The organism is Vibrio sp. Isolate32 (assembly GCF_022397955.1).
Classification (GTDB): Bacteria; Pseudomonadota; Gammaproteobacteria; order Enterobacterales; family Vibrionaceae; genus Vibrio.
In genome coordinates, this window is sequence record NZ_JAKEUQ010000010.1 from 1 (window position 1) to 57,671 (window position 57,671).

Sequence of the window (57,671 nt, forward strand, 5' to 3'; positions counted from 1 at the left end):
TCACGCTTAGTACCACGTAGTAGTGCACCAACGTTCTCACCTGCACGACCTTCGTCAAGCAGCTTACGGAACATTTCAACACCAGTACAAGTAGTAAGAGTAGTCTCTTTGATACCAACGATTTCTACTTCGTCACCTACACGTAGGATACCACGCTCGATACGACCAGTTACAACAGTACCACGACCTTGGATCGAGAATACGTCTTCGATTGGTAGTAGGAACGGTTGATCAACTGCACGCTCTGGCTCAGGGATGTAAGAATCTAGTGCTTCTGCAAGCTCAATGATCTTGTCTTCCCACTGCTTCTCGCCATTTAGTGCGCCAAGTGCAGAACCTTGGATAACTGGTAGGTCATCACCTGGGAAGTCGTACTCAGAAAGAAGTTCACGAACTTCCATTTCTACTAGCTCAAGTAGCTCTTCGTCATCAACCATGTCACATTTGTTCATGAATACGATGATGTAAGGGATACCAACTTGACGACCAAGTAGGATGTGCTCACGAGTTTGAGGCATTGGGCCATCAGTCGCAGCAACAACTAGGATACCACCGTCCATTTGCGCAGCACCAGTGATCATGTTTTTAACATAATCCGCGTGTCCTGGGCAGTCTACGTGTGCGTAGTGGCGTGATGGAGTGTCGTACTCAACGTGAGAAGTAGCGATTGTGATACCGCGCTCACGCTCTTCTGGAGCGTTATCGATAGATGCGAAATCTTTAGCAACACCACCGTACACTTTTGCAAGTGTAGTACAGATAGCAGCAGTTAGAGTTGTTTTACCGTGGTCAACGTGGCCGATAGTACCAACGTTTACGTGCGGTTTCGTACGTTCAAATTTTTCTTTAGACANCTGGGCAGTCTACGTGTGCGTAGTGGCGTGATGGAGTGTCGTACTCAACGTGAGAAGTAGCGATTGTGATACCGCGCTCACGCTCTTCTGGAGCGTTATCGATAGATGCGAAATCTTTAGCAACACCACCGTACACTTTTGCAAGTGTAGTACAGATAGCAGCAGTTAGAGTTGTTTTACCGTGGTCAACGTGGCCGATAGTACCAACGTTTACGTGCGGTTTCGTACGTTCAAATTTTTCTTTAGACACAATCGTGTTCCTTCCTAGTTATGATTCGCCACGTTCATTATTGAGCGAGACGCGCCAGAAATTGCTATTTTATGCGCCAACTCCCGTTAGCGCAATATTTGGACGCATTAGATCTTTCAAAAAATGAAAAAAATGCCTTCCTTTTGTTTAACCACGCTCTGCAATGATTGCTTTTGCAACATTGTTAGGCACTTCAGCGTACTCACTAAACTCCATAGAGTAAGAAGCACGACCTTGTGTCGCAGAACGTAAATCAGTTGAGTAACCGAACATGACAGACAACGGAACTTGTGCACGAATTATCTTCAGGCCAGCTGTCCCCTCGTCCATACCTTCGATGATGCCGCGACGACGGTTAATATCGCCAACAACGTCACCCATCCAGTCTTCTGGAGTAGTCACTTCAACTTTCATCATAGGCTCAAGCAGAACTGGTTGCGCTTCAAGTGCACCTGTTCTGAAAGCCATAGAGGCAGCGATTGTAAACGCCATCTCACTTGAATCTGTTTCATGGTAAGAACCATCATATAGTGTAGCTTTGATATCCAGAACTGGATAGCCAGCAAGCACACCATTGTTCATCTGCTCTTCAACGCCTTTAGCTACTGAAGCAATAAACTCTTTTGGTACTGTGCCATCGGCAATTTCATCCACGAAGACAAAGCCTTCACCAACTTCTGATGGCTCCAGTTTCAGCCATACATGACCGTACTGACCTTTACCACCGTGTTCACGGATAAATTTACCTTCCGCTTTCGCTGTACCACGAATTGTTTCACGGTAAGCCACTTGCGGGTTACCAACGTTGCAGTTCACGCTAAATTCGCGCTTCATACGGTCAACGATGATATCTAAGTGTAATTCACCCATACCAGAAATCAGTGTCTGGCCTGTTTCGTCATCCATATCGACGCGGAACGATGGGTCTTCTGCTGCTAATTTACTTAGCGCGATAGTCATTTTATCTTGATCGGCTTGTGAGCTTGGCTCTACAACGATCTGAATAACTGGGTCTGGGAACTCCATGCGCTCTAGAACAATCTTATGGTTCTGGTCACACAAAGTTTCACCAGTGGTCACATCTTTTAGGCCGATAATAGCCGCGATGTCACCTGCTCGTACTTCTTTTACTTCTTCACGCTTATTTGAGTGCATTTGTACAATGCGACCTAAACGTTCACGTTGTTTCTTCACAGAGTTGTAAGCTGTTTTACCGCTTTCAATAACACCAGAGTAAACACGGATGAAAGTTAGAGTACCAACGAATGGGTCTGTTGCGATCTTGAATGCTAGCGCTGAGAACGGTTCTTTGTCGTCCGCGTGACGCTCTGCTTCATTCTCGTCTTCATCGATGCCCTTAATTGCAGGAACATCAACTGGAGAAGGAAGGAAATCAACCACTGCATCTAGAACAGCTTGTACACCTTTGTTTTTGAATGCACTACCACAAGTTGCTAGTACGATTTCATTGTTAAGGGTACGAGTACGAAGACCTTGTTTGATTTCAGCTTCTGTCAGTTCACCTTCTTCAAGGTACTTATCCATTAGCTCTTCAGAAGCTTCTGCCGCTGCTTCAACAAGTTCTGTACGATATTCTTCAGCCATTTCTTGCATGTCTGCTGGAATGTCTTCGTACGTAAAAGTCATGCCCTGGTCAGCTTCGTTCCAGTTGATTGCCTTCATCTTGATTAGATCGACAACACCTTGGAAGTTTTCTTCAGCACCAATGTTCAGTTGAATCGGAACAGGAGTCGCGCCTAGGCGGTCCTTGATCTGCTCGATAACGCGCAAGAAGTCTGCGCCAGTACGGTCCATTTTGTTAACGAAAACCATACGAGGAACTTGGTACTTATCAGCTTGACGCCAAACTGTCTCTGATTGAGGCTCAACACCAGATGAACCACAGAACACAACAACGGCACCATCAAGTACACGTAGAGAACGTTCTACTTCGATAGTGAAGTCAACGTGTCCAGGAGTGTCGATGATGTTGATACGGTGATCTGGGAATTGCGCTTCCATACCACGCCAAAACGTAGTGGTTGCTGCTGAAGTGATCGTAATACCGCGCTCTTGCTCTTGCTCCATCCAGTCCATGGTTGCTGCACCATCGTGAACTTCGCCGATTTTGTGAGAAAGACCGGTATAGAACAGAATACGTTCACTTGTGGTTGTTTTACCTGCATCTACGTGAGCAACGATACCAATGTTACGGTACTGCTCAATAGGAGTTTTACGAGCCACGGTTGAATCCTCTTATTAGAGACTTAGGGACTATTGCTATACCTAGGATTAAAAATTGCCAGCCCTAGAAATAGCAATAGTTCCTAGCATAAGCATAGGAACTAAAGAAGTGCTGCAAGGAACCTTGCAGCACTAAAAAGGTATTACCAACGGTAATGTGCGAACGCTTTGTTTGCGTCAGCCATGCGGTGAACGTCTTCACGTTTCTTAACCGCAGTACCTTTGTTCTCAGACGCGTCTAGCATTTCAGCAGCTAGGCGTTGAGCCATAGATTTTTCACCACGCTTACGCGCAGCTTCAACTACCCAACGCATAGCAAGAGCGTTACGGCGAACCGGACGAACTTCTACAGGTACTTGGTAAGTTGAACCACCTACACGGCGAGATTTAACTTCTACCGCTGGGCGAACATTTTCAAGAGCTTCTTCAAATACAGCTAAGTGGTCTTTACCAGACTTCTCAGCCATTGCATCTAGTGCAGTGTAAACAATTTTCTCTGCAGTAGATTTCTTTCCGTCAACCATTAGGATGTTAACGAATTTTGCCAGCAGTTCAGATTTGAACTTTGGATCTGGAAGGATCTTACGCTGACCTATTACGCGACGACGTGGCATGGATATTCTCCGTTGTCTTCTTCAGGTTTTTTCCAAAACTTTTCAGAATAATAAATAAAATAGTGTTTGGCCTTACTTAACGATTTCTTTTTAAAAAAGAGAATCAATTAAGACTTAGGACGTTTCACACCGTACTTAGAACGACCTTGTTTACGGTCGTTAACGCCAGCACAGTCAAGTGCGCCGCGAACAGTGTGGTAACGAACACCCGGAAGGTCTTTTACACGACCGCCACGGATTAGTACAACACTGTGCTCTTGTAGGTTGTGTCCTTCACCGCCGATGTACGAAGTTACTTCGAAACCGTTAGTTAGACGTACACGACATACTTTACGTAGTGCCGAGTTAGGTTTTTTAGGTGTAGTAGTGTAAACACGAGTACATACACCACGTTTTTGTGGGCACGCTTCTAGTGCAGGCACGTTGCTTTTAACAACTTGCTTTACACGAGGTTTGCGAACCAACTGGTTAATAGTTGCCATTAACTAGCTCCTGAAATTTACTTGAAAGTAAGCTTTGTGAAAAATCTATCCCTAACTACATGTCGCAATTAGGGACGCAAAATTCTATTCAGCAGTGGGATGTGTGTCAAGAAATATACAGATCTTTTTTAGCCGTCTGGAGCTCAGGATGGTCTAGTTTTGACCAAACCGATAGAGCATAGCTACCAAGTGACTGATTTGTCGTTTAAAACTGTCAATTCAACAAAGCCATCAAAGCCTACTTGTGTGATGACTTCAGAGGCCAGTTTTTGTAGGCCGCGACTCTTTAGATCGGGTTTTAATACTGACACATACTCAACTGCACTGATTTGAGTGAATAACTCATGATTTGGAAGGCAAACATACACTGCATCTTCAACTAACAAGAACTGATCTTGTGGTTGAGAGTAGATAAGTGCAAGCTTGAGTTTATCCGCTGTTTTAACAATATGAAGCATAGCGATTCCTAGAAAGTCAGTATCTGTTGGCACTGAGCTAACGTCTGCGCTAACTCATCGACTTCAGCGACGGTAACATCAATCAACAAGTCATCAGCTGAAAGGCCAAACTGATTCAGGCTTCGCTGACATACGTAAACCTGTTCGATGTCGTACAAATCCATCAGCTTAAACGCCGAAATGTAGTCACGTGAAAGTGTCTGTTCAGGCTGTTGTGCTTTAAGAAGCTGAGTCACACCATCGCCGACAAAAAATACCACGATGTCTTCACTATAAGCCGACGCAGCTAATAATGCGTCTAACCCTTCCCTACCCGCAGCGGTAGTATGCGGAAAGCTATTAAATACAAAAGCTAATTTTCTCAAAACTGTACCACTCTGTCTTGCGTGAGTAGCGCTTCGGATAGGCTACCTAAACCAGCCTGTGTGAATCCAGAAGCTAAGTTAGAGCCACTAAGCTGATGCTGCTCTGCTTCTTCAGAGCTGATTATGCCACGTCTTAGTGCCGCCGCAACACAGGTCTCAAGACTCACATTATGTTCATTTGCCAATTCCTGCCAAGCAGCAGCCAAATCAAACTCATCATTAGCAGGCACAGTAAGGTCAGAACCGTTACTTACGCCGTCTTGATAAAAGAATACACTGTGGAGTTTGTGGCCCTGTTGAAGCAGAGCCACGGCAAACTGGTAAGCACTTCTTGCTGACTGTGAACCATAGAGAGGCTCATTAACTAGGAGTGTATAGCTTAACAACCCTCTTCATCCTCTGTTTTACGCTGACGGATATATAGGTACACGGTGTGCTTAGAAATATTCAATCGCTCAGCAACACGGTTAATCGCATCTTTGATATCGAAAATACCTTTGTCGTACAACTCCATCACGATTTGACGGTTCTTGGTATTGTTCGATACTGACTTATCTGCATTGATCTCTTCAATGGTGCGCTCAACTGTTTGGTCAACAAGCTCTTCAACGTCACTGGCGAAGTTAACCGATGATGCAGCTTCGTCTGCATCTTGTGTCGGCATGAAAGATTGCAGCACTTGTGAGAAAGGCGCATCCAGGTTCACGTTAATACACAGCAGACCTATCACTCGGTCTTCACCGTTGCGGATAGCAACAGTAATCGACTTCATCAATACTCCGCCTTTAGCGCGAGTGAAGTATGAACGTGAGAAGTTGCGCTTAGAACCTTCAATATCTTTTAGCATCTTCAATGCAAGATCGGTGATCGGCGAACCAACCTGACGACCTGTATTTTCTCCGTTGGCAATTTTAATCGCAGAAGTATTGAGGTCTTCTAAAGAGTGCAAAACGATTTCACAAAACGGGCCAATAAGGCTCGCGATGCCATCAACAACGGCCTCATAAGATCTTAGAATGATTTTATCGTGTTCACTGAATGGCATAACGTGGACTGATTCCATTTCAAGTAACACATCTGCATTGACTGTTTCTGTAGTAGTCACTTATTCCTTACCTTCGTGTGAAAAATCAACAAATTTATGTAAGTTTATCAGAAAATTTTAATTGCACACCTAGCTAACATTGCAACTAGTGATTTAGAACAAGTTTAAAAATCAAATACTCACCTTCAAATCATAAAAAAAGCCTAACTTAAAGTTAGGCTTTTCATTCAATCAACGTATTTTAGTACGAGGCTTTTAACCGATATTACTGTGCAGGTGCAGCTTCAGCGTTATCGATGTTTAGTAGTTCTACTTCGAATACTAGCGTTGAGTTAGCTGGAATAGTCGGTGTGTCTTGCTCACCGTATGCTAGCTCTGGCGGGATAACGAACTTGTACTTAGAACCAACTTGCATCAGTTGTACGCCTTCAGTCCAGCCTGGGATTACGCGGTTTAGTGGGAATGTTGCTGGTTCGCCACGATCGTAAGAGCTATCGAACTGAGTGCCGTCTGTTAGCGTGCCTTTGTAGTGTACTTGAACGGTATCAGTGTCTTTTGGAGACGCGCCTTCACCAGCTGTCATTACTTGGTAAAGTAGACCAGATTCAGTCTGTTTTACGCCTTCAGTTTTAGCGAACTCAGCGCGGAAGTCATCACCCGCTTTTTTCACTGCTGCTGATTTTTCAGCCGCTTGTGCTTGCATCGTTTCTGCAACACGCTTATCTAGAGCTTCAAGAGCTGCGCGAGTTTCTTCTTCGTTCAGTGCAGTTTTCTCTGCGAATACATCTTCAATACCTTGAAGAACCATATCTTTGTCTAGGTTAATACCTAGCTCGCTTGGCTTATCAATGCTTGTGCTTAGGTAGTTAGCGAAAGATACACCGATTGCGTATGCCGCTTTGTCATCTTCTGTTTTAAAGTTTACTGCTTCAACTTTAACTTCTTCTACCTGTGGAGCTTCTGCCTTTGGTTCTTCTTTCTGACAACCAACTGCTAGCATAACCGTTGCGGCAAGCAGTGATACTTTTAAAACTGATTTCATTGAATTCTCCAATTAATGGCCAAGCCATTGGTTATTGTGCACAAATCTAATGATTAGATTGGTGTGAATACGTTAGTTATAACAATATACTAGTCATATGTCTTTCGACACAAACCGGATTATTAGATGTGATGCGAATATTTTTCCACTCATTGCTATGTACAATTGTCATCACCTTGTTAAATGGATGTTTTTTCTTCCAAGATGATGAGCAGCGTTGGGATATTGAGCCCAATGGTGCCACCAGCTTTGCCCTTAGCAGAGATGGACGCTTCGCCCTGCTCTACTCTCAGCAAAAACACCTACTACTTTGGGACCTTGCCGAAAACAAAGAGCTAGCTCAACTCGGCCCACAAGATCAATTAGAAAACCAAGTATCGCGTATCCGTATCTCGGACAATGGCCGCTTTGCCATTACCGCAAGCCAGATGAACTTCGCCGTTTGGGACCTATCTTGGACACAAGCTGAAGGGCTATGGTCTATCTCCGATGGCTTAATTCGCGATGTCGATATATCTAGCAATGGTGAAAAAGTATTGCTTGGCCTTTCTAATGGTAAAGCCATCTATGTGGACTTAGTCACCGGACGCCGTCTGGAGTTCCTCGCTCACCGAGAAAAAGTTAATTCCGTGTCCCTTTCTTCCAATGGTCACTACGCATTATCAGGTGGCAACGACTATAAAGCCTACCTGTGGGATACCGAGTCGGGCTTGGTGCTGCGCACTTTTGAGCATGAACAAAGAGTAGTACGAGTAGCGCTACAACGTGATGGTGAACTGGCTTTTACCTCTGATGGCGGCAATCAAGCGATGATCTGGGACCTTGAAACAGGTGAGCCTCAGGCACAACTACAAAGCTGGTCTCGACAATTGATTTTCTCGAGTGCTCGTTTTTCTGATGACGGCAGTATGTTGGTGACGGGCACGCCATCCAGCCAAGTGAGTGTGTGGAATACTCAAGATGGCAAACGAATTTCTCGCCACGATGCTGAGCCACTAAAAGATGCTCGCCCTCCTCGCGCGGTAGTGTATGATGCAGCCTTTGATGATAAGAGCCGTGTGATATCGGGCACCTCTGCGGGCATAGCCCAAGCTTGGAATGTGGATTAAGAACGATGACAGAAAAGCGAGTTGAACAACTAGAAAGCCGCGTGAATGACTTAGAATGTCAGCTAGCTTTCCAAGAGCAAACCATTGAAGAACTCAATGAAGCGCTTAGCCAACAACAGATGTTGATCACTAAGATGCAAGACCAAATGAAATATGTAGTGGGTAAAGTGAAGAACATTGATGGTTCGAACTTAGCTGACGCATCTGAAGAGACGCCACCACCACATTACTAATGTGCGTTGACAATGAGCTGCGGCTTGTTGGTCTGGTTGAAAAACAAAAGGCGACAGAGAATATCTGTCGCCTTTTGTGTATCTGATTGGGAATTTGAGTTAAACCGGAGCTTGGCTAGTCATCGGCATAGATCTTAACTTCCACTCGTCCTTCAGTATCAACGCTAGCGCGGTACATGCCGGAACTGTTCATACCAAAATGAATATCACCTTGGCCATCAATCGCTATCAAACCACCTTCGCCGCCCATGGTTTTCAATTCACCTTGGATGATATGTTCACATGCAGTATGAACGTCTTCTTTAAGATAACGCATGCGCGCAGCCACATCACTGGCAACCATTTTTCTTAAGAAGAACTCACCCATGCCTGTGGTAGAAACCGCAACATTACCATTCTCAGCAATAGTGCCCGCACCAATGATTGGTGAATCACCGACTCGGCCATACTTCTTGTTTGTCACACCACCAGTACTGGTCGCTGCCGCCAAGTTGCCCGCTTGGTCTAATGCCACAGCGCCAACCGTGCCGTATTTTTTGTCATCATGGTATTTCGCTTCAGACAGAGCAAATATGCCTTTCTCTTTCATCGATTGAAGCTGGTCGTAACGGCGCTCAGTGAAGAAGTAGTCTTGCTCGGTAAAGGTATAGCCATGTTCAAAGGCAAACTTCTCGGCCCCTTCTCCAATCAACAATACATGATCGCTCTTCAGCATCACATCGCGAGCTAATTCGATCGGGTTTTTAATGTGGCGAACACCAGCAATGGCACCCGCATCCATTTCACGACCGTGCATCACAGACGCATCCATCTCAACAAACTCATCATGCGTAAGAACGGAGCCCTTACCCGCATTGAAGTGCGGGCTGTCTTCCATCACTTTAACCGATGTCACCACCGCATCCAAAGCATCGCCACCCGACTGCAATACTTGATAGCCAGCCAAAACCGACTTTTCCAAAGCCTCGGTAATGCCCGCTTTTAGCTCATCACTCATTTGCTCTCGCAAGATGGTGCCAGCACCACCATGAATAGCAATTGAAAAAGGTTGCGACATGTAAACTCTCCACTGACGTCTTCTATAATGCTGTGCTATCAATACCACATCCATGATTCGATGTCTGATAACGAAAACCAAACTTTTTGCGAATACATATAGCCGTAAACGAAAAGCCAAATCAAAAGGCTTGGTGCCAATACGAAAAAAGCCTCCATTATGGAGGCTTTCAAGATTCTTAATCTAAACCGTTAATTCGGAATTAGTGAGAACCACAGCTACCGCCGCCGCAGCAGCCGTCTTTTTTCTCTTCACCGTGGTCATGGCCTTCGCCACCGCAGCAACCGCCTTCGTGATCATGGTCGTGACCGTGACCGCCGCAGCCGCCTTCTTGATGTACATGACCGTGTTGAACTTCTTCTTCAGTCGCTTCACGAACTGCTACAACTTCAACATCAAACGTTAGCGTTTGACCAGCTAGCATGTGATTGCCGTCTACCACAACTTCGTCGCCATCGACTTCAGTTACTTCTACAGGAATTGGACCTTGGTCAGTGTCCGCTAGGAAGCGCATGCCAACTTCGATTTGCTCAACACCTTGGAATACGTCTGCAGGAACACGTTGCACTAATGCGTCATTGTGCTCACCGTAAGCGTCTTCTGGAGTAACCGTTGCAGAGAACTTGTCGCCAGCTACTTTGCCTTCAAGCTCTTTTTCAAGACCTGTAATTAGGTTGTTGTGACCGTGAAGGTAATCTAGTGGAGCTTCTGCAGTTGATTGGTCAACTACTACGCCATCTTCAAGTTTCACTTGATATGCAACACTAACCACTACGTTCTTTTCAATTTTCATGAGAGCTCCAAGGAGGTTTGGACTAAGCTCGAACAGTTGAGCTTAGGAAAAATTCTGTACCTGGATATTATGGGGATCAATTAACGAAACTCAATCATTCTGGCTTAAAAATACCGATCATTTCTTGATTCGCGTGTTCAGATTTCTCTACAGTTTTCGGTTTACGCTGTTCTGTGAAGTCACAATCGACACATTCCACCAGCTCGATATTATTTTCAATCCACCAACGGAGTGTGTCTTGAGTGTTGCAACTTGGGCAGCTTGCCCCTGCGATAAAGCGTTTTTTCTGTTTCACGTTTCATATCCTTTACTACTCTGGATTCGCAGTTCTTCCACTCTAAATCTATTTAAGAAGAAGCAAAGACCACGTTTATTATTAGATTGGTTCTCTAGACTGTTATTTCTTAGCTCAAGCTATATCTCTAAACTCAAGCATGAGTTATCACTTCAGGCTACTGCCAATAGTTTCGAGACTGGTGATCGTTTTCCATCTCGTGTCCAAAAATCTCTTCAAGCTCTTTACGAGCCTCTTTCGCTCTTTGGGCCAACTCGGCATCTTCGTTATGCTGAGGTAGTAACTCTTTGAGCATACCATTATCCAACTTTCTAAAGTGTGCTTCTGCTCGCTTCGCTTTATACGGATGCATACCAAGTTCAATCAATGTTTGACTACCTAAATCCAGTGCACCAAGGAAGGTTTCACGAGAGTAGTTACTCACACCGTGGTTAAGTAATTGATACGCTTCAACACGGCTTCGAGCACGCGCTAAAATCTTTAAGCGCGGGAAGTGTTGCTTACATAAATCGACGGTTTTCATGATTTCATCAGGGGAGTCAGTACACAGCACAATCGCCTCTGCTTTATCAGCACCGGCTGCGCGTAACAGCTCTAGGTGAGTCGAGTCTCCGTAAAATACTTTGTAGCCAAACTTTCTTAGGATGTGGATTTGGCTAGCGTCACTTTCCAAAATTGTAATACGGATCTTATTAGCATACATCAGACGCCCAATGATCTGACCAAAACGACCAAAACCAGCAATGATCACTCGAGGGCTACGATCAACCACATCCGAAGACATCGCATTCTCACTGATTTGATTCAATTGGCGAGCAAAGAACTTGTCTTGCAGCTTAAGCATTAATGGTGTGGTCACCATTGATAAACTCACAACTACTAGCAGAAGCGATACTTGCTCACCACTCAAGATGCCTTGTGCACTTGCCGCCGTGAAGATAACGAAAGCGAATTCACCGCCTTGGCTAAGAATCATCGCCATGCGGCTACGTGCTTTGGCTTGAGTACCAAACATTCGAGCAAGAGCGTACAAAACCAAACCCTTTAGTACGACTAACGCTAGAACAGCGATCAATATTGCAAAAGGGCTTTCGGCCAATAACCCCAAGTTAACGGCCATACCGACTGAGATGAAGAACAGGCCAAGTAACAGTCCTTTGAATGGATCAATCGCGATTTCCAACTCATGTCGGTATTCACTTTCCGCTAGAAGTACGCCAGCTAGGAAAGTACCCAATGCCATCGACAAGCCGATCTGCTGCATGATAACGGCAATGCCAACCACCAGCAGTAAAGCAGCAACGGTGAACAACTCACGCACACCACTCATTACCACATAGCGAAAAAGAGGCCTCAACAAGAAGTGACCGCCCACCAGTAAACCAATCACGCCACCTAGCATCCACAACATGTCTGCCCAGCTGCCGCCTGTGTTACCTGCAAGCAGTGGCAACATCGCCAACATAGGGATCACGGCAATATCTTGGAAAAGTAGTACTGCAAAACCTGACTGGCCTGCTTCCTTACCACCAAGCTCTCGCTCTTCAATAACCCTTAAAGCGATCGCGGTCGAAGATAGGGCTAAACCCATCCCTATTACTAGGCTCGTTTGCCACGTTAATCCAAACATACAGGCGATAGCGGTGATCATCAGAGTGGTTATCAATACTTGTGCGCCACCTAGCCCAAGAATGGGCGCTCGCATCTGCCACAGTTTTTTAGGGTTAAGCTCTAAACCAATCAGGAAGAGCAGCAGCACCACCCCGAATTCGGCAAAGTGCAAAATCGCTTCTACATCGCTGATTAAACCGAGCCCCCATGGGCCAATTGCCACACCAGCTAATAGATAGCCCAATACCGAGCCTAAACCGGCGCGCTGTGCGATAGGCACTGCAACCACTGCTGCAGCTAAGAATATAACGCTACTTTGCAAAAAATCATTAGTCAGAGCCATCGTTCGCTCCTATATCTAGTAGCGGGTCTCGCAACCAGTTTCGATAAGCCTCTGCGTGTTGATAACGAGTCATGTCTGAGACATTTCGTGCCCAGTGTAAAACCAAAGGTGGTATCCAATTCATCTGACACAAAGCGGCTGTAAGTTCGAAAGGTTGTAAAATCTCTTGTAATGGATATTTATTATAGCCTGCTGCTCCAAACGCCTCTTCTTTACCACCCGTAGTGATAACACTGCGCCAGTGTTTACCTTTCAGTGCACTTTGCTCACCAAACGCAAAACCTTTACCTAAGACTCGGTCAAACCACTCTTTTAGCAATGAAGGACAGGAATACATAAACAGAGGGTGTTGGAACACAATCACATCATATTCAAGGAGCAGAGAGTGCTCATACGGCACATCGATAAAGAAGTCAGGATAGATGGCATAGAGATCATGAATTTTGACATGCCCGAGCGACTCTATTTTCTTAACCATCATCTGATTGGCAATAGAGGTTTCTGGCTCTGGGTGCGCGTAGATAACCAATACTTTGGGCACTACTTTGTCTGTCGAGGGAGTATTACTCATTCCTTTGAAGCATTCCTTTTAAGGCTAAACGGTGGCAAGGCCACAAGAATTTAAGCAAAAGTTATTAATATGTTATTGGCATCATAACGCAAATTGCATTGTGATCGACTTTTATCTGGTTTCAGCCTACTATGCAGGCGTCTGTTCACCTCTAATTTCTATGCTATTTCTATGATTACTTTCTCTGATATTCAATTGCTACGCGGCGGTAAGCCCCTCCTCGACCAAGCATCTGCGACTCTTCACCCTGGCGACAAGATTGGCTTGGTAGGTAAAAACGGCTGTGGTAAATCGACGCTGTTCGCTTTAATTAAAGACGAACTATCGATTGATGCAGGTTCATTCAGCAAACCTGCTCATTGGGAAATGGCGTGGGTTGCTCAAGAAACCCCAGCCTTAGAAAGAACAGCGATTGAATATGTGATTGATGGTGACCGTGAATATCGTGGCCTTGAAGATCAGCTGCAAAAAGCTGAGTTAGCCGACAACGGCACACTAGTCGCAGAGATTCACGGCAAGATAGAAACCATTGGTGGTTACAGCATTAAGGCTCGCGCTGCCGAACTGCTAGACGGCCTAGGATTTAGCCAAGAACAAATGACGTGGAACCTGACCCAATTCTCAGGTGGTTGGCGTATGCGTCTGAACCTAGCGCAAGCCCTACTGTGCCGCAGTGACTTACTGCTGCTCGATGAGCCAACCAACCACTTGGACTTAGATGCGGTAATGTGGCTAGAGCGCTGGCTACAAAGCTACCCTGGTACACTGATTCTTATCTCGCACGATAGAGACTTCTTAGACCCTATCGTCAACCGCATCGTGCACTTAGAAAACCAAAAGTTAAATGAGTACACAGGTAACTACTCATCGTTTGAGAATCAACGAGCGCAAAAGCTGATTCTGCAACAGGCGATGTATCAGAAGCAGCAAAAACAGATGGCTCACATGCAGAGCTACATCGACCGTTTTCGTTATAAAGCTTCAAAGGCTCGCCAAGCGCAAAGCCGTATTAAAGCGCTAGAGAAAATGGAACAAGTACTGCCTGCTCAGTTTGATAACCCATTCAGCTTTGAGTTCAGAGAGCCAGACGCGCTACCAAACCCTATCATGATGATGGACGAGGTCTCTGCTGGCTACGATGACAAATTAATCCTAGAGAAGATTCGCCTTAACCTTGTACCGGGCAGCCGTATCGGTCTGCTGGGTCGAAATGGCGCAGGTAAATCGACCCTTATCAAGCTGCTTTCTGGCGAACTGAAACAGCAAGGTGGCGAGCTGAGCTACTCACAAGGCGTCAAGATTGGTTATTTCGCACAGCATCAACTAGAAACGCTGCACCCAGAAGAGACACCACTGCAACACATGATGCAGATTGCGCCTAAGCACACCGAACAACAGCTGCGTGATTATCTAGGTAGCTTTGGCTTCCAAGGCGAGAAGGCACTGGATAAAGTCGCTCCTTTCTCCGGAGGAGAGAAAGCTCGTTTAGTATTGGCACTGCTGGTATGGCAAAAACCGAACCTGTTGCTACTCGATGAACCAACCAACCACTTGGATCTCGACATGCGTCAGGCGCTGACATTTGCTCTACAAACATTTGAAGGCGCGATGGTTATTGTATCGCACGACCGTTACCTACTTCGTGCAACCACTGATGACCTGTACCTTGTACACGACCGCCAAGTTGCACCGTTTGACGGTGACCTGAACGATTACTACAAGTGGCTCACCGAACAGCAAAAAGTAGAACGCAAAGAAGCACAAGCGCAGGCTCCAGCGAAAGATGGCGCCAACAGTGCAGCTGCGAAAAAAGAGCAAAAGCGTAAAGAAGCGGAGTTCCGTAAGTTAACCGCACCAATCCGTAAAAAGCTGACTCAATTTGAAAAGCAGATGGATAAACTGACGCTTGCTCTTGAAGAAGCCGAGCAACAATTATCCGACACTTCACTGTATGAAGCTGAAAATAAGGCTAAACTGAATGAAGTACTCGCCCTACAAGCGAGCAGCAAGTCACAACTTGAAGAAGTTGAAATGGATTGGATGTCCACTCAAGAAGAGCTTGAGCAGATGGAACAGGATATGGATAGCTTATGAGCCCAAAGCACGCCCCAATATCACTAACACTGGAACGACTATGGCAGTTTAGCCTTCAGTATTACAGTGTGCGCGGTGTTAAAGATGCGTGCTTAGCTTTGCAAAACCAGTTCCACGGCAACGTCAATCTACTGCTGCTCCTCAAATGGCTTGACGAGCAGCAAGTGTCTTTTGCAGAAGAAGAGTGGCACAAAGTACAGCAGTGCTTAAGCCGCTCTGAAACCCTACTTCATAGTTATCGAGAGTTACGCAAGCACCTTAAAGAGCATGTTGTCGACTCTCTCTACCGTGAAGCCTTACAGTTTGAACTGCAACTTGAGAAGCAACAGCAATCCGACCTTGTCGACTGTATTAACTCGCTGCAACTGTTCACTAATCAACAAGCGCCACTGGCCCTGCAATATTGTCGTCTACTCGGGGGAGAAAACCTCTATAACGCATTTTCTGAACCCGCCCCTCAGCCTTAACTTGTTTTCTTTCTCTTTTGAGTTATTCCGGTACAAGCTTACTCTCGTATTGATATTTCGGTGCACCCTAGCAAAACGAGTGCTCATAGCAAGCAGAGGCTAGCTCGTACAAGTTTGATAATATTCAATCAGTTACTCACAACATGTTTTTACATTGAGTCTCAGTGAAAGGCTTGCGCTTGCACCGAGAATCAACCAAGCTCAAATAAAAACGTGGGCGCATCGCAATACTTAATACTTTTCAAAGCCCATAAAAAGCACGGACTGTTTTATGACCATATTTACCGCAGCAGCTGGTTTATCTAACCCACACTTACAAACTTTAGTGCCAAGGTTTATCAGAAAGCAGGCGCTGTTCCATCCTACATGGCAAACCATAGAAACGCCTGATGATGATTTCCTAGACCTTGCTTGGAGTGAATCACCAGATAGCGATGAACTAACAAGCAACAAACCTATCTTCATCCTATTCCACGGATTAGAAGGCAGTTTTGAGAGCCCTTATGCCAACGGACTGATGAATGCATTTGCGAAGGATGGTTGGTTATCCGTGATGATGCACTTTAGAGGCTGTAGCGGTAAACCGAACCGTTTGGCTCGTGCTTACCATTCTGGCGAAGTCGAAGATGCTCGCTTTTTCCTAAGACATCTACACGCAAAATTTCCTAATAACCCCAAGGTAGCGGTCGGCATCTCTTTAGGCGGAAACATGCTAGCAAATTATCTGGCTGAGTATTCAGACGATCCTCTGCTATCAGCAGCAACCATAGTGTCAGCTCCGTTTGATCTGGCTTGTTGCGCAAGTCGCATTGAGAAAGGCTTTTCTAAGCTCTACAAGAAGTACCTGCTCAGCTCTCTCAAATCAAACGCCCTAAAAAAGATTAACCTGCTGCAAGAGAAGCTCGACATCACCGCTGAGACGATTAAGAAGATTGATAAGTTGTATGAGTTTGATGAACGAATCACCGCACCTCTGCACGGATTCAAGAGCGCTCAAGACTATTACGCACAGTGCTCTGCCCTTCCTAAGCTAAATAAGATAAAGCTACCGACTCAGATCATCCATGCTAAAGACGATCCTTTCATGACTGATGATGTGATTCCTAAATTCGTTCTGCCGGATAACATCGATTATCGATTGTTCCAGAAAGGGGGTCATGTTGGGTTCATTACTGGTAGTACACTAAAACCAAGATTTTGGTTAGAAGAAGCGCTGCCTGCCTACTATGAAAGCATTCAAGATTCGGTATAACGCTAAGCCTGCTAAATATAAACGCGAAACCTTGCTAAGATAGCGTATCGACTTTTAGGGAATTGTGTTCAAAAAGTCACTGAACACACATCAACAACTTATTAATGAACATAAAAGAGAGAAGTATTTATGATCATCTCATGGAAAGACATTGAGCCTGACACGCTGGAAAACCTCATCAAAGAATTCGTACTGCGTGAAGGTACAGACTACGGCGACGTGGAGATCTCTCTACAAAACAAGATTGACCAAGTGAAACATCAATTAGCTTCTGGTGAGGCTAACATCGTGTTTTCTGAACTGCACGAAACCGTTGATATCCAACTCACAAAACGCTTCTAAGCTGCGCTTAACACAGAGCCGTGTTATAGTGGAAAACGATTGCTAACAAGTAAGTTACTCATAAGACAAGGGTTGTCATGTCCGCTAAACATCCAATTATTGCGGTAACTGGTTCTTCAGGAGCCGGCACCACCACTACCTCAGAAGCCTTCCGAAAAATGTTTAACATGATGGAGGTGAAGGCCGCTTGGGTTGAAGGGGATAGTTTTCACCGCTTCACTCGACCAGAAATGGACGTCGAGATCCGCAAGGCACGTGAGCAAGGTAAGCACATCAGCTACTTTGGCCCACAAGCCAACGACTTCGCAGCATTAGAAGAGTTTTTCCGTAAATACGGTAATGAAGGCACTGGTAAAGTTCGTAGTTACCTACATACGTTCGATGAGGCTGTACCTTATAACCAGATGCCGGGCACCTTCACGCCATGGCAAGATATCCCTGAAAATTCAGATGTGATGTTTTACGAAGGCCTGCACGGTGGTGTGGTTGATGGCGACATCAATGTCTCTCAACACGTCGATCTTCTGATTGGCATGGTCCCTATCGTAAACCTAGAGTGGATTCAAAAGTTCGTTCGTGACACTCGCGATCGTGGCCACTCACGCGAAGCAGTAATGGACTCCATTGTTCGTTCAATGGATGATTACCTCAACTATATTACCCCGCAATTTTCGCGTACTCATATCAACTTTCAGCGTGTTCCAACCGTAGATACATCAAATCCACTCAACGCCAAAGGGATTCCAAGTTTAGATGAAAGCTTCGTTGTTATACGTTTGCGCGGCATCAAAAACGTCGACTTCCCGTATCTTTTGGCCATGATTGATGGCTCATTCATGTCTCGTCATAACACACTAGTGGTGCCAGGTGGCAAGATGAGTTTTGCTATGGAGCTCATTGTGAGGCCAATCCTACAACAACTCATCGAAACCGGGAAAATAGGTTAACAAAACAACATTCTGGCTGATTACTTTTCATACCGTGATCATGTGCACAATTTTGCGTAAAAAATCGTAGCTTGGTCACGATTAAAATCAAGAAATAGTACCTGAAAAAGGATACTATTCTTAAACGAAACACAAGATAGCTTGCAGCGCTCACCGAGTGCTCTTATCCTAAGAAGTCAATTCAGGCTTAGCTAAAATACGGAAAGCGGCAAGCATACCCTGCAGAGGAAGTGAGATATTATGGTTCTAGGTAAACCTCAAACCGATCCAACATTAGAGTGGTTCCTTTCACACTGTCATATTCATAAGTACCCTTCAAAAAGTACTTTGATCCATGCTGGTGAAAAGGCAGAGACCTTGTACTACATCGTTAAAGGTTCTGTGGCAGTTCTTATTAAAGACGAAGAAGGTAAGGAAATGATTCTTTCTTACCTAAACCAAGGCGACTTCATCGGTGAGCTAGGCTTGTTCGAAGAAGACCAAGAGCGTACAGCTTGGGTTCGTGCTAAATCTCCTTGTGAAGTAGCTGAAATTTCTTTCAAGAAGTTCCGTCAACTTATCCAAGTGAATCCAGACATCCTAATGCGTCTTTCAGCGCAAATGGCAAGCCGCCTACAAGTAACTAGCCAAAAGGTTGGTGACTTAGCGTTCCTTGACGTAACTGGTCGTATCGCTCAAACGCTACTAAACCTGGCGAAACAGCCAGATGCAATGACTCACCCTGACGGCATGCAAATCAAGATCACTCGTCAAGAGATTGGCCAAATCGTTGGTTGTTCTCGTGAGACAGTAGGTCGTATCTTGAAGATGCTAGAAGAGCAGAACCTAATTTCTGCACACGGTAAGACTATTGTGGTGTACGGCACTCGTTAATCTCGATTAACTAGGTCAAAAATATGAAAGCCACCAAATGCAAATTTGGTGGCTTTCATATTATCTAAAGATCGGATTCGAGATGCGAATGGAGCACATGACGCCCTCGCCTGTAAACATTCTCGAAGCGAAGCGCCTCACATCTCTAGGGGGAAACCCGTACTCGTATCTTTCTTTAACCGTTGGTACTTTCGAAGATTTTGTCCGCCGATGCAGCAACAAAACCGGTATAAAGCTCACCATTGGCCATCGCATAGCGCTTAGCGAACTCATAGAAGCCACCAGGAATCATCTCATTGCCTTCAACAAATGCCACTGGGACTTTGTCCGCCATGGTTGATGATTGCTCTAATAACACCTCTGGAGAGCCTTTCACCTCACCACCAGATGCGTTAATCGTAAAGCCAGCATCACTCAGGTAGTCATTCACTGCTTGTACTTCATCGAACTTGTTCAGTTGATTGACACTGACCGTGAAGTGGTTGGCACCGTAACCGTGAGCTGCTAACCAAGAGGCGTATTCACTCTTCTTCGCTAGCAGTTGAAAATCAGCGAAGCTCAAATCCCAGAGGCGGCCACCAAATAGGAATTCATGACCTTGCAGTTTACTAGCATCGACTTGCTCAACCAATTTGGCGACGATTTGTTGTAATTCACTAGAGCACTCTTCTACCTTCAACTCACTAATGAACACTTTCGGTTGTTTTGGATCTGGGTGTTCGTAGTGTTTAGCCACTAGCTTCTTGCTTTCAAACAAGTAATCGCCACATGCTTTATAACCCAGCTCAAGGAAAGGTTTGGCTAATGTTTCGATACCTAGAGGAGCAACATTAAAAGTACGCAATGCAATGTGATCGTTGATCAGCGCTTCATCTTCTTTTAACAAATGATGTACTTTCTCTGCCGATGGGCAAAGCCTGTGAATGTAATCGTCCCATAGGGATTTAAAGAGTAGATCGGGCGTCATGGTGACTCCTTGTCAGAGGTTCTAGCAAGCTAGTAATTTGGATTAGAAAGGGAGAGACTGAGACACAAAGTCAGCAGCCTGTGACATACTTGTTCTATTATTATCTACCGCCCAATCTTGATGCTGAGCGTGGTTAGAATAAGGAAGCAACAGTTCGCTTCCTTATCTCATAACTATCGAATAAGCCTTAGCTTAATATCAATCTAAACTACAGCTCGATACCTGGGCTAAATATTGCTGGCAGTTGAGTTTCGCCACCTTCCATTGAAGCCATTGGGTAAGCACAGTAATCCGCCGCATAGTAAGCACTTGGACGTAGGTTACCTGACGCACCCGGGCCACCGAATGGTGCATCACCACTTGCACCTGTTAGCTGGCGGTTACGGTTAACAATACCCGCGCGGATATGGTCAACGAAGTACTCCCACTCAGAATCGTCTGTCGATACTAAACCTGCTGACAAACCAAAGCGAGTGTCGTTAGCTAACTCAACCGCTTGCTCTAGCGATTGGTAACGAACCACTTGTAGCAATGGACCAAAGTACTCTTCATCTGGCAACTCAGCAATGTTGGTTGCATCGATAATGCCTGGAGAAACAAACGCCGCTTCGCCCGCTGTTGCTTCGACTAGACTTACACCGCCTAACGATTGCAGATTCGCTTGCGCGTCCAGAATGAACTTAGCCGCAGCTTCAGAGATCTGTGGCCCCATGAAGGGTGCTGGCTCAGCGAATGGCTGATCGACACGAATCTTCACGGTCGCAGCAACGAGCTTATCCAGTAGTTGATCGCCCTTCTCTCCAACAGGAACATACAAGCGACGTGCACATGTACAACGTTGACCCGCACTGATGAAAGCCGATTGGATGATAGTGTATACCGTTGCGTCTGCATCACCGTATTGGTCGCTGATCACCATAGGGTTGTTGCCGCCCATTTCTAGTGCCAGCATCTTGCCCGGTTGGCCCGCGAATTGACGGTGAAGGATGTGACCCGTATTGGCACTGCCTGTGAACAGCACACCATCAAGACCTTTCGCATCCGCTAATGCTATACCGGTCTCTTTAGCACCCTGCACTAGGTTGATTACGCCAGCAGGAAGACCGGCTTCTTGCCATAGCTTCATCGCAAATTCACCTGTCCAAGGCGTCTGCTCTGACGGTTTAAATACCACAGTATTTCCCGATAGTAGTGCGGGAACAATATGACCGTTCGGTAGGTGACCTGGGAAGTTGTAAGGGCCAAATACCGCCATTACGCCCAACGGACGGTGACGAAGTACAATTTGGTTACCCGCCGCTTCACGTGATGCTTCACCTGTACGCTCGTGGTAAGCACGAATAGAGATAGCGATCTTGCCCGCCATTGCGCCCGCTTCAGTTCGAGTTTCCCAAATAGGTTTGCCCGTCTCTTTTGCGATAATTTGCGCGATCTCTTCGCTGTGCTCTTTTACTTTTTCCGCGAACTTCAACACGATCGCTTCACGCTCAGCAAAGCTCAGTTTCTTCCAAACTAGAAACGCTTCGCGAGCCGCTGTCACTGCAGATTCAACCTGTGCCGGTGTTGCGCTATCACCTTGCCACACTACTTCGTTGTTATATGGGCTTACTGATGTCATGGCGTCACCTTGACCTGCCACCCATTGTCCTGCTATCCACTGAGTCATACTTCTATCCTTAAAATCTTCGACAGATAATCGCTGCTCTTATTGAGCCAGCATGCGAACGAAATCGCCTTCTTTTACTTCAAGAGCGCTTGCTACTTCAGATGATAAAATCACTGTGTTGCTTGCTTGGTCATACGCACCTTTCGCAGCTACTGCGCGGAAGTTCTCAAACGAGGTATTACCAATTAGGAAGTCTTTAGAGCTAGAGTGCTCTGCAATTTGAACCTGTGCTCGAACGGAGTGACGTACAGATTCGATGTTTCTTAAATCACACTCAACCGTTGGTCCCGCATCAAAGATGTCGACGTAACCACGATTAGTGAAACCTTCACGTTCTAGCAGTTTCAATGCTGGAAGGGTGTTGTCGTGCACTTGACCAATCACCGCCTGAGCTTCTTCACTCAATAGGTTTACATAGATTGGTAGCTTCGGCATTAGGTCCGCGATGAAGCCTTTCTTACCAATACCCGTTAGGTAATCGGCGAGTGTGAAATCAATCGAGAAGAAGTGCTCTTGCAACCATTTCCAGAATGGCGAGTTGCCTTCTGCATCTGATACACCACGCATCTCAGCAAAGATCGTTTTAGAGAAACGCTCTGGGTGCTCAGCCATCAGTAGGAAACGACACTTAGACATGAGTCTACCGTTTAAGCCTTTTCGGTAATCAGGACGTAAGAACAGCGTACAAATTTCGCTGCAACCTGTATAGTTATTACCAAACGTCAGCAGCTTAACCACGTTATTCACTTTAAGGCGCTGTGAAGAGTGAACCACTTTACTGATGTGGTACGAGTAAAAAGGCACATCCCAGCCAATCGAAGCTTCGATACCTGTTGTACCAGCGACTTCGCCAGTTTCAGCGTCAAAGCCCACCATTAGGTAGCCTTCATCACCAGGTTCAGTCACGTCTGCTTTCGCAAAGCTGTATTCAGAGTGGGTAATTCGGTTAGTTAACAATTCTTCGTTAACCGGAAGAGATGTGAATCCATGACCTGATTCAACTGCACAGGTGTGCAGCGCATCGTAATCAGACAGTTTTATTGGGCGAACAACTAGCATCAATATTCCCTCCAGATGCAAAATAGGCCCAAAACCAGAAGCTTGGGCCTTTAGCAGTACGTCATGGGATCGCTCTAATGGCGATCATTCCTATGACGCCGCTCAGGCTAAACTAGCGTAGCGATTGCTTTGTCTAGTTTTGATAAGCCTTCTTCAATTTCTTGTTTAGTGATAACCAGTGATGGAGTAAAACGAACCACGTTTGCACCCGCAACCAGTACCATTAGGCCTTGCTCGCCTGCTGCTACTAATACGTCGCGCGCACGTCCTTGCCATTCGTCATTCAGTGCAGCACCTAACAATAGGCCTTTACCACGGATCTCACTGAAAATTTGGTATTTGTCGTTAATCATAGTTAGACCATCACGGAATAGCGCTTCACGCTCTTTCACGCCAGCCAGAGTTTCAGGTTGGCTAACCACGTCAACCACAGCTTCAGCTACCGCACACGCCAGTGGGTTACCACCGTAAGTAGAACCATGCGTACCAACCTTGAGGTGAGTCGCAAGTTCAGATGTCGTAAGCATTGCGCCGATAGGGAAACCGCCACCTAGTGACTTCGCCGTGCTTAAGATATCTGGTGTTACACCTAGACCTTGGTAAGCATAGAAATCACCAGTACGGCCATTACCTGTTTGTACTTCATCAAAAATCAGCAGTGCATTGTGTTTGTCACACAGTTCACGAACCGTATTAACGAATTCAGCCGTTGGAGAAATGATACCGCCCTCACCTTGCAGAGGTTCCATCATGATTGCACAAGTGCGATCAGAGATGTGTGCTTCTAACGCTGCAATATCATTGTAAGGCAGGTGAGTAACATCGCCAGGTTTTGGACCGAAGCCATCAGAGTAAGCTTCTTGACCACCAACCGTTACGGTAAAGAAAGTACGGCCGTGGAAACCTTGTTTGAATGCAATGATTTCAGATTTCTCAGGACCGTGAACATCCGCCGCCCAACGACGAGCTAGCTTAAGTGCTGCTTCATTCGCTTCTGCGCCAGAGTTCGCAAAGAATGCTTTTTCTGCAAAACATACGTCAGTTAGCTTCTTCGCTAGACGCAGTGCAGGTTCGTTAGTCATTACATTACTTAGATGCCAAATTTTGTTTGCTTGCTCAGTAACGGCATTCACCATTGCTGGGTGACAGTGACCCAAACAGCTCACGGCAATACCACCAGCAAAGTCGATATACTCTCGGCCTTGTTGGTCCCATACGCGTGCGCCTTCCCCTTTTACTGGGATCATTTCCATTGGGTTATAACAAGGCACCATCACCTCATTAAACAGACTACGTTCTACATTATTTTCCACTGTCATCGTACATTCCTTTTCGATACCGCAAGCTTCGCAAATAAGCGTAATGATTCATAAGTGAGACGATAAAATTTTGTCTCGCCACAATCCCGCTGCAGCATTATATTTACATTTAATTAACGTTTTCAATAGTGGATTATTCTTTAGCCATCCCTCACAACCAGCTAAACCTCACTATCTATGACTATTTATGCATCAATCAACCTGTTTTATGAAGCTTTTTTTACGTAAACGCCTATCCAGCAACGGCAAAGCCTTACTGGCACAGCGGTAAATTGGGTTCGAGAGGAAATACGGCGAATAACTTTGCATAGGTTAAAAAGTTAGCCTAACGAGGAAGAAATGTTATAAAAAGTGATCGGCGTCAGAAGGATCGAGCCCAGTAAAACTCGAATTAAAACGCGTAACGAAGGAGTTGGCAGGTTAAGCTCACCTATTTAGGAGAATAAAACGCCTGCTTTAAACATTTAACGTGCTAAAAAGTTAGCGAGAAGTTGGTGCCCTTGCTCTGTTTTAATCGACTCAGGGTGAAACTGAACCGCATCAATTGGCAAGGTTTTGTGTTGATAGCCCATGATCTCATCCATACTGCCATCTTCAAGTTCCGTCCAAGACGTCAATTCAAAGCAATCTGGTAGTGTGCCGTTTTTTACCACAAGGGAGTGGTAACGCGTGACGGTTAGTGGGTTATTCAGCCCTTGGAAAACACTCTTACCATTGTGGCGTATCGGTGAGGTTTTACCGTGCATCACTTGTCTTGCTCTCACCACTTCACCGCCAAACACTTGAGCAATAGCTTGATGGCCAAGACACACACCTAAGATAGGTAGTTTACCAACGAAGTGTTCTATGACTTGTAGAGAGATACCCGCATCATCCGGCGTACAAGGACCCGGGGAGATCACAAGGTGACTAGGATTCAGCGCTTCAATACCCGCAATATCAATTTCATCGTTGCGTACAACCTTTACAGTTACCCCTAACTCACAGAAATACTGATATAAGTTATAGGTAAAAGAGTCATAGTTATCGATGATAAGTAACATGGGTGAAATCGTTTGCTAAATACTAAATGATTGGGGGATATAGGGGCGGTATTGTGCAATACCCATAGCGAAAGGCAAGTGGAAACTGCATTTGACCAATAATTAAGGCCAACCTAAGTTGACCTTAATTGTTTACAGATAGCCTTAATTTATCTGAATTGGCTTTCTTGTATGGCAAGCCAATCTATTTGTGATTGACCTACTTACGACGACGCCACATTGCTAAGCCAAACGTTGAAATCAGTGCACCAAAACCAAACGAACCACCGTTATTTTTAGGAGCTGTCACAGTCACTTCACGCTCGGAGCTAAACTTAACTGTTTCACCAGTAGGGTCCATTAATTTTTCCGTTAGTAAGTACTGACCTTGTGCTATTTTTTCGTCAAATTCAATATTAACACTTCGAGCATCAATATCGGCTTGCACCAAAGTCGCACTTGCAGCATAACCTTGAGGTTCTGAGTTGGATGATGTTGCTTGAATAGCGCCTGCTGGTGTTAAGCTAACCGTCAGTACATCATTAACAGCTGCATTTGGTGGCAGACGAACTTCCACTACTAGGTTTTCACCTGAGCTTGGTAGAGCGATATCTGTATCTGGGAAATCAATCGCGATGATCACAGGATCGTGGTCAGACGCAGAGAACGCATCTTTATACTTTGGCATATCACCGGTGTACTTGCTGCTGTATTCGAACAAGTTACTTTCTAGTGAGTTGATGTGCCAATCTTCAATCGCCACCACTTTTTGTGCCAAGCTGTTGCTCGCCAACGCGTGGTCTAGGTTACCTAGCTCACCAGAGTAGGTGTATGAGAAGGTGTCTGCGCCGTGAAGTACTGTGTTCAGGTTATGGTAACCGTAGCCTTTTTCAATTTTGGTCTTCTCCACTTGAAGCTCACCACTACCAATGGTTGTGTAAGCAGCTGTGTAGATGTCACGGCCGTATTTCTCTTTCGAGTAATCAGTCAGTGTAAGCAGAGGGTCTTCCATGCCATACGCGTTTAGGTCACCCATTACTAGCACATCACCTTCAATGCCTTTTAGAGCGTCACCCACAACGTTGGCTGCAGAAACACGGAAGTTGTTACAGTTGCCTTGCAGATCCGCCGGCTCAGAGTCTTCTACGCCAGCGATCCATTCTTCAATACATTCAGAACCTTTCGATTTGAAGTGGTTAACAACAACAGATAGATCTTTACCTGTCTCTTTCACCGTAAAGGTCTGTAGCAAGCTATGACGCTGGTATTTGTCGTAAGCTGGGTTGCCTTCTGCATCGTCACCACGTGTAATGGTGTTTTCTTCGATGTGCTGCTCTGGCGTCACAATCACTTTCGCTGCTTCTTTTGGCGTCACTTCGTTTGCACGGTATAGGATCGCCACCATGATCGCATCGCTACCAAAGTACTCATCTTGGTATTTGTCTTGCTCCGCGATTTCAACGTAAGTGTAATGATCTTCTGTGTCTTCGATTTCAGCGTTCAATGCATCCACCAAGTTCTTCACAGCACTGCTGTCACCAAAACCGTTGTTCTCGACTTCCATCAAACCAATGATGTCAGCGTCCATCTTGTTCATCGCCGCAACGATTTTCGCTTGCTGGATCAGAAACTCATCTAGGTTAGTCGCCCCACGGTTTTGTCCAGTTGGGTTTTCATGGCCACTGTCAGCCACAGAGTTGAAATAGTTCAGTACGTTGAAGCTGGCGATACGCAAATCTGAACCCGCAATCGCTGGAGCATCTTTACGAGCCACGTCGAAGCCTTCACCTGAAGTGACGAAGTTGGTGTTATCGACTTCATTGGTCGCAATCAGGCGGTACTCGTTATAGCTGTATACCACCGCGCCTTGTAGACCTTCTACTCGCGAACCAAGGCGAATGTGCTGCTCAGAAGAGCCATCTTGGTCTGCATCTTTTGCAAAGTCAGGGTAGTAAGGAATTTGGCCGTTTGGTGCTTTACCATCTGACTCTAGGTATACGCGATTTGCTGCGTTGTCTTTTGCTAGCTCAACGGCTGCATCGCTCTCTGCTGCGTGTAATTGAGTCGGCTTAAACAATGGCGCTTCATGAGACAGCATCATGTTGTTACGACGAGAGTCGTAGTCGTAAGAGAAGTTGCGAGTTACCAACAAGTCACTTGACGAGGTTAGTTCAACTTGCATGCCTTCATGACGCTCAAGCGCATCACGCAGCGTCTCACCTTCTTTGATAACAAGATCGGTAACTCGAGGGATATCCGATGTGCCTGTTTTCACATAGCTGTTAGCATCAGAAGCTAGCTGAGTATTGCTGTAGTACTCTTGAACTTTACCTTTAACACAAACAACGTCACCAGCTTTTAGTTCCGTGTCTGCTGCGTCAGTATGAATGAACAAGCCTTCTGAGGTCTTATCGTTGTTATCACTTTCTAGTGCTTGTAGGTAGAAACCTTTGGTTAGGCCAGTGGTAACAGCAGTAACGACACCAGTTACGAAATGATCTTCGTCGGTAATGTATGGGTAACCATCAATCAATGGAGATGTATCGCCTTCACCTTGAATCTCTTGAATGGTAGTGAAGTTAGGTTGCTGACCGTCTACTTCACAAGCGAATGGTGCTGGTGGCTCAGTCGCATTTAGCTCACCAAGACCGTCAATGTTGTCTTTCTCAAATGCTGTCCACCGAGATGCATCATAGGTAGCAGAAGGGGTGAGTGCATCACTGTTACGAACCAATGTGGAGTCTTTACCAAAATCTACGTCACCCATCACACCGATGATGTCGTGCACTTCACCATCTTTAAGCAACGCGATCGGATCGTCACCGTTAAAGTTCGCAACGCTTTTATCTGTGATATCCGCGATAGCTTTGATGGCATCGCTCGCATCACCATGTGCCAGTACATACACTTGATTCGCTTGTAGCGTCACTTGGCTAAGGTCGATTGTGCTGCCCCAAGTACCGCCACCATTTGATGATTTAGCTAGCTCGTAGCCGGATAGCGTTACCGCTGCATCACCTGTATTCGCGATTTCAACCGCTTTGTTGTAGGAGCCGCCTTCAACATACTGGGAGAGAATAATTTCTGCGTTAGCGTTGGCACTAAGCGCGCTGGCAATAGTCAGTGCAAGTAAAGAGGGTTTGATTAACGTATCCATTGTCATACCTGATATTTATTTGAATGCAAGCTAAGCCCTGAGCAGAGCCTGCTATTTGTGTCTAATATCAGGTTTATTTATGAAAGAAATAAGTCAGTTAGCAAGAAAATGAGGAACTTATCACTTTGGAATCATCAATTGTTTGGCGCGGCATGCATTTCCAACATAAATAGAAATAAGCGCACATTTATAAAGCCTAAACTTACTTAATAAGACACTCTGCACAACATTGACATTACAAATATGTTAGCCGCCACATATATAAACTATAAATTAAAATAGCATGATTATTGGGAAGCCTTAATTGGCAGACACTAAAAAGCCCAAAGTAAACGCAGTTACTTTGGGCTTAGATTTTATCGCGGAAGGTTTTGGTTCACCCTATGGGCGAGTTACAAAACCTACTGCTTCGTATGCTTTCTTCAGCGTTACGGCTGCGCGCTCAGAGGCTTTTTCTGCGCCCGCTTTCATTACTGCGTCCATGTAGGCACGGTCAGCACGGATGCGGTGGTATTCCGCTTGAATCGGCTCAAGCATCTCAACAATCGCAGCACCCACATCTTTCTTGAATGGGCCGTACATTTCAACACCTTGGTACTGCGCTTCAATCTCTTCGAATGTTTTACCTGTTGCTGCCGAGTAAAGGCCCATCAGGTTAGAGATACCCGCTTTGCTTTCCCAATCATGAGCAATACGTGGTGGTGTTTCTGCATCCGTTTGCGCTTTGTTGATCTTCTTGATGATCGACTTAGGCTCTTCTAGCAGAGTAATCACGTTCTTACGGTTGTCGTCCGACTTAGACATCTTCTTGGTCGCATCTTGTAGGCTCATTACACGTGCATTCACTGTTGGGATGTACGGTTCTGGCACTTCGAAGATTGGCTGTTCTGGCGAGTAGATGTTGTTGAAGCGAGTTGCGATATCACGCGCTAACTCTAGGTGTTGTTTCTGGTCGCTACCTACTGGCACTTGGTGAGCACCGTAAAGCAAGATGTCTGCAGCCATCAACACTGGGTAATCAAACAAACCTACGTTTACGTCGTTTGAGTGACGTGCAGATTTGTCTTTAAACTGAGTCATTCGGCTCAGTTCACCCATTTGTGTGTAACAGTTAAGAAGCCAACCAAGTTGAGCATGCTCTGGTACGTGAGACTGAACAAATAGCGTGCTCTTCTTTGGATCAACACCGACAGCAAGACAAATAGCTAGTGCGTCTAGAGTCGCTTCATGCAGTGCTTTCGGATCTTGGCGAACCGTAATTGCGTGAAGGTCTACAACACAGTATTGGCAATCGTAATCATCTTGCATCTGTTGCCATTGACGTAGAGCACCCAAGTAGTTACCGATACTTAGTTCACCAGATGGTTGAACACCACTCAATACGATGGGCTTGCTCATGGTTTTAATTCCTTTGCTTATTCGCTAAGTTTATTGAACGCTTAGCTTCTTAACTTAAATATAGAAAAGCCGCACAGCTCTTTCTGCGCGGCTCATCCAGTGTACTCATTGATAAGTATTTTGCTAGTGGGTTAGCTAACTTTTGTACGCTTTATGCTGAAACTAGAACGACATCGAGCAATTGCGCAACGTTATCCGCCACATAGTCAGGGTTTGATGCTGAAATCGGCTCGCCGTGGTTATAACCGTAAGTCAGACCAAACGAGTGACAGCCTGCATTCTTAGCCGCTTTGATGTCGTTGCTTGAATCACCAACCATTAGCATCTCTTCTGCTTTAACGTTGTGCTTTTCTAGCAACCAGTTCAGCGCTACTGGGTTCGGTTTTTTCTCTGGGAAAGAATCACCGCCCAACACATCAACAAAGTACTTATCAATACCGTGTTGCGCCAGAACGTCGGGTACAAACTTCGATGGCTTATTGGTTACCAATGCCATAGTAAAGCCCGCTTTGTTCAGGTCTGCCAGCGTTTCTTTTACTGATGGGTAAAGGTGGCTTAGCTTATGACCGCCCTGCTCGTAGAAATCATCAAACAAAATACGCGCTTTTTTCAGCAGCTCTGGCTCTAAACTTGGGTCCACAGTTAGGTCGCGGCTTAATGAACGACCGATAAGCACGTCAGCACCATTACCTACATAGTCACGAACTTGCTCTTCACTCACTGAAGGGAAACCTAGCTCCTGACAAGCTTGGTCAGCAGCTACTGCCAAATCAGGCACGCTGTCTAACAAGGTTCCATCCAAATCAAAGGCAATCAGTTTTATTGAGCTTAATGACATCTTACTTTCCTATTAATTGTTTTCGTCTCATTTGTTGAGCAATAAGACGTAAAAAAGGGGCAAATTAGCCCCTTAATATTCAATCTATCTGTAGTTTTACGATTATGCGTTTACTTTTGCAAGCTCTGCACGCATCTCATCAATCACTTCTTTGTAATCCGGTTGATTGAAGATAGCAGAACCCGCAACGAACATATCTGCACCCGCTTCTGCGATTTCACGGATGTTATCCACCTTCACGCCGCCATCAATCTCAAGGCGAATGTCACGGCCTGACTCATCAATCAGCTTACGAACAGCACGCAGCTTATCTAGCGTGTGAGGAATGAATGATTGACCGCCGAAGCCAGGGTTCACAGACATCAGTAGAATCATGTCTACTTTATCCATGATGTAATCTAGGCAAGACAGAGGCGTTGCTGGGTTAAGAACTACACCTGCTTTACAGCCGTGTTCTTTGATTAGCTGTAGAGTGCGATCGATGTGCTCTGATGCTTCAACATGGAAGGTAATCATTGAGGCGCCAGCTTTTGCAAACTCAGGCACAATGCTGTCAACTGGCTTAACCATTAGGTGAACATCGATAGGAGCAGTAATACCGTAGTCGCGCAGCGCTTTACAGATAGGCGCGCCAAAAGTCAGGTTAGGTACGTAGTGGTTGTCCATCACATCAAAGTGCACAACATCAGCACCGGCTGCGAGTACTTTTTCTACGTCTTCACCAAGACGAGCAAAATCTGCAGACAAAATCGATGGAGCGATTAGAAAATCTTTCATACCAAGCCTCTTAAGAGTAAGTAAATTGCGAATGTCACCGCCTTGGTGATATCTCATACGCAAATACAAGACTCAAGCCCAAGACTATTTGGTGTGCAATTCTACCTAAGCACCTAAGCAGATCCTAGCAGTTCGAAAGATTAGTTTAAGAAAGTATCCGTTGGTCACTCAATTTAATGAGTTTGGCGGCTGTTCTGACCAGAACTATTCCGCTGATATTTGTTGCTGGTTTTTCTCTTTATGGAAAAGCGCCAGTAACTCATCAACTTTATTACGCCCAGCGCCGTTACGGCTGATGGTGCGCTTCACCTTCACCACGTTCAGTTCCGCACCATGATATAAGCGACGAGTTAATGTCGTATCGTGGTTTGAAATCAACACAGGGATACCGCGTTCCATTGCTGCTTTTTCAGCAACATCAGCCAGTGCTGCTTGATCATCTAAGCTGAAGCCATTACCTGCGTAAGAGGTAAAGTTAGCCGTGTTCGACAACGGTGCGTATGGAGGGTCACAGTAAACCACGCAACCTTTACGGGCACGACTAAAGGTCTCATGGTATCCCTCACAAACAAAGGTGGCCTTTTTCGCTTTTTCAGCAAAAAATTCCAGCTCGGCTTCTGGGAAGTAAGGCTTTTTGTAAGAACCAAACGGAACGTTAAAACCGCCTTTCTTGTTGTAGCGACACAGGCCATTGAAGCCAAATCGGTTCATGTACAAGAAAGCAAGTGAGCGATACATAACATTGTCAGTATCGTTGAACTGAGCTCGGATATCTAAGAAGGCATCTTTGCGGTTGTTCTCAGGGCAGAACCAGCGCTTTGCTTCCGCAATATAGGTCTCAGGATCAGTTTTGAGTAGATTGTACAGGTTGATAAGATCGGGATTGATGTCAGCTAGCAAGTACTGTTCGTAGTCCGTGTTCAAAAACACAGAACCAGCACCAACAAATGGTTCTACCAATTTACGAGCAGGTGGCAGGTGACGTTGGATGTCTTCAACTAGGCCATACTTACCACCAGCCCATTTTAGAAAGGCACGCTGCTTTTTCATTTACTGCTCTATCTATCAACACAAAAATAAGGCTGCGGAATGTAACATATTTTGAGGCTAAGCTCAGGGTTATTTCGCACGTTCTATCTCTCGATGCACTTGATTCATCGATTTTGCCCAAGGTTCTAACTGTTGAAGTGGTTTTGATAACGCACTTACCGCGTCTCGCGCCACTTGAATCGTTGGGTAATCTTGATAAGTGATAATAAACCACTTGGTGTCGTTGCGAAGCGTTGGGTAAATACGAACCTTGTTCTCAAGGTCATACTCTTCAATGAAAGATTGTACGTCTTCCAATGAGGTCATCGCACTCAACTGCAGGGTATAAGCTCGCGGCGAGATCGCTTGCAACTCTTCGCGAGAAAATGAGAATGTAATTTTTTTAGTTGGTGGTGTGGACTGTGTCAGGTCTGCTGCTTCATCGGTTGAATGCTGTGACTCCACTTTTTCCGCATCTGACTGCGAACCAACCTCGACACCTGTATTTTCTTCAACAGCAGCATCAATCGCACTGGTATCGGCACTTTCGGGTTTATCATCAAGCAAGGCATCAACCACATCAGAGGTGATAACGACACGCTGCTTATCTTGTGCTACCTCACCAACACTAGCTGTCTCTTCAACCACAACCGGTGGCAAAGATGAACTGTCATCATCGGCACCTTGATAACTGATGTCAGTTGACGCTTCAGAGTCTACGACTTCCTCAACACCAGTTTGCTCAGAGCCACTGTCCACCTCAAACGTTGGGATAGCAGTCTGCTCGATAGGTGCGATCAGAGATTGCGCTTTGTCATCTGGCGTCGGCTGGCTGAACATCCACCAATAACCAACACCAATTAACAACAGCAACAGGGCTACCACAATCGCGATATTGATTGGTGAGCCAATGATTGAGCGAATAATAATCCTTTTTTCCACTTTCAATTCTCCTAAAGCCATTAAATCACCGGGCAGAGGTTGCGCTTTATTAAACGCACGTCGCACACGAGTTTCAGACTCATCATCCACATATCGAATCACCAGTGATTCAAAGAAATACTCAGCTTCTGATTGCGAAAGGTTATCGATATCAAGATCGATAGGCTTGTGCTGTTGGCCGTAACTTAGACGTGTGAGTAAGGTGTCTAGGTGACCAATTTCTGAGAAAAGAACGACATTAATCGTCCATTGGGGATTAGCTTGAGCTTCCAGTACCAGCATCCATAGTTCGGATACCAATAGCTCAGAAAGTCGGTGGGCATCATCGACAACGATAACCACGCTACACGGCTCACCACCCAGCAACCTTGCTAGGCTATCAGATAAGGAGTCATGTTGATTAAATAGCGGATCAGAAACAATTTGGCTAAGAATAAGCGCGCGGCGTTGTTGGTCGTCTTGGCTTGGATGACAAAGCAGTAAACACTGATTTTTTTCTGTCGCCCACGCTTCGAGATAACGCTGTGCTAACCAAGAACGGCCAGAGCCAGGTTTACCAGCCACCGTTACTAGATTTGAACCAAAGTTAGTCAAAAGCTGTAAGCGCTCTAGCAGCCCAACTTGAGACTCTAACTCTAATACTCTTAATTCATGAGCCAAACTCATTGCGTATCCCTACTGATAAGATCGTTCAGTAAAACGCTTCAGTTGCCTAGAGTTTAACTAGGCAACCTCACAACCAAATTTAAAGAGTACGGCAGAAATCAATCGCTTGTTTAATGATGTCCTGAGGCACATCAGCAACCACTTCAGCAGTACCAATACTTGTTGGCAATACCAGACGTAATTGACCAGACAGCACTTTCTTATCACGCATCATGTGCGTCATAAAGTCTTCAAAAGACATGCTTTCTGGCGTATGAATTGGCAGTTTCGCATTCTTGAGTATAGAAATAATTCGCTCAAGCTGCTGCTGAGTGATCAGTCCCTGTAACTGAGCAGTTTTCGCTGCCATTACGGTGCCTGAAGACACAGCCTCACCATGTAGCCAATTACCATAGCCTAGTTCTGCTTCGATCGCATGACCAAATGTATGACCTAGGTTCAATAACGCTCTGATTCCTGACTCTTTTTCATCTAGAGCAACCACTTCAGCCTTAATTGCACAACAACGAGCAATTGCAGTAATCAGTGCTGATTCATCAAGTTGATAAAGTTTCTCTAGATTCTGCTCCAACCAATCAAAGAAGGCTTCATCGTAAATGATGCCGTATTTGATGACTTCAGCAATGCCCGCTCCAAACTCTCGCTCAGGAAGTGTTGATAAACAGTTGGTATCGATGATCACAGATTTTGGTTGGTAGAATGCACCGATCATATTCTTACCAAGAGGATGGTTTACTGCGGTTTTACCACCAACAGAAGAGTCCACTTGAGAAAGAAGCGTTGTCGGGATTTGAATGAAATCAATACCACGCTGGTAACAAGATGCAGCAAAGCCGACCAAATCACCGATAACACCACCACCTAAAGCAATCACCACCACATCGCGGCTGTAATTTCCTTCAAGCATGTAGCTCATCACTGAATTGAACGTTTCAAGCGTTTTGTATTGCTCACCATCAGGTAACTCTAGAAGAGATGTCTGACAGCCAACTTGATCCAGTAAAGATAGAATTTTATCAGCGTAAAGAGGCGCTACTGTCACATTACTGATAACAACGACTTTCTGCTTGCCTGATAAAAAAGAAAGGTACGCCGGGTCGTCAAATAACCCGGCGCCAATAGAGATAGGGTAGCTACGCTCAGCTAGATTGACCGTAATCCGTTCCATGGGTTTGCTCTCCGAAAAAATGAACTTAACGTTCTTCTAGCATTTTTACGATCTGGTTGGCTACCACTTTTGCACTTTGGTCGTCAGTACGAACTGTATAGTCCGCCACTTCTTCATAGAGTGCGTTGCGAGATACCGCTAGATCTTCTAGCACATCACGCGGGTTGTCTGTTTGAAGTAGAGGGCGTTTCTTGTCGCGGTTTGTGCGAGCAAGTTGCTTTTCAATTGTTGTCTCTAGGTATACAACAATGCCTCGTGCAGATAGACGGTTACGGTTTTCTTTGCTCATCACTGAACCACCGCCTGTCGCTAGAACAATACCTTGCTCTTCAGTCAGATCGTTGATTACAGATTCTTCGCGCTTACGGAAACCTTCTTCGCCCTCAACATCAAAAACCCATGCGATGTCTGCGCCAGTGCGCTCTTCAATCACAGTGTCAGAGTCTAGAAACTCCATATGAAGTTGGGAAGCTAGGTGTCTACCAATTGTACTTTTGCCGGCGCCCATTGGGCCAACAAGAAAAATATTGCGTTTCTCAGCCATGTTTTTAGCAGTAATTTACAACGTTAATTCAATGACATCGCCACAAGGTAGGTCAGTACAAGTACTGAAATTAAAAGGCCCGTGGCACCGATTCCTCACAGATAATTCGTGATAAGACCCGAAATTATCAAGGTTAGGTGCCACTAATGCAACTTTATTTTTAATCTAATTGTACGTTACTGAATCACAACTTTAGGTGTAACAAAGATAAGCAGTTCACTTTTACCCACATTTTCGTAGCTGCGACGGAACAATGCACCCAATAAAGGAAGGTCTCCCAACAGAGGAACTTTATCGACTGTACTACTGACACTGTGTTGAAATATCCCACCAAGAACGACTGTTTCACCATTATTAACAATCACTTGCGTACCTATCCTTTGGGTATCTATCGCGACCGCCTCTCCCGTTCCAGTTTTCACCACTTGCCCAGGCCTATCTTGAGTCACACTCAAATCCAGAACCAAGCGATTGTCTGGTGTGATTTGAGGGGTAACTTTCAAACTCAACACAGCTTTCTTAAATGCGACGGACGTTGCACCACTCGAAGAGGACTCTAAGTAAGGAATTTCAGTACCTTGCTCAATGTAAGCCGGCTTTTTATTGGTGGTGATTAAGCGTGGGCTAGAGATGATCTCCGCCTTAGACTCTTGTTGCAGTGCTGATAACTCAAGATCAAGTAGCGTATCTGAACCAAGCTTGGCCACCTGAAACGCAATACTCGAGGCATTTGGCGATGTAGCCGCCAAATTCACGTTGAGGTAGTCATCTATCACGCTGCTGCCACTATCGTCGCCATAAGGTGTAATGGCTGATGGGTAGTTCCCCTCGATTGAACCGCCAACGGTGAAGCTTCCGTTGGTGGAAGAAACGCCCCAGCGCACGCCTAGCTCATCAAGGTTACCTTCGGTGACAGTAACAATGCGCGCCTCTATCTGCACTTGCTTCACGGGAATATCTAACGACTCAATAATACCGCGTATCACCGCAATGTTCTCTTCCAACTCACGAATCAGCAGAGAGTTCGTACGTTCATCGATGGTAATCGAGCCGCGATCAGACAACATGCTCACCGCCCCTTCACCGCCAATCATGTCAGCAATATCGGTGGCTTTGGCAAAGTTAATCTTGATGATTTCTGATTTAAGCTCTCCAAGCTCTTCTTCTAAGCGAGATTTTTCGAGCGCTTGCTGCTCTCTAAGATCCAGTTCTGCTTTGGGAGCAACTAAGATAACGTTGCCGTCGACGCGTTTATCTAAGCCCTTAACTTGCAAGATAATGTCGAGAACTTGCTGCCAAGGAACCCCATCCAAGCGCAACGTCAGGTTACCGGCAACCGAATCGGATACTACCAAGTTGAACTCATTGTAGTCAGCTATCAACTGAAGGACATTTCGTACCGGGATATCTTGGAAGTTAATCGATATCAGCTTACCCTCTTTCTCAAGTACGCTTTTCTCCGTCGCAACTTCTTCAATTTTAGGCTTACTGATCACCACCTCGATGAAGCGCCCCTTGAGGTCATATTCGTATTGGTAGTCATTGCTGATGGTCGCCAGTAACCGAGTGCTTGGCGTCTCTTTGTATACTTCAATACCCTCAACCAGAGTCGCGAAATCTTTGACGTCCAAAAGGTAGAGCTTGTCATCATTCACTTCTGTATTGATAAGTTCGATGCTCAAGCCTTCTTGTGCTCGCTGAACATCGACTACCGCGCTACTGGTTGCTAGCTCAATGATAATGACAGCGTCTTTGTCATTGTTAACTCGAAAATCAATTTTCTCTAATTTATTAGACGAGCTCTCTGCGTAACCGAAGACGCTAAAAACCAACATCACAGACACAGCAAAACCTTGTAGAGCTTTGCTCACTAATCCACTTATTCCTTTATTCATATTTACATCTCATATCCACATCATGTGACATTGGTTTATTTCAGAGCCAGCCTAACGTTGCGCTTATGCCAACAACCTAAGCCATCTGGAAGAGTTTCATCAATCAGAACGTATTGGCTCGTCACCTTAGTAACTCGGCCGTTGTTTAAGCCGATAAACTGGCCTTTTTTCACATTGACGACATTTCCCTTGGGGGTTTGTACAAGCCCAAACACACTCGTTCCACTGCCCATCACACCTTTCAAGCGCAATTTACTCAGTGGGTATTTCTCCAACTTGCCACTGCGAGCACGAGCGCTGGGTTGCCAGCAATCTTTCTTCACCAAGGGCTGGTTTTGAACGATCGCTTCTTTGGGTAGTTCAAATGGAGGACGAAAAGCTCGTCGTTGATAGGCAGCCGCAGAGAACTCGGTCGCAGGAACAAGCTGTTCAACCTCTTTTCTCGCCTTAAGCTCAACCTGCACCACAAAGTCTTCTAGTGAGTCCTGGTTAGCTTTGCAGCCTGACAACATCAGCAGTAACAGAATTGAATAGAGCGTGCTATTGAGCCCCATCGTTAACCTCCGATTTAAACTGGTAGGTATAAGCTCGAACCCTAAAATGAAGTGTGCTGCTTTCTTGGCTGACTCTCTGCCAACTCACATCATCAAAGCTGATGATTCGCGGTAGCTTAGCGATAGCTGCGGAGAAGTCGCCTATCTCGTGGTAGTCACCTGTCAGTTCGATGTTAAGAGGTAAGCGATACAAGAAGGCTTTGTTCTGTTTTTCGCCCCAGTCGATTCGGGTAAAAGTTAGTGAGTTATCTAAACCGAGCTCATTGACTGATGCCAACATACTCGCCAACTCCTTTTGCACGGGCAGCTGTTCTAACAAATAATCGTAGCGACTGGTCAGTTCATCCAGTTGGCCCTGGAGCTTAGGTAAAGCAGCAACCTTATTGGCTTTGATGCGCAGTGTTGCTTTCAAGGTCAGCTCTTGCTGCTTCATCTGTTGTAGCTCATCATCCAAGGGCAGAATATAGAACCAAGTTCCCAGCCCTTGAATGAGCGCCACCAGCAATAGAATCACCAATAACTGAGGCAACAGTGGCCACTCGGTGATCTCATCGATATCAAGCTCTTGCAGGCTCATCATGCTTTGAAAGCTAGCCATGGTTAGCCCCCTTACCCTTTCGATGTGCAGTTGTACTTTCTAACGACACAGGGCTGAACACGAAAGACACCTTGAAGGTCTGAAACTCTTTATTGAAGCGCTTACGGTTGTGGACAATAGAGTGCATCTCGACCCCTTTCAGAGATTCAGATCGTTCTAAATTATCCAGCATGGTTGCGAGACGAGCGGTACTGTCACTGATACCCGCCATCTCAATCTCTTGACCATTCATCTTTATCTTGTCGACATACACACCCTCAGGAATCAGCTCCGGCATCAAGTTCATAAAGTCGGTGGTTTTATTACGGCCGAGCTGCAAAGACTCCACTACATCAAGCCGAGTTAAAATGGCTTTGTGCTCTTGCTCCGCGACTTTTAGTGACTGAATCTGTCGGTCGAGACCTGCAATGTATTGGTTAAGATAATTAAGGCGAGCTTGCTGTTTGGCTTGTTGATCATGGAAGTAGTTTCCGACTGCCCACTGCCCTGCCCCAGCCACAATCACGCCAAGGATAACTAAATGAATAAAACGCTTTCGATGTTGAGCACGCATCTCATCTCGCCAAGGTAGCAGGTTAATTTGATGCAACATGCTTCTCTCCCTGCCATTTGAGTCCGCTCATCGCCATACCCGCAGCAATTCCAAAATGTTGCCAATCCATTTGCAGGCGGCGCTTCCTCGCAACCTTATTCTCAAAGAGAGATAAAGGATTCAATGATTCACAGCTCAGCTGAAAATGGCGTTCGAGCTCTTCGGTCACCATTGGCGTACTGGCGCCCTCTCCCATTAACCAAATACCTGAGATAGGTTGGTGAGCATTCACCGAGGAATAGAGCTGCAACTGGCGTTTGAGCTTTTCAATCAAGTTAACGATAAATTGATGAGCATCCTGAGCACTGCCAAACGCAGCCTCGATATCATTGGGATTCTCGATACTGCAAAGGTCTTGCGTACCAAAGGCGATGTCTTTATAGAAAGGAGCAGCCCCCTGAGGAATGATGCCCAGCGAGGTTTGATCAACGCTAATGTCCACCAACAGCCAATTACTTTTTTCCGGGTACAAGCGTGAGGCAAGCTGCCAAACATGAAGCAAACCATGCGCCTGCGTATCAACGACAACCGGTTTAAAGCCAGCCTTGGTTAATGCCTCTGCTCGGCTATCGACCACTTCTTTACGAGTAGCATAAACCTGATAACTGCTCGTCGCACCTTTACCAAATCGTTTGTCTTCCAGCTTCACAAAATCTAAACTCAGCTCCTCGACGGGAAAAGGAGATTGATGGGCGAAGGTTTGATAAATCGAAAACTCTTTCTCTCTGTCTTCGAGTTCACTCTCAATTTGCAGTACCTTGCTGATCACCGTGTTATCAGGTACCGAAATGGCGACATTACGACAGCCGAAAGGCAGCCCTTTCCTAAGTTCTTTGAGTTTCTTAACAGTTTTCTGATACTCCAAAGTATGGTTAGCTGTAAAAATGTCGTCCGAAATCGGCAGCTCTTTGTATCCCACTAGGGCATACAATTCCCCCATGGGTTTTAGCACCACAGCTTTAATACTGTGGTGATTTATATCTATACCTGTAATTAATGATGAACCCATGTGACCTAGCTCCTGAAGTGCCAAGCATTTCGTTGATTATCTAGGGGTTGTGATTATTAGTTAAATAAGCGTTAATAAACGAAAGCTAATTTTTTAGCCTAGAGTACAAGGGTTTGCTGCTTATCAGCCTTAACTAATCAGGGATTATCCGGTGAAGTTCATAAAGCGATTATTCATATTTACATTGATTTGCATGATTCTTGGAGTCAGTACAATTTTTGGGTTTTATTACTACGTAAAACCAGAGTTGCCTGATGTTGCCACTTTGCGCAACGTAGAACTCCAAACTCCAATGCAGGTCTTCAGCCAAGACGGTAAGTTGATCTCCCAATTTGGTGAAAAACGTCGTATTCCAGTGACTTATGATGAGATCCCTCGCCACTTAGTTGAGGCTTTGATTGCTACCGAGGATAGCCGTTTCTACGAACACCCTGGTATTGACCCAATCGGCATTACTCGTGCAGCTATCGTAGTAGCAATGTCAGGTTCGGCAAAACAAGGGGCGAGTACCATTACTCAGCAGCTTGCGCGTAACTTCTTCTTATCTAATGAGAAAAAGATCATGCGTAAGATTAAAGAGATCTTCATTGCGATCCATATTGAGCAACTGCTTAGCAAAGAAGAGATCATGGAGCTTTACGTTAACAAGATCTTCCTTGGTCATCGTTCGTATGGTTTTGGCGCAGCAGCACGCGTTTACTTTGGCAAAGATCTTCCGGATCTTACATTGAGTGAAATCGCGACTCTGGCTGGTATGCCGAAAGCACCATCAACCATGAACCCTATCTACTCTATTGAACGTGCGACTAACCGTCGTAACGTTGTATTGCGTCGTATGCTCGACGAGAAATACATCACTCAAGCCGAGTTTGATGAAGCAAGCAATGAACAGCTTGTATCAAAGTACCACGGTGCAGAGATCGAACTGAGCGCACCATACGTGGCAGAAGTAGCACGTGCTTGGATGGTTGAACGCTACGGTGAAGACGCATACACCTCTGGTATGAAGGTCTACACAACCGTTGATTCGAAGCTGCAAAAAGCGGCAAACCAAGCTGCGATTAAGAACCTACTTAGCTACGATGAGCGTCACGGCTACCGTGGCGCAGAAAAAGTACTTTGGCAAACCGCTCAAGCGGCTTGGGACCACGACAAGATCGTGAAACACCTTAAATCTCAACCAACCTACGGTGACCTAGTTCCTGCAGTAGTGACTGCTGTTGATCCGAAAAGCGCTAAAGTATGGGTAAAGAATCAAGGCGAAGGCACGATCGAATGGCAAGGTATGAATTGGGCGCGTAAGTTCCTAACAGACGATCGCCAAGGTCCAGCACCTTCTCAAGCCAAAGAGATTCTTGCAGTTGGTGAACAAGTTTGGGTACGTCATGACGCCATCACAGGAGACGAAGTATCTGAAGAAGCAACAGAAGAGTCAGTAACAGCAGAATCTGACACTCCAGTAGTTTGGCGCCTAAGCCAAGTGCCGAATGCCAACACTGCGTTTGTGGCTATGAATCCAAACAACGGCGCTGTATTGTCGATGGTTGGTGGCTTTAACTTCGTACACAACAAATTCAACCGTGCGACGCAATCTATTCGTCAAGTGGGTTCTGGTATCAAGCCTTTCATTTACTCAGCAGCAATCGAGAAAGGTTTAACGCTAGCTTCTCTTATCAACGATGCGCCAATCAACCAATGGGATAAGAGCCAAGGTACGGCATGGCGACCAAAGAACTCGCCACCAACTTACGTCGGCCCTACTCGTTTACGTATTGGCTTAGCTCAATCGAAAAACGTAATGGCGGTACGTGTACTGCGTGAAGTTGGCTTAGATGACACTCGTAACTACCTAACTCGCTTTGGTTTTGATATCGATGAGGTGCCTCGTTCTGAAACTATTGCACTAGGTGCTGGTAGCTTAACGCCAATGAAAGTAGCGCAAGGTTACTCAGTATTCGCTAACGGTGGTTACTACGTTGAACCTTTCTACATCAGCCGCGTTGAGACTCCATTTGGCGAGACTGAGTTTGAAGCAACACCAAAAGTTGTCTGTAAAGAAGATTGCAAACAAACCATCACGCCCGATCCAATGGCGGATGAGTTTGCCGAGCAAGATGTGGATGCGAAAGTTCAATACGCTCCTCAAGTTATCTCTGAGCAGAACGCATTCCTAGTTCGTGAAATGATGTACAGCAACATCTGGGGCGGCGGTGATTGGAGTGCTGGTACAGGTTGGAACGGTACAGGTTGGCGTGCTCAACCACTGAAACGTCGTGATATTGGCGGCAAAACAGGTACGACTAACGACTCGAAAGATACTTGGTACAGTGGCTACGGCCCAGGCATGGTTGCAACGGTATGGGTTGGTTTTGATAACCACAACCGTAATCTAGGTCGTACTAAAGCGAACTCTAACCTTGGTAAGAACCAGATTACTGGTGCGGAAGCCGGTGCTAAGACTGCAGAACCTGCATGGGTAGACTTTATGGGTACTGCATTGGCAGGTGTTCCAGCGCAACGTAAAGAGATTCCAGAAAACATCGTTCGCGTTCGTATTGACCGTGATACTGGCTTACTGACCAACAAATACGATAGCTCATCAATGTTTGAGTACTTCGAAAAAGGCACTGAGCCAAGTGAGTACATCACTGAACGTTTCAATGAAGACATCTACTCCACGTCTTCAGGTGAAACGGTAGAAGAGCTGTTCTAGATAGGGTTTGTTGAACCTAGCAACATGAACAAATAAAAAGGGTTGATATGAATTCATATCAACCCTTTTTTATATCTGCTATGCGGAGAGCAAGCTAAACGACCTTTTCCAACTGAGTGCGAATCGTCTCCGCCAGTTGCTCAAAGCGCCCTTTCAATGGAGAGCCCGGACGGTACGCAACCACAATACGACGTGAAGGCGTTGGGTTTACCGCAGGCACGTAGCACACACCATCTTTCTGCTTTTCCTTTGGTACCGATAATTGTGGTAGCAAGGTAATCCCCGCGCCTGCCGCCACCATGTTACGCAGCGTCTCTAAGCTGGTCGCTTTAAAGCGCTCATCATCTTTTGCACCAGCAGCAAAACAGAACCCTAAAGCTTGGTCCCTTAAACAGTGACCGTCACCAAGTGCTAAGACTGTCTGTCCATTGAGTTGAAGCATATCTACCGTATCCTGCTGAGCCCACTCATGGTCACATGGAACCGCAACACTTAATGGCTCGTCATACACATCAATTTCTTTGAACACTGCAGTTTCATCAACCGCAGCCAGCACCAAGCAGTCAAGCTTGCCATCTTCCAATTGACTCACTAATTGGTGAGTTTGCGCCTCATGCAGGTACAGCTCTAACTCGGGAAAGCTCTCTTTCAGGTGAGGGACAATCTTAGGCAGAATGTAAGGACCCACGGTTGGAATGAAACCAATGTGCATTGGTCCGGTCATCGCTTCACCGTGGCCACTCGCCATATCCTTAAAAGTCTTCACTTCGTTGAGAATACGCTTGGCTTGTTCAACAAGTTGTAACCCTGATTCTGTAAATATGACCTTCCTTGGACTACGCTCGGTTAACTGAAGTCCGATTTCATCTTCTAGTTTGCGTATTTGACCGCTTAGTGTTGGCTGACTGACAAAGCACGCTTCTGCCGCTTTTCGGAAGTGTTTGTGCTCTGCGAGCGCCACCAAGTATTCAAAGTCACGAATGTTCATGATCAGTCTCTTACCTCAAGTTTAATAAGAACAAGGGTTTTCATAGCAACATTTTAAAAAAAATTCTCTTGATAGAATTTACCTATCAAAACCATAACATCAAACGATTAGATCTATCAAAAAATTTATCTAATAATGGGCTCAACAAAACGAAACAGAGCAGCGAAAAGCGTTAAGCTCTCCTAGAACAAAATTAAAATATCATTTAAGGAAATCAATATGTTTGCATCTAAAGAAGGTCAATCAATCCCTCAAGTCACATTCCCAACTCGCCAAGGTGATGCATGGGTTAACGTAACGACTGAAGAGCTATTCAAAGACAAAACAGTTATCGTATTCAGCCTACCAGGCGCGTTTACACCAACTTGTTCGTCAAGCCACCTTCCTCGTTACAACGAACTACATTCAGTGTTCAAAGAGAACGGTGTTGATGACATCCTTTGTGTTTCTGTAAACGATACGTTCGTAATGAACGCATGGAAAGCAGACCAAGAAGCAGAAAACATCACATTCATCCCAGATGGTAATGGTGATTTCACAGATGGCATGGGTATGTTAGTTGAGAAAAACGACATCGGCTTCGGCAAACGTTCATGGCGCTACAGCATGCTAGTTAAGAACGGCGTGGTAGAGAAAATGTTCATCGAAGAAGACGTACCAGGCGACCCGTTCAAGGTTTCTGATGCAGATACTATGCTGAACTACATTGCTCCAGAGCACAAAGAGCAAGAGTCAATTACAGTATTCACTAAGCCAGGCTGTCCTTTCTGTATGAAAGCGAAACAGAACCTAATCGACAAAGGTCTAAACTACGAAGAAGTAGTACTAGGTAAAGACGCTACTACTGTAAGCCTACGTGCAATCTCTGGTCGCACAACGGTTCCTCAAGTATTCATCGGTGGTAAGCACATCGGTGGTAGCGAAGAACTAGAAGCTTTCCTAGGCTAATCACTGCCAAAAGGCTAATCCACTCACTTGTGGGTTGGCTAACCCTATCGGGTTGAATCAAGCTTGTGGCTCGCATTAACCACAGTCACAAGCTAAACCTAATAAAACAGAACCACAAAACTGACCCGCTATCCTGACTCACTAAAAACATCACATGAGTTGGAGGGTTCGTTCACACTAAATTTAGCCATTGTGAGAAAATTATTATGAAACAAGTCAATGTAGATGTAGCAGTTATCGGGGGCGGTACGGCAGGTCTAGGATCTTACCGCGCTGCAAAAGCACACACTGACAGTGTCGTGATGATTGAAGGCGGCCCTTACGGTACAACCTGTGCTCGTGTTGGTTGTATGCCATCTAAACTGCTTATTGCAGCTGCAGAAAGCGTACACCAAATCGAGAAAGCTCCGGCTTTTGGCGTTCACCCACAAGGTGATATCGTAATTAACGGTCGTGAAGTAATGGACCGAGTGAAGTTTGAGCGTGACCGTTTTGTTGGTTTTGTTTTAGAGGGCGTAGATGAAATCCCAGAGCAAGATAAGATCTCTGGCTACGCAAAATTCTTAGACGACAACACACTTCAAGTTGATGACCACACAGTGATCACGGCAAAGCGTATTGTTATCGCAACCGGCTCTCGCCCTGCATACCCAGCGGTGTGGAATGAACTTGGCGACCGCCTAATTATTAACGACGACTTATTCAGCTGGGATGATTTACCAGAATCAGTTGCCGTATTTGGACCAGGTGTAATTGGTCTAGAGCTTGGTCAGTCGCTACATCGCTTAGGTGTTAAGACCAAACTGTTCGGCTTGGGTGGTCAAGTTGGTCCAGTAACTGACCCAGAGATCATGGCTTACGCAGATAAAACCTTCAATGAAGAGTTCTACCTAGATGCCGACGTGAAAATCGAAAGCATGAAGCGTATTACCACTGAAGCGGGTGAGCCACGTGTCGAAATCCAGTTCATCAATAAACAAGGTCAGCTAGAAGCCAATATCGTTGAGTATGTGCTGGCAGCAACAGGTCGTCGCCCTAACACTGACAAACTTGGTCTAGAAAATACCTCTCTTGAGCTTGATGAGCGTGGTGTGCCAGTTGCAGACCACTACACACTGCAAACATCGTTACCATCAATCTTTATTGCGGGCGATGCCAGCAACCAACTGCCCCTGCTACATGAAGCAGCAGACCAAGCTCGCATTGCCGGCGACAATGCAGGTCGCTTCCCTGAGATTCGTGCAGGCCTACGCCGCTCTAAAATCTCAGCGGTTTTCTCTGACCCGCAAATCGCGATGATTGGTGAAACTTACAAAGAGATCACTACTCGCTTAGGCACATGTGGTTGTTTCGCAACGGGTGAAGTATCTTTCGAGAACCAAGGCCGCTCACGAGTGATGCTACGTAACAAAGGTATTCTGCACGTTTACGGCGAGCAAGGTACAGGTCGCTTCCTTGGTGCTGAAATGATGGGACCAAATGCAGAACACTTAGCGCACTTGTTAGCATGGGCACACCAAAACAAGATGACGGTTTCTGAAATGCTAGATATGCCGTTCTATCACCCAGTAATCGAAGAAGGTGTACGAACTGCACTGCGTGACCTCAACGCGAAACTGCACTTAGGTCCAGAGATGGTGAAACACTGCCTAGACTGTGGTCCAGGTTGTTAATCTCGGTGGATTGAGACAGGTAACCATTTGCTCTATTAACATAGATTAGATACTAAAAAGGAAAGCCATTGGCTTTCCTTTTGGTTTTTTGGCAACGAGCAAATAACAGGTTCCCGATGATGCTCCTTCATCGCTTTCGGGAATGACGTTGATTTATTTAAGCAACTAAACCAAAACTTAACCCGTCAATCCAGAACCGAGGGACGAAGTATCTGGAATCTCTTAAACCGTTACTTATCGCTAAATGCGAGAGAATTACTTCTCAGCTGCAATCACAGAGATCTCAACCAGTAGTGCTTCACGAGCCATGTCGCCAGTCACACATGCGCGAGCTGGAGCGTGACCTTCTGGAACCCATGCATCCCATACCGCGTTCATTTCTTGGAAGTCTTTCATGTCTTTCAAGTAAATCGTTGCTGACAGCATGTGCTCTTTGTCGCTGCCGCCTTGCTCAAGTAACGTTTCTACTTTATCTAGCATCGTCTGTGTTTGCTCTGTAATGCCTTTTGTTGCATCAGCACAAACTTGGCCACATAGGTAGATAGTACCGTTGTGTTTAACAATACGGCTCATGCGTTGCTTGGTTTCTTGGCGCTCAATCATCGATCTTCTCTCTCTATGTCACCGTGATCCAATATCTTGTGACTGTTATTATCAGGTCAACAAGCATAACGCGAATCAAGCCCAAGATGACATGTCTTCATTGCAATAAAAATGAAAAAATCTTCAACAAACTCGGTCGTTGCCAACATTGTATGAATCAACTCACGGTATTGTCGATATTGAGTTGGGGAGTATGGTGGCTGTTTTTCAAGGAAGACCCAAAAACCATCAACGCCATCGCTTTGATGATGGCAGCTTTCGCATTCAGTGGCTTATTGTCGCTGCATTGGATAATGAAATTTGTGGTGCTGCCTTTGAGAAGCAAAAAGCGTTAGCTGAGGTATTTGTAGGACAGGCGATCATCTCAATTATCGAGTTATCATCTTTTGCCAAATAGCAGATAGAAAAAAGCCCCAAAACCAATCGGTTTTGGGGCTTTCTTAGAAAATTCTAAGAAAAAGCAGTGGTACTTTAATAGACCGGGCTTTTCTTAGTTTGTTCCCAAAAAAGATCAGATTTTTGATCTTTTTTTTAGGAGCTATAAAATCAACACCTTATGCAACATTAACCTTAGCGATAATCTGCTCTACCAAGTTCACTTCCAACGCAACTTCATCACATGCATGTTGACGAGGACACTGGTCACAATCTTTCAGTACCTTCTCAGGCAATAGAGATTTCGATGTTGGTAAGAAATCATGCTTCATAAAGAACTCTGGTGTACGAGTCAGTACGAACACTTTCTTGATTGCCATTTGTCGCGCTTTCTCAACCAAGTGCTGAACAATCGCAGTGCCCTGCCCTTGACCTTGCCAGCCAGCTTCGACACCCAGTGAACGGATTTCCGCTAAGCCAGAGTCATAGACATAGAGCGATGCACAACCGGTCACTTCGCCATGATGTTCTGCTACGGCGAATGAGCCAATATCACGCACCAGTTCATTACGAGAACGAGGCAGGTTTTCACCCATGTTCGCCCAGTAAGCGACCATGCCTTCCAACGCTTCAATGTCAGTCAAACGAGCAGGACGAACCTTAACGATAGAGGTATCACGCTGCGCCAAACGCTTCTCAGCTTGGTCAACCGCATAAGCCACTTGCTTCGGTGATACACCACCTAGCGCACTACGTTTTTCAAGACATGATTCAATGGTCAGGATGTCGTACACATCCTCTTCTATCACCTCAGAGAACTCTTTCATCTCTGCGATGGTTAATTCTTCTAGCGCGCAACCTTTCGCAATCGCCGCGACGACGGTTACACCGACAATATGGTGGGCTTCACGGAAAGGAATGCCTTTCGCTACTAGGTAATCAGCCAGCTCAGTAGAGTTTGCATAACCTTGCTTCGCCGCTTCAAGTGTACGCTCGCCGTTCACTTTGATGCCGTCAAAACACAGTGCCGCCATTTCCATACAGTCATTCCAAGTGTCTAAAGCGTCGAACAGACCTTCTTTATCTTCTTGCATGTCTTTGTTGTAAGCCAAAGGCAGTGCTTTCACTGTCATCATCATGCCAGCAAGTGAACCGTATACACGGCCTGTTTTACCACGGATAAGCTCTAGCGCATCCGGGTTTTTCTTCTGTGGCATCAGAGATGAACCTGATGTCACGGTATCCGCTAACTCAATGAAATTTGATTCACCAGAGTTGTAGAAGATCATATCTTCCGCAAGACGCGAAAGATGAAGCATAGAGATAGAAGCGATCGACATCAGCTCCATCACATGATCACGGTCAGATACTGAATCTAAAGAGTTGCGCGTTGCACGACGGAAACCTAAGTTGTGAGCTAACTCTTCACGGTCCATCGGGTAAGCGGTTCCTGCAAGGGCACCAGAACCCAGCGGACATGTATCTAGACGCTTAATCGCATCATTCAAACGCGAGTAATCACGCTCAAACATTTCAACGTAAGCCAAACACCAGTGAGCAAACGTTACTGGCTGCGCACGTTGTAAGTGAGTGTAGCCAGGAAGCACAGTACCTTGATGCTGGGAAGCGACATTAACCATTTGACTCTGCAGGCGATCAAGCGCTAGCAGCAGTTGGTTACCTTGCTGACGACACCATAGTTTTAGGTCTGTCGCCACTTGGTCATTACGAGAACGGCCAGTGTGAAGCTTTTTGCCCAAATCACCGACTTTGCCGATAAGTTGTTGTTCAACCCAGCTGTGAATGTCTTCTGCATCAGAACGTAGAATCTGTTCAGGATCTTCCATCACCTCAAGTTTTAGCTCATTCAGCGCTAACTCAAGCTTCTGCTGCTCTTCTTCTGTTAATACGTTGACCGACAGTAGAGCTTTAGACCAGGCAATTGAGCCCACAATGTCTTGCTCAGCCAATCGGTAATCAAAACGAAGAGAATCGTTAAAATCTTTAAACCGCGTGTCTGCTGCTTGGGTAAATCTACCGCCCCATAATGCCATTGTGTATCTCCTAATTGCACAGTGCTCACTGTTTTTGCAAATGATAATTCTGATTAAGATTCAGTATTTTTCTGATGGTTTAAACTTACGGCAATTCAAAATGAAAATAAAGTATTAATTCATTTTTTTCACATATTTATTCACCAAAAGATTCATCCATTGATTCTTTACAGCGTAGAGCGCGAATTATATGCCATCCCATAGTAAAAACCGAAGCTGATTTATTAGGCGATTAGAAAGTAAAATGCCCACTCACTAATCAATAGTGAGTGGGCTTTGCATAATCATGTCTATTTACTGGCCTTCAATATTTCAGTGAAGGCTAGCTCACTAACTCATTGTTAGTATTACTTTTGGCTATTTAGAGCACGGATACGGCTTGATAGCGAGTAAAGACGGATGAAGCCTTCAGCATGGCTTTGGTCGTAAACTTCATCTTCACCAAAGGTTGCAAACTCTTCTGAGTATAGGCTGTTGTCAGAACGCTTCTGAGTTACCGTTGCGTGGCCTTTGTAAAGCTTAACAACTACCTCACCATTCACGTCTTGCGCTAGCTCTCCTGTCGCAGCAAGAATTGACTTACATAGTGGAGTGAACCAACGACCATCGTATACAAGGTGAGAAGCTTTAACGCCTAGTTCTTCACGGAATTCAAATGCTGCTTTATCAAGAACCAGTTGCTCTACTGCACGCAGTGCTTCCATCATAATAGTACCACCCGGAGTTTCGTAACAACCACGCGACTTCATACCAACAAGACGGTTCTCTACGATATCGATACGACCAACACCGTGCTTAGCACCCTTCTCGTTCAGGTAAACCAGTGCGTTGTATGGCGTCATTGTTTCACCGTCAACGGCAACCACTTCGCCCTTTTCTACTTTAAGCGTTACTGTTTCAGATTCGTTTGGCGCTTGCTCAGGGTCTACCGTCCAAGCCCAGCAATCTTCGTTTGGCGCGTTCCATGTATCTTCTAGTACGCCACCTTCTGTAGAGATGTGCCATGCGTTTGCATCACGCGAGTAGATCTTAGTCAGAGAAGCAGTACAAGGGATGTTACGCTCAGCTAGGTAATCCAGACATTCTTCACGGCTTACTAGATCCCATTCACGCCATGGTGCGATTACGTGTAGATCTGGTGCTAGTGCAGCAAATGCACCTTCAAAACGAACTTGGTCATTACCTTTACCCGTACAACCGTGACACAGTGCGTCTGCACCTACTTTACGTGCCACTTCAACCTGTGCCTTAGCAATGATTGGACGAGCCATTGAAGTACCTAGTAGGTATTTGCCTTCGTAGTAAGCACCGGTTTTTAGCGTTGGGAAGATGTAATCAGCAACCATCTCTTCTTTAAGGTCAGCGATATAACACTCAGAAGCACCTGAAGCTTTTGCTTTCTCTTCAATACCTTCTAGCTCTTCAGCACCTTGGCCAACATCCGCGACAAACGCCACTACTTCACAGTCATAGTTCTCTTTCAACCATGGAATGATTACTGATGTGTCTAGACCGCCAGAGTAGGCTACTACAACTTTCTTTACGTTAACTTTGCTCATTTTCTTTCTCCTAGTTTCCATACTGCACATGGCGGTCAGCGTTGGAAATGACTTCATAATTATATGTTTATTTAATTTGTCTAAATTCTTTAAGTAGTGACTCGCAGTGAGGCCTACTGAGGTAAAAACTGTGTTCCTATGCTTTTACCTGAAAACAGTTGTGTTAGCTTTTCTGGGTATCGCCACGTCGCGACTTCGATTGGTCGTCCAAGGTCGTTAGCAGCTTCTAGTGCGGCTTGAACCTTCACGATCATGCCATCAGTAATCACTTTACCTTCGATAAGGTCATCAGCTTGCTGCTGGTTAAGGCTTGGAATGAGGTGGCCTTTGCCATCTAGTACGCCACTGACATCAGAAAGAAGTACCAGCTCAGCATCAAGTGCACCAGCAACAGCAACCGCAGCTTGGTCAGCATTAACATTCATCAGCTGACCTTGTTCAGTCAGACCAATTGAACTAATGATTGGTAGTGCGCCCGCATTCAGAATGGCTTGTAGAACGGTTGAATCACCTGGCTCAGCTTTGCCAACTGCGCCCAGTTCAGGGTTCAATTCGCTCACTTTGCATAAACCACCATCAGCTAGGCTCAAGCCAACAGCATTAATACCGTCTTTAATCGCCTGACCTTGCAGTAATTTATTCGCCGTGCCCGCTAGCGCGCCAGCAATAACAGGGATCTGATCATAAGGAGTAACGCGCAGACCTTCTTTCTTAACGGTCTCAAGGTTCAACTTATTCATCAAATCATCAACAAGGTAACCACCGCCGTGAACAATCACGATAGGTCGTTGTGCTTGTTGTTGGTAAGCAGAGATAGCACCAAATAACTTGCTCAGTGTTTCACCACAAGATAGCGCAGCGCCACCTAACTTTATGATTAATGGTTGATTATTAAGGCTCATATCTAGATTCCTTTACACTAACGCAGTTAATGGCGCAAAACCATAACGTAAATTTAAACACTGCATCGCTTGGCTAGATGCACCCTTCAATAAGTTATCAATCGCTGAAACAACGATGATGTGTTGACCTTGTACCTTCCAACCTAAATCGCAGAAAGGTGTCTGTTCTACATCTTGGATTCTTGGCAATGTCTCTTCGAGCAACCTTACGGCTGGCTTGCCTTGGTAAGCTTGTTCAAAGGCATCTTGTACCTGTTGTTCTGTCACGCCCTGAGCCAGCTTCATAGTAATGGTCGCTAAAATGCCGCGCTTAAAGTTTCCTAGGTGCGGAGTAAAAATCACATCACATCCTAAATGTGCAGCCATTTCAGGTTGATGACGGTGGTTAAATACACCATAAGCTTGCAAGCTCACTTCACAGAAGCTGTTGACCATAGTCGCCTTGCGCCCTGCTCCGCTGACGCCACTGGTCGCGTTAATCACTGGCCACTGGTTCTCGTCAAGTAACTTAGCTTCAACTAGAGGCTTAATCGCCAGTTGCGATGCCGTTGGGTAACAGCCTGCGACTGCAACAAGCTGAGCTTCTTTTATTTCTTGTTCGTTCCATTCAGCTAAGCCGTAAGCCGCTTTATCTAGCCACTGTTCGTGTTGGTGTTCAAAGCCGTAAAACTCTTGGTAGAAGTTTTCACCTTTAACTCTAAAAGCACCCGATAGATCGAATACTTGGCAATCATTCTCTAGAAAGATTGGAGCGAGGTCATGACTCACTTCATGTGCTGTCGCTAGGAAAATTACATCAGACTGTTTTGCCACTTCTTCTGGATTAGTCAGCGGCTGAACTGGCATATCAATCAAGCCCGCTAGCTTACCGTGTAGCGATGCAATAGGTTTACCTGCGTCTACACTATTGGCTGAGACATACAAACCTGATAGCGTGAGCTCAGGGTGTCTGTTTATCATTAGAGCCAGTTCTGCTCCTGTGTAGCCGCTTGCGCCAATGACCGTGGTTTTCAACATCTCAACACATCCATTTCTGAGGTAAGTTACATTTCAAAATTTGACTATTCATACTTAATTTTTAGCTCTATCTGATTTCTTATGCATTAAATATGATTTAATATGTGTTTTACCGACTTATGGTTTTCCTGTCAATAGTAGAAGTGAAGATATTATGCAATTACCGAGTTTCCTTGAGGTCTATAAAGGCCTAATTTCCACCGACTCTATTAGTTCTACTGATCCAAGCTGGGATCATGGCAACGAGAAAGTGATCGAAAAAATGGCTCAATGGTTTAAAGACCTGGGCTTTAGCGTAGAAGTCGTGGAAGTTGAGCCTGGCAAGCATAATATGATCGCTAAAAAGGGCTCAGGTGAAGGCGGCTTATTATTGGCTGGACACAGCGATACCGTTCCATTTGATGAAGGGCGTTGGAATTTCGACCCTCACGCACTGACAGAACACAACAATCGCTTCTACGGATTGGGCACTGCCGATATGAAAGGCTTTTTTGCCTTTATCTATGAAGCTGTAAGAAAGATGGATTGGAGCAAACAGACCAAGCCACTTTATGTATTGGCAACCTGTGATGAAGAGACCACCATGCTAGGTGCGCGTCACTTCACTGAAAATGCACCGTTTAAACCGGATTACTGCATCATTGGAGAGCCGACTAGCCTAGTGCCTATTCGTGGTCATAAAGGTCATGTCGCTAATGCAGTGCGGGTAACCGGTAAATCGGGCCACTCTTCAGACCCGGCATTAGGCGTCAACGCCATTGAAATCATGCATGAAGTGCTGTTTGCTTTAATGCAGCTGCGCGACAAGCTAGTCAAAGAGTACCATCACCCGGGTTTTGCGATTCCAAGCCCGACACTAAACCTAGGTCATATTCATGGTGGTGACAGCGCTAACCGTATCTGTGGCTGCTGTGAGCTGCACTACGACGTACGTCCTCTGCCTGGTATCAGCTTAGACGGTTTAAATAACATGCTGCGCAGCGCACTCAAAGAAGTGGAAGCAAAGTGGCCGGGCAGAATTGAAATTACACCACTGCATGAACCTATCCCGGGGTACGAGTGTCAGCACGACCATCCATTTATCGGTGGCATGGAATCAGTGTGTGAGATTGAATCGCAAACCGTGAACTACTGTACTGAAGCGCCTTTCCTTCAAGAACTTTGCCCAACCTTAGTTCTGGGCCCAGGTTCGATTGACCAAGCCCACCAGCCGGATGAATTTTTAAGCTTTGATTTCATCGACCCAACGATTGATATTTTAGGTAAATCAATCCGTAAATATTGTTTCTAGCGATTACTTTTCTTCCAATATTTTCGTATAAAAGCCACTCGAAAAAGTGGCTTTTATTCTGTTATCCCTGACACAGCCTGATCTTGTAATTAAATTTCACTTTGATTCCGAAGTGTTGGAAAATTTACTTCTCCCGCATTTCGAAAACTAATAATTGCAAACTTAGAATGCTTTATTTGACTAGATACAGCAGTTTTCGCTAGATTGTGTACTTAACAAGGAACAATGGATGTAATTTTTTTACGAGGCAGGATGACAATGAACGAGAAATACGCCGCTCTCAAGAGTAACGTAAGCATGCTGGGACGCTTGCTAGGTAACACAATCCAAGATGCACATGGTGACGTTATCTTAGAGAAAGTGGAAACTATCCGTAAACTTTCCAAATCCGCCCGCGCAGGCAACAAAGCTGACCGTGACAGCCTAGTTGAAGAAATCAAAAACCTGCCGAACGAACAACTGACCCCTGTTGCTCGTGCATTTAACCAATTTCTCAACCTCACTAATATGGCAGAGCAGTACCACACCATTTCTCGCCACTGTGAGGAGCATGTTTGTGAACCAGACGTGCTGCAATCTCTATTTTCCAAATTAAATCAGAATGACATCAGCAAGCTAGACGCGGCTCAAGCCGTCCGCGACCTGAACATTGAACTCGTTCTGACTGCACACCCAACAGAAATCACTCGCCGCACTATGATCAACAAGCTTGTTAAGATCAACGAGTGTCTGTCTAAATTAGAATTAAGCGACCTATCACACAAAGAGCGAGTGAAAACAGAACGTCGCCTAGAGCAACTTATCGCTCAAGGTTGGCACTCTGATGTGATTCGTCAGCAACGCCCAACGCCACTTGACGAAGCGAAATGGGGCTTTGCGGTTGTAGAAAACTCGCTTTGGGAAGCCGTTCCTGACTTCCTACGCGACATGGATGGCCGACTAAAAGGCTACCTTGGTGAAGGCTTGCCTATTGATGCGCGCCCAGTACATTTCTCATCTTGGATGGGTGGTGACCGCGATGGTAACCCATTCGTAACGCACACCATCACCAAAGAAGTCCTACGTCTATCTCGCTGGAAAGCCGCTGACCTTTATTTAGGTGACGTAAACGAACTGATTACCGAACTGTCGATGACTAAGTGTAATGATGCCGTTCGTGAATTGGCTGGTGACGAACACGAAGCTTACCGTGCAATCTTGAAGAGCCTACGCACTCTGCTAAACAACACGCTAGAAGTGCTAGATGCAAAGCTGCATGACACAGAAGTACCTAAGAAAGAAACACTACAGAACATCGACCAACTTTGGACGCCGCTGTACGCGTGTTACCAGTCGCTACACGAATGTGGCATGGGCGTAATCGCAGACGGTTCTCTACTTGATACTTTGCGCCGCCTAAAAGCGTTCGGTGTACATCTAGTTCGTCTCGATGTTCGTCAAGAAAGTACCCGTCACTCAGATGTACTGTCTGAACTGACTCGCTACCTAGGCATTGGCGATTACGACCAATGGAGCGAGCAAGACAAGATTGCTTTCTTAACCAATGAATTAAGCTCTAAGCGTCCGCTACTTCCTCGCGATTGGGAGCCATCGGAACAGGTTAAAGAGGTTTTAGACACCTGTAAGGTCATTGCAGCTCAACCTCGTGAAGCCTTCGGTGCTTACGTAATTTCAATGGCTCGCACTGCATCAGATGTACTGGCTGTTCACTTGCTACTGCAAGAATGTGGCTGCCCGTACCGCATGGACGTGTGTCCACTGTTCGAAACCCTGGACGACTTGAACAACTCAGAAGCGGTGATGAAGCAGCTAATGAGCATCGACCTATACCGTGGCTTCATACAAAACCACCAAATGGTAATGATCGGCTACTCAGACTCAGCGAAAGATGCGGGCGTAATGTCTGCAGGTTGGGCGCAGTATGATGCGATGGACAAGCTGGTTAAGGTTTGTGAAGAAGAAGGCATTGAGCTGACACTATTCCACGGTCGTGGCGGTACGGTTGGTCGCGGTGGTGCGCCAGCACACGCTGCACTGCTTTCTCAGCCACCTAAGAGCTTGAAAGGCGGCCTGCGTGTAACTGAGCAAGGTGAAATGATCCGCTTTAAGCTTGGCTTGCCAGATGTTGCGGTAAACAGCTTCAACCTGTACGCAAGTGCGATTCTAGAAGCGAACCTTCTGCCGCCACCAGAGCCAAAACAAGAGTGGCGCGACTTAATGGAAGTGCTATCTCAAGTCTCTTGTGAAGCTTACCGCAACGTGGTTCGTGGTGAAGAGAAGTTTGTTCCTTACTTCCGTCAAGCAACACCAGAGCTAGAGCTAGGTAAACTGCCTCTAGGTTCTCGCCCTGCTAAACGTAACCCGAACGGCGGCGTAGAAAGCCTACGTGCAATTCCATGGATCTTCTCTTGGAGCCAAAACCGCTTGGTACTTCCTGCATGGTTAGGCGCTGGTGAAGCGATCCAGTACTCAGTAGACCAAGGCCACCAAGCCCTACTGGAAGAAATGTGTCGCGAATGGCCATTCTTCTCTACTCGCTTAGGTATGTTGGAAATGGTGTACTCGAAGTGCAACATGGAGATCGCTAAGTACTACGACCAACGTCTTGTTGACGAAGAGCTATTGCCTCTGGGTGAGTTACTGCGTGAACAGCTGCAAAAAGACATCAAAACCGTACTAAATGTAGAGAACAACGAGAACCTGATGCAGAGCGACCCTTGGGGGCTTGAGTCAATTCGCCTTCGTAACATCTACGTAGAGCCATTGAACATGCTTCAAGCTGAGCTGCTGTACCGTACTCGTAAGTGCGAAACACCACCAGCAGAGTTAGAAGAAGCGCTAATGGTGACCATTGCAGGCATTGCTGCAGGCATGCGAAACACCGGTTAATTAGTGATTCACACTACAAACTAGACAAAAGGTCGCCATGTGCGACCTTTTTATTTCAAAAAAATAACCATAATGAGTTTTTTGTCAGTTTTTTGGGTTATTTTACCCATGTATTCTA

The 57,671-nt window shown here is 45.6% G+C and carries 52 protein-coding genes and 1 pseudogene; 14 read left to right on the forward strand and 39 right to left on the reverse strand.

The window, feature by feature from the left end; all coding sequences use genetic code 11:
* The 10 genes and pseudogenes from tuf to fkpA form a co-directional block, all read right to left on the reverse strand.
* Positions 1-854: elongation factor Tu (gene tuf, locus L1D11_RS09855; protein WP_239862395.1), on the reverse strand; the 854-nt coding region annotated here is incomplete at its 3' end.
* Position 855: 1 nt separating this feature from the next.
* Positions 856-1,104: pseudogene (locus L1D11_RS09860) on the reverse strand (GTP-binding protein); the annotation flags it as partial.
* Between the two features lie 147 nt (positions 1,105-1,251).
* A complete protein-coding gene (gene fusA, locus L1D11_RS09865; protein ID WP_239832416.1) occupies positions 1,252-3,348 on the reverse strand; it encodes an elongation factor G in 2,097 nt (698 codons plus the stop codon).
* Between the two features lie 143 nt (positions 3,349-3,491).
* A complete protein-coding gene (gene rpsG, locus L1D11_RS09870) occupies positions 3,492-3,962 on the reverse strand; it encodes a 30S ribosomal protein S7 (protein WP_004737195.1) in 471 nt (156 codons plus the stop codon).
* 107 nt (positions 3,963-4,069) lie between these two features.
* Complete coding sequence (rpsL, locus tag L1D11_RS09875; protein ID WP_004737194.1) at positions 4,070-4,444, reverse strand: 30S ribosomal protein S12; 375 nt, start codon at positions 4,442-4,444, stop codon at positions 4,070-4,072.
* Positions 4,445-4,626: 182 nt separating this feature from the next.
* A complete protein-coding gene (gene tusB, locus L1D11_RS09880; RefSeq protein WP_239832415.1) occupies positions 4,627-4,902 on the reverse strand; it encodes a sulfurtransferase complex subunit TusB in 276 nt (91 codons plus the stop codon).
* An 8-nt stretch (positions 4,903-4,910) separates the two neighbouring features.
* Positions 4,911-5,267, reverse strand: a complete 357-nt coding sequence (tusC, locus tag L1D11_RS09885; protein WP_239832414.1) for a sulfurtransferase complex subunit TusC — start codon at positions 5,265-5,267, stop codon at positions 4,911-4,913.
* Positions 5,264-5,653 carry a sulfurtransferase complex subunit TusD gene (gene tusD / locus L1D11_RS09890; protein WP_239832413.1) on the reverse strand — a complete coding sequence of 130 codons (390 nt, stop codon included), beginning with the start codon at positions 5,651-5,653 and terminating at the stop codon, positions 5,264-5,266. Before tusD ends, tusC begins: the two co-directional genes overlap by 4 nt.
* Positions 5,647-6,372 carry a transcriptional regulator gene (locus L1D11_RS09895; RefSeq protein WP_004729851.1) on the reverse strand — a complete coding sequence of 242 codons (726 nt, stop codon included), beginning with the start codon at positions 6,370-6,372 and terminating at the stop codon, positions 5,647-5,649. The genes tusD and L1D11_RS09895 overlap by 7 nt, the downstream gene beginning before the upstream one ends.
* 205 nt (positions 6,373-6,577) lie before the next feature.
* Entirely contained in the window at positions 6,578-7,354 is a 777-nt protein-coding gene (gene fkpA / locus L1D11_RS09900; protein ID WP_076656808.1) for an FKBP-type peptidyl-prolyl cis-trans isomerase, read from the reverse strand.
* Between the two features lie 131 nt (positions 7,355-7,485).
* Between fkpA and L1D11_RS09905 the strand changes: the two genes are divergently transcribed.
* Together L1D11_RS09905 and L1D11_RS09910 are read left to right on the forward strand one after the other, a co-directional pair.
* A complete protein-coding gene (locus L1D11_RS09905; protein ID WP_239832418.1) occupies positions 7,486-8,463 on the forward strand; it encodes a hypothetical protein in 978 nt (325 codons plus the stop codon).
* 5 nt (positions 8,464-8,468) lie between these two features.
* A complete protein-coding gene (locus tag L1D11_RS09910) occupies positions 8,469-8,696 on the forward strand; it encodes a SlyX family protein (protein ID WP_004737187.1) in 228 nt (75 codons plus the stop codon).
* 115 nt (positions 8,697-8,811) lie between these two features.
* Here the strand turns inward: L1D11_RS09910 and L1D11_RS09915 are convergent, their stop codons facing one another.
* The 5 genes from L1D11_RS09915 to kefG form a co-directional block, all read right to left on the reverse strand.
* Entirely contained in the window at positions 8,812-9,753 is a 942-nt protein-coding gene (locus L1D11_RS09915; protein ID WP_239832412.1) for an isoaspartyl peptidase/L-asparaginase, read from the reverse strand.
* 202 nt (positions 9,754-9,955) lie between these two features.
* Positions 9,956-10,546, reverse strand: a complete 591-nt coding sequence (slyD, locus tag L1D11_RS09920) for a peptidylprolyl isomerase (protein WP_076656805.1) — start codon at positions 10,544-10,546, stop codon at positions 9,956-9,958.
* Positions 10,547-10,640: 94 nt separating this feature from the next.
* The gene (locus L1D11_RS09925; protein ID WP_029235422.1) at positions 10,641-10,841 is read right to left on the reverse strand and encodes a YheV family putative zinc ribbon protein; all 201 of its coding nucleotides are present in this window, start codon (positions 10,839-10,841) and stop codon (positions 10,641-10,643) included.
* A 157-nt stretch (positions 10,842-10,998) separates the two neighbouring features.
* Positions 10,999-12,795, reverse strand: a complete 1,797-nt coding sequence (kefB, locus tag L1D11_RS09930; protein WP_239832411.1) for a glutathione-regulated potassium-efflux system protein KefB — start codon at positions 12,793-12,795, stop codon at positions 10,999-11,001.
* Complete coding sequence (kefG, locus tag L1D11_RS09935) at positions 12,782-13,366, reverse strand: glutathione-regulated potassium-efflux system ancillary protein KefG (protein WP_239832410.1); 585 nt, start codon at positions 13,364-13,366, stop codon at positions 12,782-12,784. Before kefG ends, kefB begins: the two co-directional genes overlap by 14 nt.
* A 171-nt stretch (positions 13,367-13,537) precedes the next feature.
* Here kefG and L1D11_RS09940 point away from each other — a divergent pair, with 171 nt between their 5' ends.
* The 6 genes from L1D11_RS09940 to crp all read left to right on the forward strand — a co-directional run bounded on the left by L1D11_RS09940 (position 13,538) and on the right by crp (position 19,341).
* Positions 13,538-15,460 (forward strand): ABC transporter ATP-binding protein, encoded by a 1,923-nt coding sequence (locus L1D11_RS09940; RefSeq protein ID WP_239832409.1) that lies wholly within the window; start codon positions 13,538-13,540, stop codon positions 15,458-15,460.
* Complete coding sequence (locus L1D11_RS09945; protein WP_239832408.1) at positions 15,457-15,927, forward strand: TIGR02444 family protein; 471 nt, start codon at positions 15,457-15,459, stop codon at positions 15,925-15,927. Before L1D11_RS09940 ends, L1D11_RS09945 begins: the two co-directional genes overlap by 4 nt.
* 271 nt (positions 15,928-16,198) lie before the next feature.
* The gene (locus L1D11_RS09950) at positions 16,199-17,179 is read left to right on the forward strand and encodes a hydrolase (protein WP_239832407.1); all 981 of its coding nucleotides are present in this window, start codon (positions 16,199-16,201) and stop codon (positions 17,177-17,179) included.
* A gap of 129 nt (positions 17,180-17,308) precedes the next feature.
* The gene (locus L1D11_RS09955; RefSeq protein WP_239832406.1) at positions 17,309-17,521 is read left to right on the forward strand and encodes a YheU family protein; all 213 of its coding nucleotides are present in this window, start codon (positions 17,309-17,311) and stop codon (positions 17,519-17,521) included.
* Between the two features lie 77 nt (positions 17,522-17,598).
* Positions 17,599-18,468, forward strand: a complete 870-nt coding sequence (locus tag L1D11_RS09960; RefSeq protein WP_239832405.1) for a phosphoribulokinase — start codon at positions 17,599-17,601, stop codon at positions 18,466-18,468.
* A 240-nt stretch (positions 18,469-18,708) separates the two neighbouring features.
* Positions 18,709-19,341, forward strand: coding sequence for a cAMP-activated global transcriptional regulator CRP (gene crp, locus L1D11_RS09965; protein ID WP_004410522.1), 633 nt, complete (start codon positions 18,709-18,711; stop codon positions 19,339-19,341).
* 175 nt (positions 19,342-19,516) lie between these two features.
* Here crp and L1D11_RS09970 read toward each other — a convergent pair whose 3' ends face one another.
* From L1D11_RS09970 to pilM, 18 genes are all read right to left on the reverse strand, one after another.
* The gene (locus L1D11_RS09970; protein ID WP_239832404.1) at positions 19,517-20,308 is read right to left on the reverse strand and encodes a DUF1338 domain-containing protein; all 792 of its coding nucleotides are present in this window, start codon (positions 20,306-20,308) and stop codon (positions 19,517-19,519) included.
* 208 nt (positions 20,309-20,516) lie between these two features.
* Positions 20,517-21,974 (reverse strand): succinylglutamate-semialdehyde dehydrogenase, encoded by a 1,458-nt coding sequence (gene astD / locus L1D11_RS09975; RefSeq protein ID WP_239832403.1) that lies wholly within the window; start codon positions 21,972-21,974, stop codon positions 20,517-20,519.
* A gap of 39 nt (positions 21,975-22,013) precedes the next feature.
* A complete protein-coding gene (gene astA, locus L1D11_RS09980; protein WP_239832402.1) occupies positions 22,014-23,033 on the reverse strand; it encodes an arginine N-succinyltransferase in 1,020 nt (339 codons plus the stop codon).
* Positions 23,034-23,140: 107 nt separating this feature from the next.
* Complete coding sequence (locus L1D11_RS09985; protein WP_239832401.1) at positions 23,141-24,352, reverse strand: aspartate aminotransferase family protein; 1,212 nt, start codon at positions 24,350-24,352, stop codon at positions 23,141-23,143.
* Between the two features lie 464 nt (positions 24,353-24,816).
* Positions 24,817-25,395 (reverse strand): aminodeoxychorismate/anthranilate synthase component II, encoded by a 579-nt coding sequence (locus L1D11_RS09990; RefSeq protein WP_102425085.1) that lies wholly within the window; start codon positions 25,393-25,395, stop codon positions 24,817-24,819.
* A 199-nt stretch (positions 25,396-25,594) separates the two neighbouring features.
* Positions 25,595-28,531, reverse strand: coding sequence for an ExeM/NucH family extracellular endonuclease (locus L1D11_RS09995; protein ID WP_239832400.1), 2,937 nt, complete (start codon positions 28,529-28,531; stop codon positions 25,595-25,597).
* A gap of 381 nt (positions 28,532-28,912) precedes the next feature.
* The gene (gene trpS, locus L1D11_RS10000) at positions 28,913-29,929 is read right to left on the reverse strand and encodes a tryptophan--tRNA ligase (RefSeq protein ID WP_061033627.1); all 1,017 of its coding nucleotides are present in this window, start codon (positions 29,927-29,929) and stop codon (positions 28,913-28,915) included.
* A 151-nt stretch (positions 29,930-30,080) separates the two neighbouring features.
* Positions 30,081-30,767, reverse strand: coding sequence for a phosphoglycolate phosphatase (locus tag L1D11_RS10005; RefSeq protein WP_239832399.1), 687 nt, complete (start codon positions 30,765-30,767; stop codon positions 30,081-30,083).
* A gap of 102 nt (positions 30,768-30,869) precedes the next feature.
* Complete coding sequence (gene rpe, locus L1D11_RS10010; RefSeq protein WP_017068835.1) at positions 30,870-31,544, reverse strand: ribulose-phosphate 3-epimerase; 675 nt, start codon at positions 31,542-31,544, stop codon at positions 30,870-30,872.
* Between the two features lie 204 nt (positions 31,545-31,748).
* Positions 31,749-32,594 carry a Dam family site-specific DNA-(adenine-N6)-methyltransferase gene (locus tag L1D11_RS10015; RefSeq protein WP_239832398.1) on the reverse strand — a complete coding sequence of 282 codons (846 nt, stop codon included), beginning with the start codon at positions 32,592-32,594 and terminating at the stop codon, positions 31,749-31,751.
* A gap of 69 nt (positions 32,595-32,663) precedes the next feature.
* Positions 32,664-34,181, reverse strand: a complete 1,518-nt coding sequence (locus L1D11_RS10020; RefSeq protein ID WP_239832397.1) for an AAA family ATPase — start codon at positions 34,179-34,181, stop codon at positions 32,664-32,666.
* A 79-nt stretch (positions 34,182-34,260) separates the two neighbouring features.
* Entirely contained in the window at positions 34,261-35,349 is a 1,089-nt protein-coding gene (aroB, locus tag L1D11_RS10025) for a 3-dehydroquinate synthase (RefSeq protein ID WP_239832396.1), read from the reverse strand.
* 25 nt (positions 35,350-35,374) lie between these two features.
* Positions 35,375-35,893, reverse strand: coding sequence for a shikimate kinase AroK (gene aroK / locus L1D11_RS10030; protein ID WP_004737165.1), 519 nt, complete (start codon positions 35,891-35,893; stop codon positions 35,375-35,377).
* A 176-nt stretch (positions 35,894-36,069) separates the two neighbouring features.
* Positions 36,070-37,788 carry a type IV pilus secretin PilQ family protein gene (locus L1D11_RS10035; protein ID WP_239832395.1) on the reverse strand — a complete coding sequence of 573 codons (1,719 nt, stop codon included), beginning with the start codon at positions 37,786-37,788 and terminating at the stop codon, positions 36,070-36,072.
* A gap of 35 nt (positions 37,789-37,823) precedes the next feature.
* On the reverse strand, positions 37,824-38,342 hold the full coding sequence (locus L1D11_RS10040; RefSeq protein ID WP_239832394.1) for a pilus assembly protein PilP: 519 nt from the start codon (positions 38,340-38,342) through the stop codon (positions 37,824-37,826).
* Positions 38,329-38,940, reverse strand: coding sequence for a type 4a pilus biogenesis protein PilO (gene pilO, locus L1D11_RS10045; protein WP_239832393.1), 612 nt, complete (start codon positions 38,938-38,940; stop codon positions 38,329-38,331). The genes L1D11_RS10040 and pilO overlap by 14 nt, the downstream gene beginning before the upstream one ends.
* Positions 38,933-39,532 (reverse strand): PilN domain-containing protein, encoded by a 600-nt coding sequence (locus L1D11_RS10050; RefSeq protein WP_239832392.1) that lies wholly within the window; start codon positions 39,530-39,532, stop codon positions 38,933-38,935. The genes pilO and L1D11_RS10050 overlap by 8 nt, the downstream gene beginning before the upstream one ends.
* Positions 39,516-40,541: a type IV pilus assembly protein PilM gene (gene pilM / locus L1D11_RS10055; RefSeq protein WP_239832391.1), complete on the reverse strand. Its 1,026-nt coding sequence runs from the start codon at positions 40,539-40,541 to the stop codon at positions 39,516-39,518. Before pilM ends, L1D11_RS10050 begins: the two co-directional genes overlap by 17 nt.
* A 151-nt stretch (positions 40,542-40,692) precedes the next feature.
* Between pilM and L1D11_RS10060 the strand changes: the two genes are divergently transcribed.
* A complete protein-coding gene (locus L1D11_RS10060; RefSeq protein WP_239832390.1) occupies positions 40,693-43,254 on the forward strand; it encodes a PBP1A family penicillin-binding protein in 2,562 nt (853 codons plus the stop codon).
* Positions 43,255-43,348: 94 nt separating this feature from the next.
* On the opposite strand, the gene oxyR is transcribed toward L1D11_RS10060, so the two are convergent.
* The gene (gene oxyR / locus L1D11_RS10065) at positions 43,349-44,242 is read right to left on the reverse strand and encodes a DNA-binding transcriptional regulator OxyR (protein WP_004737158.1); all 894 of its coding nucleotides are present in this window, start codon (positions 44,240-44,242) and stop codon (positions 43,349-43,351) included.
* 219 nt (positions 44,243-44,461) lie between these two features.
* Between oxyR and L1D11_RS10070 the strand changes: the two genes are divergently transcribed.
* Positions 44,462-45,190, forward strand: a complete 729-nt coding sequence (locus L1D11_RS10070) for a glutathione peroxidase (RefSeq protein WP_004737157.1) — start codon at positions 44,462-44,464, stop codon at positions 45,188-45,190.
* 206 nt (positions 45,191-45,396) lie between these two features.
* Entirely contained in the window at positions 45,397-46,863 is a 1,467-nt protein-coding gene (locus L1D11_RS10075) for a dihydrolipoyl dehydrogenase (RefSeq protein ID WP_239834117.1), read from the forward strand.
* 255 nt (positions 46,864-47,118) lie between these two features.
* On the opposite strand, the gene L1D11_RS10080 is transcribed toward L1D11_RS10075, so the two are convergent.
* A complete protein-coding gene (locus tag L1D11_RS10080) occupies positions 47,119-47,466 on the reverse strand; it encodes a RidA family protein (protein WP_239834116.1) in 348 nt (115 codons plus the stop codon).
* 86 nt (positions 47,467-47,552) lie between these two features.
* Between L1D11_RS10080 and L1D11_RS10085 the strand changes: the two genes are divergently transcribed.
* A complete protein-coding gene (locus tag L1D11_RS10085; protein WP_239834115.1) occupies positions 47,553-47,801 on the forward strand; it encodes a DUF3624 domain-containing protein in 249 nt (82 codons plus the stop codon).
* Positions 47,802-48,020: 219 nt separating this feature from the next.
* Here the strand turns inward: L1D11_RS10085 and argH are convergent, their stop codons facing one another.
* The 4 genes from argH to argC form a co-directional block, all read right to left on the reverse strand.
* Positions 48,021-49,895 (reverse strand): argininosuccinate lyase, encoded by a 1,875-nt coding sequence (argH, locus tag L1D11_RS10090; RefSeq protein WP_004737153.1) that lies wholly within the window; start codon positions 49,893-49,895, stop codon positions 48,021-48,023.
* Between the two features lie 347 nt (positions 49,896-50,242).
* Positions 50,243-51,454: an argininosuccinate synthase gene (locus tag L1D11_RS10095; protein ID WP_239834114.1), complete on the reverse strand. Its 1,212-nt coding sequence runs from the start codon at positions 51,452-51,454 to the stop codon at positions 50,243-50,245.
* A 113-nt stretch (positions 51,455-51,567) separates the two neighbouring features.
* A complete protein-coding gene (gene argB, locus L1D11_RS10100; RefSeq protein ID WP_008219686.1) occupies positions 51,568-52,356 on the reverse strand; it encodes an acetylglutamate kinase in 789 nt (262 codons plus the stop codon).
* A gap of 12 nt (positions 52,357-52,368) precedes the next feature.
* Positions 52,369-53,373 carry an N-acetyl-gamma-glutamyl-phosphate reductase gene (argC, locus tag L1D11_RS10105; protein WP_239834113.1) on the reverse strand — a complete coding sequence of 335 codons (1,005 nt, stop codon included), beginning with the start codon at positions 53,371-53,373 and terminating at the stop codon, positions 52,369-52,371.
* A gap of 154 nt (positions 53,374-53,527) precedes the next feature.
* Here argC and argE point away from each other — a divergent pair, with 154 nt between their 5' ends.
* Positions 53,528-54,664, forward strand: coding sequence for an acetylornithine deacetylase (gene argE, locus L1D11_RS10110; protein ID WP_239834112.1), 1,137 nt, complete (start codon positions 53,528-53,530; stop codon positions 54,662-54,664).
* Between the two features lie 252 nt (positions 54,665-54,916).
* Positions 54,917-57,553 carry a phosphoenolpyruvate carboxylase gene (gene ppc / locus L1D11_RS10115; protein WP_239834111.1) on the forward strand — a complete coding sequence of 879 codons (2,637 nt, stop codon included), beginning with the start codon at positions 54,917-54,919 and terminating at the stop codon, positions 57,551-57,553.
* Positions 57,554-57,671: the final 118 nt, after the last annotated feature.

Bases quoted from the DNA above. Each gene is read 5' to 3' on its own strand.
- pilM (WP_239832391.1), bottom strand. From the start codon at position 40,541: ATGGGTTCATCATTAATTACAGGTATAGATATAAATCACCACAGTATT.
- L1D11_RS09955 (WP_239832406.1), top strand. From the start codon at position 17,309: ATGATCATCTCATGGAAAGACATTGAGCCTGACACGCTGGAAAACCTC.
- L1D11_RS10040 (WP_239832394.1), bottom strand. From the start codon at position 38,342: ATGGGGCTCAATAGCACGCTCTATTCAATTCTGTTACTGCTGATGTTG.
- L1D11_RS09905 (WP_239832418.1), top strand. From the start codon at position 7,486: ATGCGAATATTTTTCCACTCATTGCTATGTACAATTGTCATCACCTTG.
- L1D11_RS09995 (WP_239832400.1), bottom strand. From the start codon at position 28,531: ATGGATACGTTAATCAAACCCTCTTTACTTGCACTGACTATTGCCAGC.
- kefB (WP_239832411.1), bottom strand. From the start codon at position 12,795: ATGGCTCTGACTAATGATTTTTTGCAAAGTAGCGTTATATTCTTAGCT.
- slyD (WP_076656805.1), bottom strand. From the start codon at position 10,546: ATGAAAATTGAAAAGAACGTAGTGGTTAGTGTTGCATATCAAGTGAAA.
- L1D11_RS10070 (WP_004737157.1), top strand. From the start codon at position 44,462: ATGTTTGCATCTAAAGAAGGTCAATCAATCCCTCAAGTCACATTCCCA.
- argH (WP_004737153.1), bottom strand. From the start codon at position 49,895: ATGGCATTATGGGGCGGTAGATTTACCCAAGCAGCAGACACGCGGTTT.
- astD (WP_239832403.1), bottom strand. From the start codon at position 21,974: ATGACTCAGTGGATAGCAGGACAATGGGTGGCAGGTCAAGGTGACGCC.
- ppc (WP_239834111.1), top strand. From the start codon at position 54,917: ATGACAATGAACGAGAAATACGCCGCTCTCAAGAGTAACGTAAGCATG.
- L1D11_RS10095 (WP_239834114.1), bottom strand. From the start codon at position 51,454: ATGAGCAAAGTTAACGTAAAGAAAGTTGTAGTAGCCTACTCTGGCGGT.
- tusB (WP_239832415.1), bottom strand. From the start codon at position 4,902: ATGCTTCATATTGTTAAAACAGCGGATAAACTCAAGCTTGCACTTATC.
- crp (WP_004410522.1), top strand. From the start codon at position 18,709: ATGGTTCTAGGTAAACCTCAAACCGATCCAACATTAGAGTGGTTCCTT.
- trpS (WP_061033627.1), bottom strand. From the start codon at position 29,929: ATGAGCAAGCCCATCGTATTGAGTGGTGTTCAACCATCTGGTGAACTA.
- L1D11_RS09910 (WP_004737187.1), top strand. From the start codon at position 8,469: ATGACAGAAAAGCGAGTTGAACAACTAGAAAGCCGCGTGAATGACTTA.
- astA (WP_239832402.1), bottom strand. From the start codon at position 23,033: ATGCTAGTTGTTCGCCCAATAAAACTGTCTGATTACGATGCGCTGCAC.
- L1D11_RS09970 (WP_239832404.1), bottom strand. From the start codon at position 20,308: ATGACGCCCGATCTACTCTTTAAATCCCTATGGGACGATTACATTCAC.
- rpe (WP_017068835.1), bottom strand. From the start codon at position 31,544: ATGAAAGATTTTCTAATCGCTCCATCGATTTTGTCTGCAGATTTTGCT.
- L1D11_RS09945 (WP_239832408.1), top strand. From the start codon at position 15,457: ATGAGCCCAAAGCACGCCCCAATATCACTAACACTGGAACGACTATGG.
- fkpA (WP_076656808.1), bottom strand. From the start codon at position 7,354: ATGAAATCAGTTTTAAAAGTATCACTGCTTGCCGCAACGGTTATGCTA.
- argE (WP_239834112.1), top strand. From the start codon at position 53,528: ATGCAATTACCGAGTTTCCTTGAGGTCTATAAAGGCCTAATTTCCACC.
- L1D11_RS09985 (WP_239832401.1), bottom strand. From the start codon at position 24,352: ATGACAGTGGAAAATAATGTAGAACGTAGTCTGTTTAATGAGGTGATG.
- L1D11_RS10015 (WP_239832398.1), bottom strand. From the start codon at position 32,594: ATGAAAAAGCAGCGTGCCTTTCTAAAATGGGCTGGTGGTAAGTATGGC.
- oxyR (WP_004737158.1), bottom strand. From the start codon at position 44,242: ATGAACATTCGTGACTTTGAATACTTGGTGGCGCTCGCAGAGCACAAA.
- L1D11_RS10080 (WP_239834116.1), bottom strand. From the start codon at position 47,466: ATGATTGAGCGCCAAGAAACCAAGCAACGCATGAGCCGTATTGTTAAA.
- aroB (WP_239832396.1), bottom strand. From the start codon at position 35,349: ATGGAACGGATTACGGTCAATCTAGCTGAGCGTAGCTACCCTATCTCT.
- pilO (WP_239832393.1), bottom strand. From the start codon at position 38,940: ATGGCTAGCTTTCAAAGCATGATGAGCCTGCAAGAGCTTGATATCGAT.
- L1D11_RS10075 (WP_239834117.1), top strand. From the start codon at position 45,397: ATGAAACAAGTCAATGTAGATGTAGCAGTTATCGGGGGCGGTACGGCA.
- rpsL (WP_004737194.1), bottom strand. From the start codon at position 4,444: ATGGCAACTATTAACCAGTTGGTTCGCAAACCTCGTGTAAAGCAAGTT.
- L1D11_RS10035 (WP_239832395.1), bottom strand. From the start codon at position 37,788: ATGAATAAAGGAATAAGTGGATTAGTGAGCAAAGCTCTACAAGGTTTT.
- L1D11_RS09915 (WP_239832412.1), bottom strand. From the start codon at position 9,753: ATGTCGCAACCTTTTTCAATTGCTATTCATGGTGGTGCTGGCACCATC.
- argC (WP_239834113.1), bottom strand. From the start codon at position 53,373: ATGTTGAAAACCACGGTCATTGGCGCAAGCGGCTACACAGGAGCAGAA.
- L1D11_RS09950 (WP_239832407.1), top strand. From the start codon at position 16,199: ATGACCATATTTACCGCAGCAGCTGGTTTATCTAACCCACACTTACAA.
- aroK (WP_004737165.1), bottom strand. From the start codon at position 35,893: ATGGCTGAGAAACGCAATATTTTTCTTGTTGGCCCAATGGGCGCCGGC.
- L1D11_RS09960 (WP_239832405.1), top strand. From the start codon at position 17,599: ATGTCCGCTAAACATCCAATTATTGCGGTAACTGGTTCTTCAGGAGCC.
- argB (WP_008219686.1), bottom strand. From the start codon at position 52,356: ATGAGCCTTAATAATCAACCATTAATCATAAAGTTAGGTGGCGCTGCG.
- kefG (WP_239832410.1), bottom strand. From the start codon at position 13,366: ATGAGTAATACTCCCTCGACAGACAAAGTAGTGCCCAAAGTATTGGTT.
- rpsG (WP_004737195.1), bottom strand. From the start codon at position 3,962: ATGCCACGTCGTCGCGTAATAGGTCAGCGTAAGATCCTTCCAGATCCA.
- L1D11_RS09990 (WP_102425085.1), bottom strand. From the start codon at position 25,395: ATGTTACTTATCATCGATAACTATGACTCTTTTACCTATAACTTATAT.
- L1D11_RS10020 (WP_239832397.1), bottom strand. From the start codon at position 34,181: ATGAGTTTGGCTCATGAATTAAGAGTATTAGAGTTAGAGTCTCAAGTT.
- L1D11_RS10005 (WP_239832399.1), bottom strand. From the start codon at position 30,767: ATGTCATTAAGCTCAATAAAACTGATTGCCTTTGATTTGGATGGAACC.
- L1D11_RS09940 (WP_239832409.1), top strand. From the start codon at position 13,538: ATGATTACTTTCTCTGATATTCAATTGCTACGCGGCGGTAAGCCCCTC.
- L1D11_RS10050 (WP_239832392.1), bottom strand. From the start codon at position 39,532: ATGTTGCATCAAATTAACCTGCTACCTTGGCGAGATGAGATGCGTGCT.
- L1D11_RS10085 (WP_239834115.1), top strand. From the start codon at position 47,553: ATGACATGTCTTCATTGCAATAAAAATGAAAAAATCTTCAACAAACTC.